Source organism: uncultured Vagococcus sp. (genome assembly GCF_963518325.1).
Lineage (GTDB): Bacteria > Bacillota > Bacilli > Lactobacillales > Vagococcaceae > Vagococcus_D.
The window spans coordinates 1-57,671 of sequence record NZ_CAUQJB010000019.1 but is presented as its reverse complement, the minus strand read 5'-3'; the positions used below and the strand labels follow the sequence as shown (position 1 = coordinate 57,671).

Annotated in this window: 54 protein-coding genes, 1 tRNA gene and 1 other annotated feature (1 of these 56 running past the window's edge); of the genes, 37 read left to right on the top strand and 18 right to left on the bottom strand. The window is 39.2% G+C overall.

Annotation, left to right across the window (positions count from 1 at the left end):
- Positions 1-1,882, top strand: the 3' end of a protein-coding gene (locus tag RWN13_RS14940) for a SpaA isopeptide-forming pilin-related protein (protein ID WP_314065254.1). 7,235 nt of this gene lie to the left of the window's left edge; the window shows 1,882 of its 9,117 coding nt (coding positions 7,236-9,117); its start codon lies beyond the left edge, outside the window; it ends in the stop codon at positions 1,880-1,882.
- A gap of 86 nt (positions 1,883-1,968) precedes the next feature.
- Here RWN13_RS14940 and RWN13_RS14935 read toward each other — a convergent pair whose 3' ends face one another.
- The 3 genes from RWN13_RS14935 to RWN13_RS14925 form a co-directional block, all read right to left on the bottom strand.
- The gene (locus tag RWN13_RS14935; protein WP_314065252.1) at positions 1,969-2,511 is read right to left on the bottom strand and encodes a hypothetical protein; all 543 of its coding nucleotides are present in this window, start codon (positions 2,509-2,511) and stop codon (positions 1,969-1,971) included.
- A 13-nt stretch (positions 2,512-2,524) separates the two neighbouring features.
- Positions 2,525-3,289 (bottom strand): FtsX-like permease family protein, encoded by a 765-nt coding sequence (locus RWN13_RS14930; protein ID WP_314065250.1) that lies wholly within the window; start codon positions 3,287-3,289, stop codon positions 2,525-2,527.
- Between the two features lie 128 nt (positions 3,290-3,417).
- Positions 3,418-5,520: an LTA synthase family protein gene (locus RWN13_RS14925; RefSeq protein ID WP_314065294.1), complete on the bottom strand. Its 2,103-nt coding sequence runs from the start codon at positions 5,518-5,520 to the stop codon at positions 3,418-3,420.
- Between the two features lie 468 nt (positions 5,521-5,988).
- On the opposite strand from RWN13_RS14925, the gene RWN13_RS14920 reads away from it, so the two are divergent.
- Genes RWN13_RS14920 through RWN13_RS14910 form a run of 3 tightly spaced genes read left to right on the top strand, consistent with a single transcriptional unit; the run spans position 5,989 to position 8,225 of the window.
- Positions 5,989-7,161, top strand: coding sequence for a class I SAM-dependent rRNA methyltransferase (locus tag RWN13_RS14920; RefSeq protein WP_314065248.1), 1,173 nt, complete (start codon positions 5,989-5,991; stop codon positions 7,159-7,161).
- Positions 7,162-7,195: 34 nt separating this feature from the next.
- On the top strand, positions 7,196-7,693 hold the full coding sequence (gene ybaK, locus RWN13_RS14915; protein WP_314065246.1) for a Cys-tRNA(Pro) deacylase: 498 nt from the start codon (positions 7,196-7,198) through the stop codon (positions 7,691-7,693).
- A 55-nt stretch (positions 7,694-7,748) separates the two neighbouring features.
- Positions 7,749-8,225 carry a GNAT family N-acetyltransferase gene (locus RWN13_RS14910; RefSeq protein WP_314065244.1) on the top strand — a complete coding sequence of 159 codons (477 nt, stop codon included), beginning with the start codon at positions 7,749-7,751 and terminating at the stop codon, positions 8,223-8,225.
- 129 nt (positions 8,226-8,354) lie between these two features.
- Here the strand turns inward: RWN13_RS14910 and RWN13_RS14905 are convergent, their stop codons facing one another.
- On the bottom strand, positions 8,355-8,891 hold the full coding sequence (locus RWN13_RS14905; RefSeq protein ID WP_314065242.1) for a hypothetical protein: 537 nt from the start codon (positions 8,889-8,891) through the stop codon (positions 8,355-8,357).
- 72 nt (positions 8,892-8,963) lie between these two features.
- Positions 8,964-10,232 (bottom strand): NAD(P)/FAD-dependent oxidoreductase, encoded by a 1,269-nt coding sequence (locus RWN13_RS14900; RefSeq protein WP_314065240.1) that lies wholly within the window; start codon positions 10,230-10,232, stop codon positions 8,964-8,966.
- Between the two features lie 155 nt (positions 10,233-10,387).
- Here RWN13_RS14900 and gdhA point away from each other — a divergent pair, with 155 nt between their 5' ends.
- Both gdhA and RWN13_RS14890 read left to right on the top strand, forming a co-directional pair.
- Entirely contained in the window at positions 10,388-11,737 is a 1,350-nt protein-coding gene (gdhA, locus tag RWN13_RS14895; RefSeq protein WP_314065238.1) for an NADP-specific glutamate dehydrogenase, read from the top strand.
- Between the two features lie 175 nt (positions 11,738-11,912).
- Positions 11,913-13,259, top strand: coding sequence for a glucose-6-phosphate isomerase (locus tag RWN13_RS14890; RefSeq protein ID WP_314065236.1), 1,347 nt, complete (start codon positions 11,913-11,915; stop codon positions 13,257-13,259).
- Positions 13,260-13,307: 48 nt separating this feature from the next.
- Here the strand turns inward: RWN13_RS14890 and RWN13_RS14885 are convergent, their stop codons facing one another.
- Together RWN13_RS14885 and RWN13_RS14880 are read right to left on the bottom strand one after the other, a co-directional pair.
- The gene (locus RWN13_RS14885; protein ID WP_314065233.1) at positions 13,308-13,931 is read right to left on the bottom strand and encodes a DUF4352 domain-containing protein; all 624 of its coding nucleotides are present in this window, start codon (positions 13,929-13,931) and stop codon (positions 13,308-13,310) included.
- Between the two features lie 151 nt (positions 13,932-14,082).
- Positions 14,083-14,391 (bottom strand): hypothetical protein, encoded by a 309-nt coding sequence (locus RWN13_RS14880; RefSeq protein WP_314065232.1) that lies wholly within the window; start codon positions 14,389-14,391, stop codon positions 14,083-14,085.
- A 683-nt stretch (positions 14,392-15,074) separates the two neighbouring features.
- On the opposite strand from RWN13_RS14880, the gene RWN13_RS14875 reads away from it, so the two are divergent.
- From RWN13_RS14875 to RWN13_RS14855, 5 genes are all read left to right on the top strand, one after another.
- On the top strand, positions 15,075-15,764 hold the full coding sequence (locus RWN13_RS14875) for an NAD(P)H-dependent oxidoreductase (RefSeq protein WP_314065230.1): 690 nt from the start codon (positions 15,075-15,077) through the stop codon (positions 15,762-15,764).
- A 15-nt stretch (positions 15,765-15,779) separates the two neighbouring features.
- Positions 15,780-15,956: a hypothetical protein gene (locus tag RWN13_RS14870; RefSeq protein WP_314065228.1), complete on the top strand. Its 177-nt coding sequence runs from the start codon at positions 15,780-15,782 to the stop codon at positions 15,954-15,956.
- Positions 15,957-16,080: 124 nt separating this feature from the next.
- The gene (locus RWN13_RS14865) at positions 16,081-16,335 is read left to right on the top strand and encodes a hypothetical protein (RefSeq protein WP_314065226.1); all 255 of its coding nucleotides are present in this window, start codon (positions 16,081-16,083) and stop codon (positions 16,333-16,335) included.
- Between the two features lie 15 nt (positions 16,336-16,350).
- The gene (locus RWN13_RS14860) at positions 16,351-16,887 is read left to right on the top strand and encodes a gamma carbonic anhydrase family protein (RefSeq protein ID WP_314065224.1); all 537 of its coding nucleotides are present in this window, start codon (positions 16,351-16,353) and stop codon (positions 16,885-16,887) included.
- Positions 16,871-17,281 carry a GNAT family N-acetyltransferase gene (locus RWN13_RS14855; RefSeq protein WP_399553677.1) on the top strand — a complete coding sequence of 137 codons (411 nt, stop codon included), beginning with the start codon at positions 16,871-16,873 and terminating at the stop codon, positions 17,279-17,281. The genes RWN13_RS14860 and RWN13_RS14855 overlap by 17 nt, the downstream gene beginning before the upstream one ends.
- Before the next feature lie 72 nt (positions 17,282-17,353).
- Here the strand turns inward: RWN13_RS14855 and RWN13_RS14850 are convergent, their stop codons facing one another.
- Both RWN13_RS14850 and RWN13_RS14845 read right to left on the bottom strand, forming a co-directional pair.
- On the bottom strand, positions 17,354-17,950 hold the full coding sequence (locus RWN13_RS14850; RefSeq protein ID WP_314065222.1) for a nitroreductase family protein: 597 nt from the start codon (positions 17,948-17,950) through the stop codon (positions 17,354-17,356).
- A 183-nt stretch (positions 17,951-18,133) separates the two neighbouring features.
- Positions 18,134-18,706 (bottom strand): YdcF family protein, encoded by a 573-nt coding sequence (locus RWN13_RS14845; protein WP_314065220.1) that lies wholly within the window; start codon positions 18,704-18,706, stop codon positions 18,134-18,136.
- A 280-nt stretch (positions 18,707-18,986) separates the two neighbouring features.
- Here RWN13_RS14845 and RWN13_RS14840 point away from each other — a divergent pair.
- A tRNA-Thr gene (locus RWN13_RS14840) sits at positions 18,987-19,059 on the top strand.
- A gap of 119 nt (positions 19,060-19,178) precedes the next feature.
- Here RWN13_RS14840 and RWN13_RS14835 read toward each other — a convergent pair.
- Positions 19,179-19,970, bottom strand: coding sequence for an SHOCT domain-containing protein (locus RWN13_RS14835; protein ID WP_314065218.1), 792 nt, complete (start codon positions 19,968-19,970; stop codon positions 19,179-19,181).
- Between the two features lie 213 nt (positions 19,971-20,183).
- Positions 20,184-21,047: a hypothetical protein gene (locus RWN13_RS14830; protein ID WP_314065217.1), complete on the bottom strand. Its 864-nt coding sequence runs from the start codon at positions 21,045-21,047 to the stop codon at positions 20,184-20,186.
- Positions 21,048-21,194: 147 nt separating this feature from the next.
- Here RWN13_RS14830 and RWN13_RS14825 point away from each other — a divergent pair, with 147 nt between their 5' ends.
- The 6 genes from RWN13_RS14825 to RWN13_RS14800 all read left to right on the top strand — a co-directional run bounded on the left by RWN13_RS14825 (position 21,195) and on the right by RWN13_RS14800 (position 28,243).
- Complete coding sequence (locus tag RWN13_RS14825; protein WP_314065215.1) at positions 21,195-22,457, top strand: MFS transporter; 1,263 nt, start codon at positions 21,195-21,197, stop codon at positions 22,455-22,457.
- Positions 22,458-22,514: 57 nt separating this feature from the next.
- Entirely contained in the window at positions 22,515-22,694 is a 180-nt protein-coding gene (locus RWN13_RS14820) for a 2-hydroxymuconate tautomerase (RefSeq protein WP_314065213.1), read from the top strand.
- Between the two features lie 362 nt (positions 22,695-23,056).
- Positions 23,057-24,997, top strand: a complete 1,941-nt coding sequence (gene thrS / locus RWN13_RS14815; protein WP_314065290.1) for a threonine--tRNA ligase — start codon at positions 23,057-23,059, stop codon at positions 24,995-24,997.
- Between the two features lie 204 nt (positions 24,998-25,201).
- Positions 25,202-27,328, top strand: coding sequence for a penicillin-binding transpeptidase domain-containing protein (locus RWN13_RS14810; protein ID WP_314065211.1), 2,127 nt, complete (start codon positions 25,202-25,204; stop codon positions 27,326-27,328).
- A 226-nt stretch (positions 27,329-27,554) separates the two neighbouring features.
- A complete protein-coding gene (rpmG, locus tag RWN13_RS14805) occupies positions 27,555-27,704 on the top strand; it encodes a 50S ribosomal protein L33 (protein WP_023606847.1) in 150 nt (49 codons plus the stop codon).
- A gap of 404 nt (positions 27,705-28,108) precedes the next feature.
- Positions 28,109-28,243, top strand: a complete 135-nt coding sequence (locus RWN13_RS14800) for a hypothetical protein (protein ID WP_314065208.1) — start codon at positions 28,109-28,111, stop codon at positions 28,241-28,243.
- 492 nt (positions 28,244-28,735) lie between these two features.
- Here the strand turns inward: RWN13_RS14800 and RWN13_RS14795 are convergent, their stop codons facing one another.
- The 3 genes from RWN13_RS14795 to RWN13_RS14785 all read right to left on the bottom strand — a co-directional run bounded on the left by RWN13_RS14795 (position 28,736) and on the right by RWN13_RS14785 (position 29,910).
- Positions 28,736-29,155 carry a hypothetical protein gene (locus tag RWN13_RS14795; RefSeq protein ID WP_314065205.1) on the bottom strand — a complete coding sequence of 140 codons (420 nt, stop codon included), beginning with the start codon at positions 29,153-29,155 and terminating at the stop codon, positions 28,736-28,738.
- Between the two features lie 94 nt (positions 29,156-29,249).
- On the bottom strand, positions 29,250-29,444 hold the full coding sequence (locus RWN13_RS14790) for a hypothetical protein (protein ID WP_314065203.1): 195 nt from the start codon (positions 29,442-29,444) through the stop codon (positions 29,250-29,252).
- Positions 29,445-29,751: 307 nt separating this feature from the next.
- Complete coding sequence (locus RWN13_RS14785; protein ID WP_314065200.1) at positions 29,752-29,910, bottom strand: hypothetical protein; 159 nt, start codon at positions 29,908-29,910, stop codon at positions 29,752-29,754.
- Positions 29,911-30,456: 546 nt separating this feature from the next.
- On the opposite strand from RWN13_RS14785, the gene RWN13_RS14780 reads away from it, so the two are divergent.
- The 7 genes from RWN13_RS14780 (at position 30,457) to RWN13_RS14750 (ending at position 36,179) form a co-directional block, all read left to right on the top strand.
- A complete protein-coding gene (locus RWN13_RS14780; RefSeq protein WP_314065197.1) occupies positions 30,457-30,639 on the top strand; it encodes a hypothetical protein in 183 nt (60 codons plus the stop codon).
- A gap of 361 nt (positions 30,640-31,000) precedes the next feature.
- The gene (locus RWN13_RS14775) at positions 31,001-31,540 is read left to right on the top strand and encodes a 5-formyltetrahydrofolate cyclo-ligase (RefSeq protein WP_314065195.1); all 540 of its coding nucleotides are present in this window, start codon (positions 31,001-31,003) and stop codon (positions 31,538-31,540) included.
- Positions 31,541-31,588: 48 nt separating this feature from the next.
- Positions 31,589-32,338, top strand: a complete 750-nt coding sequence (locus tag RWN13_RS14770) for a rhomboid family intramembrane serine protease (protein WP_314065192.1) — start codon at positions 31,589-31,591, stop codon at positions 32,336-32,338.
- 152 nt (positions 32,339-32,490) lie between these two features.
- Positions 32,491-32,539, top strand: a sequence feature (sodium ion sensor (DUF1646 type); this cis-regulatory element may regulate processes involved in with the transportation of sodium ions).
- 49 nt (positions 32,540-32,588) lie between these two features.
- A complete protein-coding gene (locus RWN13_RS14765) occupies positions 32,589-33,764 on the top strand; it encodes a cation:proton antiporter (RefSeq protein ID WP_314065189.1) in 1,176 nt (391 codons plus the stop codon).
- Between the two features lie 234 nt (positions 33,765-33,998).
- On the top strand, positions 33,999-35,183 hold the full coding sequence (locus tag RWN13_RS14760; protein ID WP_314065186.1) for an ROK family glucokinase: 1,185 nt from the start codon (positions 33,999-34,001) through the stop codon (positions 35,181-35,183).
- An 87-nt stretch (positions 35,184-35,270) separates the two neighbouring features.
- Positions 35,271-35,612, top strand: a complete 342-nt coding sequence (locus RWN13_RS14755) for a rhodanese-like domain-containing protein (protein ID WP_314065289.1) — start codon at positions 35,271-35,273, stop codon at positions 35,610-35,612.
- A gap of 108 nt (positions 35,613-35,720) precedes the next feature.
- The gene (locus RWN13_RS14750; protein WP_314065183.1) at positions 35,721-36,179 is read left to right on the top strand and encodes a universal stress protein; all 459 of its coding nucleotides are present in this window, start codon (positions 35,721-35,723) and stop codon (positions 36,177-36,179) included.
- A gap of 44 nt (positions 36,180-36,223) precedes the next feature.
- Here RWN13_RS14750 and RWN13_RS14745 read toward each other — a convergent pair whose 3' ends face one another.
- Positions 36,224-38,872 carry a sigma 54-interacting transcriptional regulator gene (locus RWN13_RS14745; RefSeq protein WP_314065180.1) on the bottom strand — a complete coding sequence of 883 codons (2,649 nt, stop codon included), beginning with the start codon at positions 38,870-38,872 and terminating at the stop codon, positions 36,224-36,226.
- A gap of 208 nt (positions 38,873-39,080) precedes the next feature.
- Here RWN13_RS14745 and RWN13_RS14740 point away from each other — a divergent pair, with 208 nt between their 5' ends.
- The 3 genes from RWN13_RS14740 to RWN13_RS14730 are packed head-to-tail and all read left to right on the top strand — an operon-like array spanning position 39,081 to position 41,064.
- Positions 39,081-39,458 carry a PTS lactose/cellobiose transporter subunit IIA gene (locus RWN13_RS14740; RefSeq protein WP_314065176.1) on the top strand — a complete coding sequence of 126 codons (378 nt, stop codon included), beginning with the start codon at positions 39,081-39,083 and terminating at the stop codon, positions 39,456-39,458.
- Positions 39,459-39,782 carry a PTS sugar transporter subunit IIB gene (locus tag RWN13_RS14735; RefSeq protein ID WP_314065174.1) on the top strand — a complete coding sequence of 108 codons (324 nt, stop codon included), beginning with the start codon at positions 39,459-39,461 and terminating at the stop codon, positions 39,780-39,782. It abuts the gene before it with no gap.
- Positions 39,775-41,064, top strand: a complete 1,290-nt coding sequence (locus tag RWN13_RS14730; RefSeq protein WP_314065172.1) for a PTS sugar transporter subunit IIC — start codon at positions 39,775-39,777, stop codon at positions 41,062-41,064. The genes RWN13_RS14735 and RWN13_RS14730 overlap by 8 nt, the downstream gene beginning before the upstream one ends.
- A 283-nt stretch (positions 41,065-41,347) precedes the next feature.
- On the opposite strand, the gene rnjA is transcribed toward RWN13_RS14730, so the two are convergent.
- Together rnjA and RWN13_RS14720 are read right to left on the bottom strand one after the other, a co-directional pair.
- Positions 41,348-43,021: a ribonuclease J1 gene (gene rnjA / locus RWN13_RS14725; protein ID WP_314065169.1), complete on the bottom strand. Its 1,674-nt coding sequence runs from the start codon at positions 43,019-43,021 to the stop codon at positions 41,348-41,350.
- Positions 43,022-43,237, bottom strand: a complete 216-nt coding sequence (locus tag RWN13_RS14720) for a DNA-directed RNA polymerase subunit epsilon (RefSeq protein WP_314065167.1) — start codon at positions 43,235-43,237, stop codon at positions 43,022-43,024. It lies immediately after the preceding gene.
- Positions 43,238-44,296: 1,059 nt separating this feature from the next.
- On the opposite strand from RWN13_RS14720, the gene RWN13_RS14715 reads away from it, so the two are divergent.
- From RWN13_RS14715 to RWN13_RS14690, 6 genes are all read left to right on the top strand, one after another.
- Complete coding sequence (locus RWN13_RS14715; RefSeq protein WP_314065164.1) at positions 44,297-46,027, top strand: ABC transporter ATP-binding protein; 1,731 nt, start codon at positions 44,297-44,299, stop codon at positions 46,025-46,027.
- Positions 46,024-47,790 carry an ABC transporter ATP-binding protein gene (locus RWN13_RS14710; RefSeq protein WP_314065161.1) on the top strand — a complete coding sequence of 589 codons (1,767 nt, stop codon included), beginning with the start codon at positions 46,024-46,026 and terminating at the stop codon, positions 47,788-47,790. Before RWN13_RS14715 ends, RWN13_RS14710 begins: the two co-directional genes overlap by 4 nt.
- A gap of 134 nt (positions 47,791-47,924) precedes the next feature.
- Positions 47,925-49,379 (top strand): helix-turn-helix domain-containing protein, encoded by a 1,455-nt coding sequence (locus RWN13_RS14705; RefSeq protein ID WP_314065158.1) that lies wholly within the window; start codon positions 47,925-47,927, stop codon positions 49,377-49,379.
- Positions 49,380-49,671: 292 nt separating this feature from the next.
- Entirely contained in the window at positions 49,672-50,637 is a 966-nt protein-coding gene (locus RWN13_RS14700; RefSeq protein ID WP_314065156.1) for a ring-cleaving dioxygenase, read from the top strand.
- 1 nt (position 50,638) lies between these two features.
- The gene (locus tag RWN13_RS14695; protein WP_314065154.1) at positions 50,639-51,241 is read left to right on the top strand and encodes an alpha/beta hydrolase; all 603 of its coding nucleotides are present in this window, start codon (positions 50,639-50,641) and stop codon (positions 51,239-51,241) included.
- Positions 51,242-51,865 carry a flavin reductase family protein gene (locus RWN13_RS14690; RefSeq protein WP_314065152.1) on the top strand — a complete coding sequence of 208 codons (624 nt, stop codon included), beginning with the start codon at positions 51,242-51,244 and terminating at the stop codon, positions 51,863-51,865.
- A gap of 33 nt (positions 51,866-51,898) precedes the next feature.
- Here RWN13_RS14690 and RWN13_RS14685 read toward each other — a convergent pair whose 3' ends face one another.
- Positions 51,899-53,452 carry a hypothetical protein gene (locus RWN13_RS14685; protein ID WP_314065150.1) on the bottom strand — a complete coding sequence of 518 codons (1,554 nt, stop codon included), beginning with the start codon at positions 53,450-53,452 and terminating at the stop codon, positions 51,899-51,901.
- A 170-nt stretch (positions 53,453-53,622) separates the two neighbouring features.
- Here RWN13_RS14685 and RWN13_RS14680 point away from each other — a divergent pair, with 170 nt between their 5' ends.
- From RWN13_RS14680 to RWN13_RS14670, 3 genes are all read left to right on the top strand, one after another.
- Positions 53,623-55,263 (top strand): peptide ABC transporter substrate-binding protein, encoded by a 1,641-nt coding sequence (locus RWN13_RS14680; RefSeq protein ID WP_314065147.1) that lies wholly within the window; start codon positions 53,623-53,625, stop codon positions 55,261-55,263.
- Between the two features lie 245 nt (positions 55,264-55,508).
- A complete protein-coding gene (locus tag RWN13_RS14675; protein WP_314065144.1) occupies positions 55,509-56,519 on the top strand; it encodes an LPXTG cell wall anchor domain-containing protein in 1,011 nt (336 codons plus the stop codon).
- A 223-nt stretch (positions 56,520-56,742) separates the two neighbouring features.
- Positions 56,743-57,576, top strand: a complete 834-nt coding sequence (locus RWN13_RS14670; RefSeq protein ID WP_314065141.1) for a Cof-type HAD-IIB family hydrolase — start codon at positions 56,743-56,745, stop codon at positions 57,574-57,576.
- Positions 57,577-57,671: the final 95 nt, after the last annotated feature.

The window sequence follows — 57,671 nt, the reverse complement described above, 5'->3', positions numbered from 1 at the left end:
TAAAAAGGTGGATAAAGAGGGGAACGAGTTAGCAGGGGCTCACTTCAGACTTCTTGATAGTCAAGGAAATGAAATCCGCCAGAAGTTGGAAACAAACAATCAAGGACTCGTAGTCGCCACAGATTTATCACCAGGGACTTATTTCTTTGAGGAAACACAAGCGCCTAAAGGCTATCTCATCAATAGCAACAAAATAAAAGTTGAAGTGGCGGAAAGTCATGAGGGTCAACCAGAAGTTGTACAAGGGACAAATTTGGTTAATTATCAGGGATCGGCTCAACTAGAAAAAGTAACAGAAGCTGGGCAACCATTAGGAGGAGCAGTCTTTAAGGTGATCAATCGAGATGCCGAAGATGCTCTGGTGGTTGAAGGGTTAGTCTCTGATGAAAAAGGATTAGTAACAGTCGAAGGTCTAGCCCCAGGTAACTACGCTTTTGTGGAAACTGAGGCACCAAGGGGGTATATCTTAAATACCAAAGCAATCCCAGTGACAATTTCTAATCAGGCTCAAGGAGAGCCTGTAGTCTTCAACGCTGGACAGCTGATCAATTATCAAGGGACAATCAGCTTTAAGAAAGTATCAGGTAATGAAAAGACCCGTGTCTTAAAAGACGCTATCTTTAAATTGAGTAAAGTCGATGGTCAAACAAGAGAATTGGTCAATGACCACGTGGTGACGGCTAGAAATTCCGATAGCATCGTGTTAACTGGTTTAGCCCCAGGTCACTACGTACTGGAAGAAACACTGGCTCCAGCTGGCTTTATTAAACGACTAGAACCTATTGAGTTTGAAATTGGTTCAAGGGCTGAAAATCGACCTGAGAATGCTTATAGGCTAAATAAAGAGTTGGTCTTTGAAAACTACCAAGGAACAGCTGAACTAATCAAAAGCAATCAAGAAGGAGAGGGGCTTCAAGGAGCTGTCTTTAATCTTGTAGACGGACAAGGACAAGTCATTCAAAAGGAGTTAACATCTGATTCTGAAGGACGAGTAAAAGCTGAAAACCTAGCACCTGGTACATACTATTTCTTAGAAACAAAGGCTCCGAGTGGTTATTTAATTAACACTGAGAAGGTAACATTTACCATTGAGGGAGAAAGCCAGGATGGGCATGCAGATATTAATAACTTACGTCTCATTAACTATCAGGGATCAGTCTCACTAAAAAAAGTTGATGATCAAGAGAAGGTCTTGGCGGGCGCTGAATTTAGCCTGTATTTGCAAAATAAAGGCAAGGATACCTTAATCGCAAAAGAGTTAGTTTCCGATGCGCAGGGGATGATTACAGTGACTGATTTAGCTCCAGGAATCTATTACTTTAAAGAAACCAAAGCACCTGTGGGTTATGTCTTATCGGCCAATAAATTCACGTTTACGATTGCAACCGAAAATAGTCAGAAACCAGAGAGTGTCACTGTGGATGCTGTTAATCTTCAAGGCTCCGTAATCTTGACGAAGAAAGCGACTGGAACGATGAAATCCCTTGAAGGTGCTGAATTTACCTTAGTGACGGCTGCTGGAGAAGTAGTTAATCAAGAGCTGATAACAGATGCCAATGGGCGTATTATGGTTAAAAACTTGGCACCAGGGGATTACGCTTTTATCGAAACGAAGGCACCAACAGGTTATCGTTTAGATTCTAAACCAGCCGCCTTCAAGATAAAGGCTGAGGCTGAAGAAGTTGTTAAAGAAAATCACTTGTCAGCTGTCCAAGTAACCAAATACAACGAGCCAATTAAACCTGTGACGCCTATCTCAAGTAAAAAGGGGCGGGGGGACTTACCTCAAGCGGGCAATCAATCTGATTTATTTGCTACTGTCATAGGTGCAGGAATAGTTGGAGGGATTGTGATGGTAAGAAGGAAACGTAAGACCGTTTAGCAACAGTATGCAAATCGGCATAAAAGGCCCAGAGCTTTTATAAGCTTTGGGCCTTTTATTGTGCAAAAAAAACGCTGAGACCGAAGTCAAAGCGTTTGATTATCGTCCAAAATTAGTGACCGTTGAGGGTATTTTTCAATTAACTCCATACGATCTGTCACAAAAATAATGGACATCTTCTGGTCATTAGCTAAATTGATTAAAGTAGGGATTAAGGTGTCGACAAACTCATGGGACAAATCTAAAGCCACTTCGTCGATAAAGACTAGTTCTCTTTCCATGGCAAAAGCTCGGACTAAGTGAATCAACATACAGGTTTCTGGAGTAATCCCATCAGGTCGTAAAGCACCAATAGTTGGTTTCAATTTGAAGTAATGTCCCCATTGTTCCAGCTTGTTTTGATAAGATACCAGTTCTTTTTTGGGGATGCCAAGCATCATGTTTTCCTCAATTGTAAGAAAGGGTAAAAGAGAATTGTTGTGCCCGATATAATAGAAGTTATCAAATGTCGCTGAGAGTTTCTTCTTCTTTTTTTCTGCACCGTGTTTGGCACTTGACTCCAGATAAAGCAACGTAAACAGTTGTTCTGGAGGTAGATTATATTCGCAATAATCAACTTGTTGTTCCATTAAAACACCACCTTTAGTAGTACATCCTTTGAGCTAAAAAGTTAACCAGGAAAGCCGTTGTTAAAGTCACTGCTAAAAAACTCAACATTAATAAAAAAATAAAACTAAGAGAAACAACTGAAAATACATTGTGGTATGAAAAGGTTTTGCCACTGGCTTCAACAAAATAAAAAGATTGTTCGTTGAAAGGTAACAGTACATTTTCCTTATCTTCACTAGGTTCGATTGCTGTCGTGTGTTGGGTATTAAAAGTCAAGTCATAAGGCAACTCTGCATTGAACAAGCGATCATTGATGGAGACGGTTGCTGTTTTAAAACTCGATTGAAAAATTAACAACAAGGCTAAGATGGCAAAAAAACTAAAGATAATCGGAAAGAGAGCTTCCACGACCAATTGAAAAATCACTCGCCATTTCTTAATGCCTAAATTTAACAAAGAGTTAATATCACGTCTTCGTTTAATTAGCAGTGTTCCTGTTAGGAGCATCAACAATAAGCTGATCCCCGCCACAACTAATTTGGTAAAGAGGTGATACCGTGATTTAAGTGCTTGACTTGCGGCAGAAAAGGTTTCAAAGCCATTGGCCTTCATTTCTGGTAAAAATTTATAGATAATATCCCAACGTGCTGAAATCTCGTTAACTTTTATTTCTCGCGTGGCATCTAAGACAACGAGGCAAGTGAGACATAATAAAGCCATGGAGAAAAAGATAAATAAAATAATGTTGTATTTTTTGTAATAGGTAATGCTGGAAAATACATTCTTAATTTCGCTCATCTCCATTTCGCCAGTATAAAAGGTAACCTTATATCTATAGTATAGAGAATACATGTGAAAAATATATGAAAAAAAAAGGATAAAGTGCAAAAAAGCAACGAATCTTATGTGATTCGTTGCTTAGATAATTATTTTTTGACTTCAGTAGAAGTGGTGGTTGATTGATCGGTTGCATCTGGATGATACTCTTTATAGGTTTTCGTTTCATATAAATCAACGGTTGATTTACCATTGTGTTTACTGTAAACACTAGTCGAAGCAGCACCTTTTTCTTTTTCAATCGATTCAATTTGTTCCAACTGACCTTTGTAGTTATAGTCCTCTGGCACGACTTCTTTCAAGCCACTATCGTAGTAGCGAAGCAAGTCACCATTGGTCATAGCATCAGAGGTTTTTAACTGAAGTTGTACTTTTTCACGTAAAGCATCGATTTCCTGAGTTAACTCTTCCCCAGGTTCTTCGACTAATTCTTTAGTTGCGTTAAGGTAGATTTTGTCACCAAGAACCGTGTATTTAGGTGTAAGGAAATTACCATTTCTAAAGGCGACAATTTGCTCGTTTTCTTTAGAAAACAAGTCTTGTCCTAATTGTAAATACTTCGAGTTGTCGATGCCGAGTAAACCTAGTAAGGTCGGTAAGACATCCACTTGGCCACCATAAGTTGATTGAATGCCGCCATCTGTTCTACCAGGTATATGGAACATCAATGGTACACGCTGCATTTGAGCATTGTCAAAGTTGCTCCATGTAGTAGGATCCTGTCCAAGTAATTCCGCTAACTCCGTATTACGTGAATCAGAGACGCCGTAGTGATCACCATACAAGACGATCATCGAATTGTCATATAATCCACTTGCTTTTAAATAATTGAAAAATTCTTCAACAGATTTATCAAGGTAATTAGCTGTTGCGAAGTAGCCATTGATGGTTGAATCTTTGGTGTTCGCCATTGGGAAACCAGCTTCATCGTCTTTAAATTCAGAGTAAGGATAATGATTTGAGACAGCAATCATTTTTGTGTAAAAAGGTTGTTGCAGATGTTCCAGATATTGCACTGATTGTTGGAAAAATGGTTTGTCATGCAAACCATACTGGAATGAATTATTTTCATTAACATCATAGTAACTAGCGTCAAAGAAATAATTATAACCAAATCGTTTGTAAGTTTCATTACGATTCCAGAATGTTCCGGCATTACCGTGGAAAACAGCGCTGGTATAGCCTGCTTCCTGACCTAAAATAGCTGGAGCAGCTTGGAAAGTATTTTTATCACCTAACTGTGTGAACAAGGGACCTTGATCCAGTCCGAAAAATGAGTTTTCCAACAAGGTTTCAGCATCACTAGTTTTACCAGCTTTTACCTGATGGAAGGAATTTTCAAAACTAAAGGTATCTTGAGCGTGAAATAAACTATTTAAGAATGGTGTGACTTCATGCTCAACACCATTTTCATCTTTTAACTTATAGTCAATCATAAATTGTTGCAGACTTTCCAAGTGAATGTAGATGACGTTTCGACCTTTAGCAATGCCAAATTTGTCGGCGTTAGGAGCTGCGTGATGCTGGTCAACGTATTCTTTGATGCTTACCACATCATTTTCACTTGCTTGAGCACGGTTTTGATTGGCTTTGTAAGTTTGAACACCATCGTATACCGTAAAGACATTTAAGCCTAAATATTTAACAATATGGTTACGGGAGAAGGTTCGTTTAAGTAATTCGGAACGACTCATTTCTGCTAATGACAAGTTACCAGCAAACAATAAGAAGGACATTGCTGTCATAGCAAAAGCCCAGCGAGCGCGAATAGGTGTCGTACTCATTTTAATTTTTTTAGTGGCCAGTAAAACGATCAGAACGATAATATCGATCACGTAAAGAATGTCATAGGGTCTGAACAAGCGCAAGGCACTTTCTCCTAGACCAGAGGCAACTTTACCAGCACCTAGCATGGTGTTAATGGTAATAAAGTCAGTGAACTCACGATAGTAAATGACATTGGAGAACAACAACAAGGTCAGCAGGGAATAAAGAACCATCATCGTAATGTAGGAGCCCTTGGTTTTCTTAATATATAAAGCTGCAGATAACATAAAGATAGTTGTCGCAAAGGGGTTGATGAATAATATTAAGTATTGGAACGCATCTTCCAGTCCTAAATTAAAATCAATCAGATAAGCAAAGATACTTTTAGCCCAGGTCAGGATGACCAGAAGAGCAAAGAACCCCATACGCGAATTTAACCAATTAGGGTAATGCGATTTTTTCAATGTAAAAACTTCCTTTCAATTTTAAAGGTGAAAATAATTAAGTAAATTTAGTTAGCATTTGATCAGCAGGAAAAGCTGGGACCTTTGACAGTGGTCATATTAAGCTAATAACCTGTGCGGAAATGCGTTTTAAGTACGGGGTACAATAACCCATACTCTCTATTTTACCAAGTATACTAGCCAAAAGTCAATTTGTATCATTTTCATGAAAATGTTAAGAAAAAATTCAGGTTTAGGAAATGAAGATAACCATTAATTTAACTCAATGTATCGGGCTGTAAAAAAATGTCGACAGCAAAAGAATTTAAGCTCAATTCACAGATTCAGCATATTTTACAAGAGCTATCTTGCATAATTATGTTAGAATAGTCATTAAGATAATGATACTAAAAAAGTGTGAAGAAATTTATATAAGAAATGAGAAAAATAATGAAAAAAGTCAAGGTAACAAAACGAGCGGCACAACAACTGAAGAAGGGATACCCTTTAATTGTCAGCCAAGACCTAGTAAATTCCGCAGATGAAACCGTTGAAGGCTTGGTGCAATTTATCGGCTCACAAGGAGAATTTCTGGGATCAGGTTATTTAGGGAAACAAAATAAAGGGTGTGGTTGGTTATTAAGCCAGAATGAACAGGAGAAAATTAATCAGACATTTTTCCGACGATTATTTGCGGAAGCCTTGGTAAAACGTCAGATTGATAGCCAATTAACAACAGCTTACCGATTATTTAATGGGGAGGGAGACGGTCTGGGAGGTGTGACCATCGATGTTTATGAAGACTTTGCTTTGTTCTCTTGGTATAACACGAGTATTTATCAACTGAAAGAGGCGATAATCGATGCTTTTTTAGCGGAAACACCATTTATTATTGGAGCATATGAAAAAAATCGTTTTGATTTGGCAAGTCTGCCTGATAGTCAGCATATATGGGGAAAAGAAGCGCCGACTCCCTTGTTAGTTAAAGAAAATGGGATCACTTTTGCGACTTATCTAGATGATGGCATGATGACGGGGATCTTTTTAGATCAGAAAGATGTTCGAGGTCGATTGGTTGACGGCCTTGCCTTAGGCTTAAATGTCTTGAACACCTTCAGTTATACCGGGGCTTTTTCTGTAGCAGCAGCCATGGGTGGCTCTGCCAGTACTGTTAGTGTGGATTTAGCCAAGCGGAGTTTACCTAAAACTAAGGAGATGTTCGAGGTTAATGGCCTTTCTCTCGACAACAATAAAATTGTTGTCATGGATGTTTTTGAGTACTTCAACTATGCTAAACGTAAAAAATTAAGCTTTGACATGATTATTTTGGACCCGCCAAGTTTTGCCCGCAGTAAAAAGCGGAATTTCTCCGTTGCACAAAACTATGGTGATTTAGTGGAGGAAGTTGCCGGATTATTGGTGAAAAAGGGCATTTTAATCGCTTCTACCAATGCGGCCAACGTTAGCTTTGATAAGTACCGAAAAATGGTGGAAGAGGCTCTAGGAAATCAGGGAAGGCAGTTTAAGCGACTGGCAACTCATCGCTTGCCTGACGATTTTGTGATTAATCCTAACTATAAAGAAGGCAATTATTTGAAAGTGTTAATCTACGAAGTTATTTAACAGAAATCCAAGTGAGGCTGATCAAAAGGAAGGGATGAAGACTGTGCCTAAAAAGAAAATCCAAAAGACCAATGCTATACGCATAGTTGAACAACATATGATAGCTTATACTGAGCGAGAATACGAATGGCATGATGGCCATGTTGATGCCGTTACAGCAGCTAATAACTTGGGGATAGACGTCAGCACTGTCTTCAAAACGCTATTGACTGTTGGCAATAAAACCGGGCCCGTGGTGGCTGTTATTCCAGGAAATCAGGAATTGGATTTAAAAGCTTTAGCAAAAGTCAGCGGCAATAAAAAAATGGAGATGCTGCCCTTAAAGGACCTTGAGCAGACAACTGGCTATATTCGGGGAGGCTGTTCTCCAGTTGGCATGAAGAAATTGTTTCCCACCTACATTGATCAACAAGCGTTGGAAAAGGGGACAATCCATGTATCAGCTGGAAAAAGAGGTCTGCAGATGGGCATTGCTGCCAATGATTTAGCAGGATTGGTTAAGGGGCAGTTTGTGCCTATTGTGGCTGAGTAAAGGAGGAGATTAAGATTCTTATCTGTAATTGATTTAAGTATTAGGGAGGTTAACAATGAACGAGCAAGTATCACTTAGAAGATATAACCCTCAAAAGGACCAACACGTTTTAGAGAACTATCACTTAATCAATGATCGATTCACTGCTCATCCAAAAGAAAAAGTCAAAGAATTAGACGAGGATCAGCAACTGTTTCCTCTGTTTATTTGTAAGGAAGAAACAGTGGTAGGGTTCTTTTGTTTAAATGGCTACCCAGCAGCAGAAGCCTTTAGCAACAATTCAAAGGCACTGTTACTGCGAACGTTATCAACAGATGAACGATATCGGGGAAGAGGGCTGGGCAAAGCAGGCATGCAGGCTTTAGAAACGTTTCTTCCATTAGAATTTCCTGAATGTGATGAAATCGTACTGGCTGTCAATCATCAAAATGTGCTTGCCCAGACCTTGTATCGAGAAATTGGTTTTGAGGACACTGGCAAACGATTAAATGGACCACTTGGTCAGCAGTATGTTTATCGGAAACAATACTAACAAGTGATATGAGAAATACTCTTAAATAAATGAAATACTGCCAAATCAAGGAAACGAAAACCTTGATTTGGCAGTATTTTTAATTTTAAGTAAAAGAAGAGCTTTGTGATACTTGTCTGCGCTACTTGATTAGCGACGCTCAAATACTTTTTTCTCTGGTAGGGGATAATCCGATGCTTTTTCATTATCTGTGGCTAAAGCCTCTTCAAAGTCTTCAATCGATAAATCAAGGCGACGAGAGATGTTAAAGACACTGTGTAACACATCGTGAAAATACATGGAATTACCTTGCTCAAAATAATCTTTGTACTGGGCAGAGGAGTTACTGTGACCAGTCTCTTCTTGATATTTTTTAGACTCAGCTAAATAATAGTCAAAGTGTTCTTTGGTATAATCAGCGAAAGCATTGTAAATATTAATGGCTAAACTGAGATCAGCTTGCCAAGCACGATAGGCTTTCTTAGCTAAACCATGTTGTGTATCAACTAATTGGAACTGTTCATCGCGAATATTTTGGGTCATTAACATGTCTAAATTTAAATTAAGGCCTGTGTAAGAGACATTATCAAACTTAAATTCTTTCATGTCAGCAAGTTCTTTTAGCAAGCTTTCAGAAGTAAATTGACGATTTTCTAACGTTTTGTAAATTTTCTTTTGTTGGAACATTTAAACCCCTCCACAATCATAATCTAATGCTTCTTTATTATATAACAAGATGAGAGGAACTACAAAATTTAGCTAATACTGATAATAACTGGCGATTTCAGCCGCGTGTTTACCCGCCACATAACCTGTAACAAAAGCAGCTGTGATATTGTAACCGCCTGTGTAGCCATTAATATCAAGGACTTCTCCCGTAAAGAAAAGACCGTCGATTAATTTACTTTCCAGTGATTTTGGTTGAATTTCTTTTAAGGAAATTCCACCTCCCGTCACAAAAGATTTATCGATAGGATAAGTGCCGTTAATTTCTAAACGGAAATCTTTGATTAGTTTAGCAAAACGTTCAATATCCTTTTGATCAAATTGTTTAAGTGGTAGGCTGGAATCGATCTTAGCTTCTATGAGTAAGAACTCTAAATAACGTTCAGGTAGTAGATTTTTCAAGCCATTTTTTATGGATTTTTGTTCCTGTTCAATCTGTCTTTTTTCAATGGCCTTCACAACATCCTGCCAGCTTTTTTGTGGCATAGCATCTAAGGTGACGGTGACACTATTGCGCGAACGGAGTTCCTGATTGACAAACATACTACAGCGAAGAGCAGCCGGGCCAGAAATCCCAAAGTGAGTGAAAAGCAAATCCATTTCATGACTGACAATAGCTTTTCCTTTTTCGTTCAAGACACTGAGAGTCACATCCTGCAAGGCCAGACCTTGAAGAACTTTTTTCTGAATAAAGGGCTCACTGGATTTTAAAGGCGATTCAGTCGGATAAAGAGGAGTCACCGTATGATTGGCCTTTTTAGCAAAACGATAGCCATCGCCAGTCGACCCTGTATAGGAATAAGTTTGCCCACCTGTGGAAACCACAACGCAAGGGGCAACGTGACGATCTCCGGAAGTTAACTGCACACCGACGATTCGTCCATCTTCAATCAATAAGCGTTTAACGGTCTCTTCTGTTAAGATTTCCACGCCAAGCTCCGTCAATTTAGCTGTCAGGCAATCAACGATGGTTTTAGAACGATTGCTGACAGGGAACATCCGACCGTGGTCCTCCTCTTTAAGAGAAACACCATTTTCTTCAAAAAAAGCCATGATTTGTAAGTTATCAAACTGGGAAAAAGCACTATAAAGAAACTTGCCATTTCCAGGAATGTGTTGAATGATATCTTCAGCTGGGCGATTGTTGGTCACGTTACAACGACCACCACCAGTTAATAGGAGTTTTTTTCCAACTCGTTTGTTTTTTTCAATTAATAAAGTACGGGCGCCATTTTCAGCAGCCGAGATAGCAGCCATCATACCACTGGTGCCAGCACCGATTACAATAACGTCTTTTGTCATAAAGATATTCCTCCGTTTCAGCCTTAGTTTACCACAGTTTTCCAATAAATTGAAAACTGTAAGGTTTTCAGAAAATTTAGAAAATTAATCATTTTTCCTTTTTTTTTGAAAAAAATTGAGCTATACTTGGTGACATATTAAATGGAGGTGTTTGAATGACGAATATCGGGAAATATTTGGACAGTTTAACAGCAAAGATGGAAGAAAAGAATGCAGGTCAAAAGGAATACTTACAAGCAATCCATGAATTTCTACCGACCATTGCACCTTACTTGGAGAAAAATCCAGCAATTGTAGAATCTAACGTACTTGAGATACTCTTGGAACCTGAACGAATTGTTCAATTTAGAGTGCCATGGCAAGATGATAAAGGAAATTGGAAAGTCAATCGTGCTTTTCGTATCCAATATAACTCAGCCCTTGGCCCTTACAAAGGCGGACTAAGGCTTCATCCAACTGTAACAGAAAGTGTCTTGAAATTTTTAGCATTTGAACAAATTTTCAAAAACAGCCTAACCGGCCTGCCAATTGGTGGTGGTAAAGGTGGTAGTGATTTTGATCCTAAAGGCAAATCTGATCCAGAAATTATGCGATTCTGTCAAAGCTTCATGACTGAATTACAAAAATATATTGGTCCGGATGTTGATGTACCAGCGGGTGATATCGGGGTCGGCGGACGTGAAATTGGATATTTATTTGGCCAATACAAACGGTTAAATGGTCATCACTCAGGTGTTTTGACTGGGAAACCTTTATCTTACTGGGGTAGCTTGGCTCGTACTGAAGCGACTGGTTATGGTTTGGTATACTACGTGAAACACTTACTTAAAGACCAGAATGATTCATTTGAGGGCAAAAAAGTAGTCGTATCTGGTAGCGGAAACGTGGCCATTTATGCTATTCAAAAAGCTCAGGAACTTGGGGCGACAGCCATTACTTGTTCTGACTCAAGTGGTTATGTTTACGATGCTGATGGCATTGACGTGGCGTTATTAAAAGAAGTCAAAGAAGTGAAACGTGAACGTCTATCTGCTTATGCAGCTGAAAGACCAAATGCGACTTACTTTGAAGGCAAATCTGTTTGGAGTTATTCTGATGCCTATGATATTGCGCTACCATGTGCGACACAAAATGAAATTAGTGCTGAATTTGCCGAAGTTCTTGTTAAGAGCGGCGCTAAAATTGTTGCCGAAGGTGCCAACATGCCGAGTACTTTAGACGCAGTAGCGGTATTTGAGAAAAATGGTGTAGTCTATTGTCCAGGTAAAGCGGCTAATGCAGGTGGTGTAGCTGTGTCAGCTCTTGAAATGGCTCAAAACTCACAACGTTTACCTTGGACATTTGAAAAAGTTGATTCAGAGTTAGACGATATTATGAAACGCATTTATGAAGCATGTCGCGATACAGCTAAGGAATATGCGACAGAAGGCGATTTATTATCTGGAGCCAATATTGCTGGCTTTGCAAAAGTTGCGGAAGCGATGATCAGCCAAGGATTGGTATAGAATAAAAATGGTGAACGACTCTTATTTTTCTATAAGAGTCGTTTTTTTTTGAATTTTTAGTTAATTTCAAAGTTTTTGCAGAGAACTTTGCTTGTTTACTTGAAAAATGGTTGAAAAAAACGTAAAGTATAGAGGTAATGAACAATCAGTTAAAAACCTTGAAGGAGGATGTAAAATGTCACACATTCATTTTGACTATTCTAAAATCGGTTCTTATATTGGGGAGCACGAGTTAGGGTATATGCAGAACGCAGTTTCAGCTGCCCACAAAGAGTTAAGAGAAGGAACTGGAGCCGGCAATGAGTATTTAGGTTGGATTGATTTACCTGTCAACTATGACAAAGCTGAGTTTGCTCGCATTAAACAAGCCGCAGCTAAAATCCAAAGCGATTCGGAAGTATTAGTTGTTATTGGTATAGGTGGTTCATATTTAGGGGCTAAGGCAGCCTTGGATTTTCTGAATCATTCATTCTACAACTTACTTGATAGTTCAGAGCGTAAAGCACCACAAATTTTCTTTGCAGGAAACAGCATTAGCTCTTCTTACTTAGCAGATTTGATTCACATCATTGGTGACCGTGATTTTTCAGTAAATGTTATTTCTAAATCAGGTACAACTACTGAGCCCGCGATTGCTTTCCGTATCTTTAAAGAAATGTTAGTCAAAAAATATGGCCAAGAAGAAGCTAACAAACGCATTTATGCTACAACTGATAAAGCAAAAGGTGCTGTTAAAGTTGAAGCAGACGCTGAAAAATGGGAAACATTTGTTATTCCTGATGATGTTGGCGGACGATTCTCTGTCTTAACAGCTGTAGGACTATTGCCGATTGCTGCTAGTGGGGCAGATATCGATGGCTTAATGGAAGGTGCAGCTGCAGCACGTGAGGCTTATAGCAGTGATCAATTAGCAGAAAACGAAGCCTATCAATATGCCGCTTTAAGAAACGTGTTATACCGTAAAGGTAAAGTGACTGAGTTGTTAATTAACTACGAACCAGGCTTGCAATACTTTTCTGAGTGGTGGAAACAATTATTCGGCGAATCTGAAGGGAAAGATCAAAAAGGTATTTACCCATCAAGTGCTAACTTCTCGACTGACCTGCATTCATTAGGTCAATACATTCAAGAAGGTCGCCGCAATATTTTTGAAACAGTCATTAAGGTGGACAAACCGCGCCACAATCTAACCATTCCTGAATTGGAACAAGATTTAGACGGTTTGGGCTACTTACAAGGAAAAGACATCGATTTCGTTAATACTAAAGCTTTCCAAGGAACACTTTTAGCTCATACGGATGGCGATGTACCAAACTTTGTAGTGACAATTCCTGAAACAGATGCCTTTACTTTAGGTTACTTAATGTATTTCTTTGAAATTGCTGTCGGAATTTCAGGCTATTTAAATGGTGTTAATCCATTTGATCAACCAGGTGTTGAAGCTTACAAAAAGAACATGTTTGCTCTTTTAGGTAAACCTGGCTTTGAAGATCTTCAAAAAGAACTAGAAGAACGTCTGTAAATAACTAAACACAAAAAAGCTTTCCGAGGAAAGCTTTTTTGTGTTTAGTTATTTCAATGTAATGGTTATATCGTTATCTTTAAACATATCGTCTAGGTCGTCTGATTGAGTATCAGAGGATTGCCATTTAACTCTTATTTCAGAAATAGCTGTTGGGTCGGTTAATGTCGGGACGTCAAAGATAACAGCTCCTTCTTTTTTGACACCAGTCAAAATTTCACCGCCAACACTGTCGCTAACTGCCATGTTGGATTCAACTTGTTGGCCGTCAATCACTAAAGTCGCTTGATCAGGGTAACTACTAAGATCGGCCTCCCCAAAGTTTTCTAACACAAACTTAAGAGCAACCATGCCTTCTCCTTTGAGACCTGATTGAGCCATGGTCTCAGCTTCCATTTTAACAATCGAGACGTTAGTAATGGTCGTCGTTAAACCGTGCCACTCTTCAGACCAGTTGGTATCAAAATCGGCCCGAGAGATAACGCCTTTGGTCTCCACTTCTTTTTCAGTTTTTTTCTCAGACTGAGTGGTAGAACTTTTGGTACTCGATTTTTTTGTGTTTTCAACTTTAGCTGGCTTGACTTCCACCTTTTCTTTCCCTTTATTATTGGAACAGGCGCTTAAAGCTAATACCCCTAAAATCAAGACGGATAATACTGTTACTTTTTTCATAAAAAAACCTCGTTTCCCTAATAAATTATCGTTGTTAGAAAGGTTTAAAACTTTCTATTTGCCTTAATCATAGCACAAGAGCCCCATTAAGAGAATTGAAAAAAGGAACAGGGGGTTAAAAAAGCATTCCGAATCAGTTTCGGAATGCTTTTTATTCGAATTCAATTTCGTAAATGGATTCATTGATTGAATCAACGAACTCATCTTGAGCAATATACTCAATCCAGCCCTCTTCAGCTTCAGAAGTTTTTTTTACTTTTGGACGAATCTGATTATAAATATTTGTCAGTAATTCTTTCCATTGTTTATCTATAACACGTGTCATTTTAACTTCATTCCAACGTTTTGCTGGAGCTCGTCGCGAATTTCTTGCCAGTTGGTCATCCATGGCTTTGACATAAAAAGACTCTTTGCTTGTCAAAAGATTTTCAATATAATCGATAAATTGATTGATTGTCATTTTACAACACCTACTTACTATCTTTATTGCCAGAGGCAAGATATTAATTGTAACATGTTTGAGTCTAAATTGCTGTTGATTTACTAAAAAAACCAAGTGTAAACGCTTGCGTTTTTTTACGAAAGATGGTATAAATTAACTATAAGGAGTCATAGAAATTCCCTAAAGGGCAGTTAGAAGAAACCAAGTCGTTCAGATGCGGTGGCTGTCAGAGCAAACAATCCAAGGCAAAAGCCGGTGTTTGTTTATAGGAATCTAGATGATTTCAAAATAAAAAAGGATGTGGGAATTTGAGCAACTCCTTATTAACAGAATATGGTCTGGCAGGTTTAACATAAAGGCGATCGTGAAGACGTTAGAGACTCGATCAAGAAGCGTATGACGTTAAAAAATCCTGCTGGGCCTATTTCTATGTAAAAAATAAACGTGGCAACCTCCAAGTGAGGTTATTTGTCGTTGACAGAAAAAGAGGGAATGGTAAATGATTTACCCTTTTTCTGTCCTAGACAACACTTAATTATAGTATAAAAGGTTCCTTTAATCTATAGTGTTATGTAAATATGCAAATAATCATAGTTATCTTAATTTATCGCGCTTTTCATAAGCGGAAGAGTATCATCGGGCAACTAAAGTGAGTTATAATAGTTCTATTCGAAATGTGAAAAACAATCAGGAGGTTTACCGTGAATACATTAGTAATTTTATCACATCCCAATTTAAGTGAATCGGGTAGCCAGCAATTTTTGATCAATGCTGTTGAAGCTTATGAACAGGTAACGGTTCATCATTTGGAGAGTCAATACCCAGATGGTAAAATTGACCCTCAAGCCGAACATGAGCTCTTAAAAAGACATCAGCGCATTATTTTTCAGTTCCCTTTTTATTGGTATAGCTCACCATCCTTGTTGAAAGAATGGCAAGATGTGGTTTTTGGTGGAGAAGATTTTTACCGACAGCAGGGCACTATTTTAAAAGGAAAAGAATTTGGTCTCGTTTTGTCAGTTGGTGTTAGTGAGAAGGAGTACCAAGCTGGCGGACGTGAGGCCTATACAATGGATGAGTTGACTCGCCCGTATCAAGCAATTGCACGTCATATGGAGATGATCTATTTGCCATGCTTTGGGATTCATCAGTTCGCTTATCAATCAGAAGCAAAAAGGAAACAGTTACTAATTGATTATCAGTACTACCTGACTGGACGTCAGCCAGCATCACTTGAGCATCGCACAAACTGGCTGGTTAATGAATTGAGAACTACTAATCTGGAAAGTTTACCAATGGAATTAAGTGATAAAATTGAAGCTATTGCAGTTGATTTAAAGGACCGACAGGAAGTCTTAGCTGATTTGAAAGACACCTTAGCAGAGTTTTAGAAAAGAGGATGGAAAATGGAAACAACGAATTGGCTGATTAGGGAACTGACAGACTTGGCAATAGCTAGTCGGGACTATAAACAAAAAGCCTTGTTTTTATCAGCCATTGAGCTGGTGAAAGAGCAAGAGCACCGCCAAGAGCAATTAGAAGGCGAGTTAGACGGTACCTTATGGAGTCCCAATAAATGGTAAAGAATTAAAGCTATTGTCGTTACCATTTCAATTAAGTGACTTCTTTTTGTTAGGAGACAAGAATTATTCTTGGTTGTCGGACTTATGTGATAAGATAGAGTGACAATCAGAAAAGAGGAATTTAATGATCTATATCGAAATGTTGACGAATGATAACGAAAAGTATTATGTTGAAGGTGAGTCTCAGGAAAGCGTTAGCGTACTGTTTTCGGCTTTAGTCGATGAACTTAACACTAAGAAATTTTTGAGTGTCTCACTAAAAGGCTCTAATAGTTTGTTCGCCATTCGGACAAATGATATTAAACAAGCCTTAGTCATTGGCCAAGAAGAGTTACCATTGACGCAACAACCAAATTTTGTCACCTTAATTACCCGTTAAAAGGAGAGAAACAAGATGAATGAACACTCAATTTTTGTTGCTAAAAGCGCCGACATCGTTGGAAAAGTTAAACTAGCGGCTACAAGTAGCGTTTGGTTCCAAGCTGTTTTAAGAGGCGACTATAATGAAATAGAAATCGGTGAAGGATCTAATATTCAAGATGGGGCTGTTGTACATGTGGATATTAAGAGTCCGACTATTGTGGGAAAACATGTCACAATCGGTCATAATTGTATCATCCACGGATGCCGCATTAATGACAACGTCTTGGTGGGAATGGGGGCAACAGTGATGAACAATGCCGTAATTGGTGAAAATACGATTATTGGCGCTAACTCTTTAGTCACAGAAAATAAGGAGATACCGGCTAATTCCTTGGTGATGGGAAGCCCCGCGAGATTTGTCCGCCATTTAACAGCTGAAGAAATTGCGGGGATTACGCAAAATGCTGAGGCATACGTAGAAAATGCCAAGAAATTCCAAGGAAAAAAAATTGAAATGGATGAGGCAGGTTATATTGTAGTAGGTGAGTCACATGATGTATCAATTTAGAGAAGAAAAGAAGATTGAGAACCTGCAATTATTGACCCTTTACAAGAGCGTGGGCTGGAGTGCTTACACGAACAATCCTGAAACCTTAATAAAAGGAATTGCCCAGTCTTTGAAAGTCATGACAGCCTGGCACAACCAACGGCTGATTGGCTTGATTCGAGTAGTAGGCGATGGCCAAACCATTATCTATATACAAGACATTCTAGTACATCCTGATTATCACGATCAAGGAATTGGTTCTAAGTTGATGGAAAAGATGTTGGCTGCGTATCAAGGGGTTCGTCAATTCGTCCTTATGACCGAAGACGGGCCTAAGGTTCGGGCCTTTTATGAGAAACATGGCTTTAAGTCCTGTGATCAGGGCAGTGTCGTCTCATTTGCTATCTTTAAATAAAAAGAAGGATTACCAGCTAAATCAGTTGGTAATCCTTCTTTTCGCTGGTTCTATGTAAAGAGAGTCAGCTGATTATTTAATTGTGCGGAAACGAGCGCTGTCGTCCATGTATTCTTTTTCACCAGCAGTCGCTTCAACAGAACCAAAAGGCATTTGAGCTGTTAATTTCCAGTTAGCTGGAATATCCCAAGTTGAGGCAACTTCAGCATCGATGATTGGGTTGTAATGTTGTAAGCTCGCGCCGATATTTTTTTCTGCTAAAGCCACCCATACAGAATGTTGCGCAATCCCAGTACTTTGGTCAGACCAGATTGGGAAATTATCTGCATATAACGCGAATTGATCTTGCAATGATTTCACAACATCAGTGTCTTCAAAGAATAAAATGGTACCTTTACCAGCAGCAAAACTTGCTAGTTTTGCTTGGGTACTTGGAAATGCTTCTGCTGGTGTTAATGGTTTTAATGTGTTTTCAACAATCGACCATAGTTTAGCATGAGCGTCATCTAAAAGAATAACCACACGTGACGTTTGTGAGTTAAAAGAAGATGGGCTTTCTTTTACAGCAGTTTGGATTAAGTTTTCTAATTCAGCCTCAGATAGGTTGATGTCTTTGCCAATCCCGTAGATTGAACGTCTGTTTTTTAGTGCATCGATAAATGTTGTCATAATTAAACTCTCCTCGTCATATTAAAGGTCCTGCATTCTCAAAAGAGAAATGTTAGTTCCTTGTTTTTTTTCTGAAATTTTTGATTACTTTTACAGTATATATGCTTACTATTCATAAGTAAAATTAAATGCTCACTAAAAGTAAGAATCTTTTTTTGACTGTAAGTTACCGAAGAAAGTTGTTTACCAGTCGAAGACCAAACCATAACCCAAAGCGATCACTTCGCGAGCATAAGTTACATACTTAGCAGAAGTTTCTGATTTAGCGGCAAGCCCACTAACCTCTTTAATGCCAATTCGTTTCGCCAGCATTTTCGCCCGATAAATATGGAAATCATTTGAGACAATAACAGTGTTGCCTAAGGTGGTTTCGTGTTCTGCATTCATTAAGTTTTCCATTGTCCGTGTGGAGTCATCTTCTCTAATAATACGCTCATCAGGAACACCGTGAGCGATTAAATAGTCGGCCATGACATTGGCTTCCGAATCGGATTCGTCATTCCCTTGGCCACCACAGACCACTATTTGGGTATTAGGGTTTGCCTCAATGTAAGTTAAGGCGGTGTCTAACCGTTCTTTTAGCACCGGACTTGGTTTTGCAGGGGTTCCCCGTACTTGGGCGCCTAAAATAATCAGCGAATCAGCATCTTGTTGCGGTTCTTCTTTTGCGGCACTGACGATTAAACCAAAAACGACGCCTCCGTAAATAATACCAACAGCAATTAACGCAATTAACCATTTTTTGACAGTTTTCATGAATTCATCTCCTTTGGAAACTAGATAACGCAGTTGAGTCTAACAGTAGTTTACCTTAAAGTTATGAAGTATTTATTATCTAAAAGGTAATTTTTATTTAAGTTATGATGATAGCTGAGTATTTTTGTCGCTTAAGAGTAGTTATTAATGAGATTATTAACGAAATCGACGGTTACAATAGTCTGTAAACCTAGGAGCTAAATAAAATTTTAGACATCAAAAAATGACTCTTTACAAATAAATTGATTAGTCTTATACTTCTTATAGACCTAATTAATCAGCCGGCTTAGCTCAGTTGGTAGAGCAACGCACTCGTAACGCGTAGGTCGTAGGTTCGACTCCTATAGCCGGCATAGATGAAAAACTCCCTATTATCAACGATTAGGGAGTTTTTTTGTTATTTATAGTTGAGTCAATAGTTTAGTAAAAACAAACTAAGTTTAAGGTGATAAGCTAAAGGAAGAGAAGTTTGCTAGAGTAGCTCCTTCTTTTTTTGGTCAAATTCTTCTTGAGTGATTATTCCATCATCCAAAAGACTTTTGTAATCTCTTAATAATTGAATGTTTGAAGGTGCGCTCACTACTTTTTCTTCTGATGACTCGGAAACAGTAGAGGGCTGAACGGGACTCGAATCGGATTTTGGTTCATGTCTTAAAACTGAATCAAGTAATGCCTTACCTTGCCTAATGTTTTTCATCTGCTTGTCATAGAGATAACTTTCAGTAGTGTGCTTTGGAGTGAACGAACTATAAAATACAACAAAAAAATAAGGTGTACTTGGTATATTCGTGTTGATCTTTAATGAAATATTTTTAATCAATTTTTCAATTTTTTGATTAGTCTTGGGATTTATGTTAGTTTTGGAATCAGCTTCAACAATGTGAGTGGTTGTCTCTTCAATATGTTCATAGGACAAAAAATTATCAAATGTTAAATACCTGTATGTGACTGTTGAACCAAAACCAAATCGAATCAATTGATTATTAAAATCAACTTCTATTTTTGGTGATGTGGCAGAAGGTGAAAAGATTTCCTCAAAAGCATCAACTTGTTTTAATAAATCAGTAGCCATTTTCAACGTGAGGGTTTTTGGATGTATTAAAGTTTCAGATTTACCCACACTAATCCGATTCGCGCAATTACCGCAAATCTCGAATTTATCGCTAAGTATTGGCCCCGATTTCATAAAGGTGATTTTATCTCCGCAGTATTCGCAATATCTACTTTTGTCAGGTTTATTTTCTTTCTTTGTGAAGAGTCCCATATTATATCCTCCTAGAGTAAGTTCTAATTAGCATCTATCATAAACTATACTATAGATGGCTAACCTAACCAAGAACTTTCAATCTAGTATTGGCTATCGGAAAATTTAGAACAATAAAAATTGAATCAACTATGAGAGAGGGGCCGTTGCCTATCATAGTCAATTCAGGGTTAGTTGGTGATTCTTCACGGAGAGTAGTTGGTACGCTATAAACTACTTAGCCAGGATCAATGCCAATAACTGGTCTAAGTTTGTGGCGAAATACTGATGACCTTGAATTTCTAAATGACGGATAATATAACGACAGCGTTCCTCGCCTAAAGAAGAGTCGCCCCAAAGAAGATCCTTCAATCCTGTATAAAAAAGATAAAAATCCCGTTGAAAAGCTAAGGTAACATCTTGGGTTAATTCGTCCAAAATATCCAGATAAAGAGAAATCTGTTGTCTGTCACCTAGAATAAAAGCATCACCTAAAAAATTAACAATCATTGTCGAAAAAAGCTTATCATAAAATGAAAACCCGTGATATTTTTTGATTCGCTTGGTCACGATTTGCATCAAGTGGCAACGCACCTCATAATCGAAGAAACCACTGCAATTAATGAAAAAAGTGATTTCGTGGAAGGTCCAGCTGTTGCTTGCCATTAAATAGTCCTGTAAAAGCTTAACGTCTTCAGGTGGGTAGTCAGCTGGTTGGTAGTCGGCCGGATGATCAAGGGTGTAGAGGGTTAAACGAGCCAAAGCCGCAATCAGACTATCAGTTTCAGACGTTGACTGACCCAGTTCTTTTTCAATTGCTTGTAGGTCTTTGCGATTACCTCGGTTGGCCGCATCTGCAAAACGTGCCATGGTCTTCGAAAAAACAGGTTCCTGATAGTCGTTATGAATAAAGGCAAATTCTTGAAACTTAAGAGATAGTCGATCCAAGACAGCTGTAAAGTGACTGATACTCATGTCATGCTTTCCTTTTTCAAATTCAATGGCATAGGATTTTGAGACAATTCCAGTGTAAATTTCTTTTTGTGAATACCCTTTATTTAAACGTATCTGACGAATTGTCGCCCCATAGGTTGTCATGGATGGTCGCCTCCAGTTGTTTTTCTTAAATTATACCATTTTTATTTGAAACGTGGTCCACAATACTAGACTTATTGTTCTTATAAGTCTGCCTTCATTTATACTTAAGTTATCAATTAATTGTTCAGAAAATGAGGAGGCGTTACGATGAATATTATCAAAAACTACCCGCTGTACAGAAAATTTATTGCTAGCAACTTTATTTCAACTTTAGGAGACTCCATGTACTATATTGCTTTGCTGACCTTTGCAAGCCAAATGACCAATTCAGGTTTAGCTATTTCCATGGTAACCTTATCAGAATCCATTCCAGGTATCTTTTTTATCCTGACAGGAAGTTTGGCTGATATGAGTCAAAATAAAGCGAGAAAAACCATCATCAATGGGATTATTCGTGGCATTTTATACTTATTAGTAGGGGTGTTAATTGGATTTCAGTCATCACTCTTGTTACTTGCAGGTATTTGTTTACTTAATTTTATTTCAGATATTATCGGTAAGTATTCCAGTGGTTTAATGACACCCTTTGTGCTATTTATGGTGAAAACGGAAGATATTGAAGAAGCTCAAGGATTGAACGGGGCAATTACTAACCTTGTAAGCTTATTGGCTCAATTCGTTGGGGCATATTTAATGGGACTTTTTTCCTATCAAGTCTTGGCTTGGATTAACAGTGGAGCCTTTTTTATTACGGTGGTTATTCTCTTTTTTATGAAAGCCTCCCTTGATCAAATCGAAAAGGAAAAGCTCGTTAAAGACAGTGGGAATAAAATATCTTTAAAAAGAATGGTTCAGCAAATACTGTCTTCCTTAAAGGAAATTAAAGAGTGTCAACCGGTTTTCCGAGCGATTATGATGTTTGCTATTGCCAATGGTGGCTTAGTCGTGCTCGTGCCACTTATTAGTATGTTATTTTCTCAACAGCCTCAACTGGTCATTCAAAATTTTCCTTTTACTTTAGCGTTATCTCAAGGGATGATTAGCGCAGGCGTGATTCTCGGAAGTCTTTTTGGTCCCAAAGCGTTGCAGTCAACGTCACTTTTTACGATTTGTCAGGGGATGTTTTTAGTCATCGGAGTCATAGGCATAGCGATGTATGGCCAGCTTATTTGGTTATTGTTAGGCTCTTTGTTAGTGGTTGGCTTGTTGATTGGCTCGGCCTCTCCTAAACTAAATGTTCTAATAATCAGTAGTTTTGATGTGACCAAGCTGGGGACTATCAACGGTGGCATTAATACCTTGTTATTGATAGTGCCGCCAGTTGCTACAGTCATCTTCACAACGACGGCGACGTCACTGAACTTAAAAGCGGCCATTCTTTTATTATTGGTCTTCGCAGTTCTCTCTTTTACGATAGGGCAGTTAACTACACCAAAAGTAAAGCCGCAGAGGATAAAAAGCACCTCCTAAAAATAAAACCAGTATGGTAAACTGATTATAACCATAAGAGAAAGAGGCGAAAAAAGTATGCCAATCATAAATATTCAAATGCTCGAAGGACGGACGCCACAGCAAAAAGAAATGTTAATCAAAGAAGTGACGGAAGCAGTAGTACGAACGACTGGGGCTAAAAAGGAAGCCGTGTCAATCGTGATCAGTGACATGAAAAAAGAAAACTACGGCCACGCTGGCGAAGTCAAAAAATAAAAAATTGTTAGGTTAACCTTGCAATTATAAACAATTCGTGTTTAAATAGATTCAACATAATAACTATCAATGAGAAAGCCACCGATTAATAAGAACTGTCAATAAGAGAAGGAAAACATGGCTGAAAGTTTCCTAGGCAAGCTTAATAATTGACCACTTTCGAGAATTTAGTTTGAAACTAAGTCGGTCGTACCGTTATCACGTAGTGAGAGAATACTCCTGAAAAGGACTTATTCTGAAGTTAGGTGGAACCACGAATTCATCGTCCTAACGCTTTGCCATGCAGAGCGTTAGGGCGTTTTTTGTTTTCCGTCACCCGCTAATAGTTAATTATCTAAAAAAGAGGAGGAAGTTTTATGTCAATGATTCATGTTACATTTCCAGATGGCGCAAAAAAAGAGTTTCCTAAAGGCGCAACAACTTTCGACATCGCCGGAAGTATTAGTAAAAGTTTAGCTAAAAAAGCCTTGGCAGGTAAATACAACGGAGAACTAGTTGATTTAGTTCGCCCCCTAGAGTTTGATGGGGAGATTGAGATCGTGACACCAGACCACGAAGATGCCTTGCAAATTTTACGCCACTCGTCGGCACATTTAATGGCAAATGCTGTCCGTCGTCTTTATCCGAACATACACTTTGGGGTTGGACCAGCGATTGATACTGGTTTTTATTACGACACAGATAATGGTGAACACCCAATTTCAGAAGAAGACTTGCCGAAAATTGAAGCTGAGATGATGAAAATCGTTAAAGAAAATAACCCAATTGTTCGCAAGGTGGTCTCAAAAGAGGAAGCCTTGGAGTTATTTAAAGAAGACCCGTATAAAGTTGAGTTAATCACAGATTTGCCTGCTGACGAAGAGATTACAGTGTATGATCAAGGTGATTTTGTCGATTTATGTCGTGGAGTTCACGTACCGTCAACTGGCCGGATTCAAGTCTTTAAGCTGTTATCAGTCGCTGGTGCCTATTGGCGGGGGAATTCAGATAATCAAATGATGCAACGTGTATACGGAACGGCCTTCTTTGATAAAAAAGCCTTGCAAGAATTTTTAAAATTCCGTGAAGAAATGAAAGAGCGAGATCACCGTAAACTAGGAAAAGAATTAGGCATCTTTATGACAAATTCAGATGTCGGTTCAGGCTTGCCATTCTGGTTGCCAAATGGTGCCACTATTCGCCGAACAATCGAGCGTTACATTGTCGATAAAGAACTTAGTTTAGGTTATCAACACGTTTACACACCTATTATGGCTAATGTTGATTTTTATAAAACATCTGGTCATTGGGACCATTACCATGAAGACATGTTTCCACCAATGGATATGGGAGACGGTGAAATGCTCGTTCTGCGTCCGATGAACTGTCCTCATCATATGATGGTTTACAAAAATGACATCCATAGTTACCGCGAATTGCCGATTCGAATTGCTGAACTGGGCATGATGCATCGCTACGAAAAGAGTGGGGCGTTATCTGGGTTACAACGAGTGCGTGAAATGACACTCAACGATGGGCATACTTTTGTTCGTCCAGATCAAATCAAGGATGAATTCCAACGGACACTTGAGCTGATGATCGCGGTTTACAAAGACTTTAATATCACTGATTATAAGTTCCGACTAAGCTACCGTGATCCTGAAAATACTGAAAAGTATTTTGATGATGATGCAATGTGGGAAAAAGCGCAACTAATGCTTAAAGAAGCTGTTGATGAAATGGGCTTGGAGTATTTTGAAGCGGAAGGTGAAGCAGCCTTTTACGGACCAAAACTTGATGTTCAAGTCAAGACTGCTATGGGGATCGAAGAGACTTTATCGACGATTCAATTAGACTTCCTCTTGCCAGAACGTTTTGATTTAACTTATGTAGGGGATGACGGTGAAAATACTCACCGACCAGTTGTGATTCACAGAGGAATTGTTTCTACTATGGAACGTTTCGTGGCTCACTTAACAGAAGTTCACAAAGGGGCTTTCCCAACTTGGTTAGCACCAGTTCAAGGAACCATCATTCCAGTCAGCAATGATCACCACATGGACTATGCTTATGAAATCAAGGAACAATTAACCAAGCAAGGGTTGCGTTTTGAAGTGGACGAGCGCAATGAGAAGATGGGCTATAAAATTCGTGGATCTCAAACGCAAAAAATCCCGTACCAAGTCGTTGTAGGGGACAAAGAAGTTGAGGGTGGCGAAGTGAATATTCGTCGCTATGGCAGTAAAGAAACGAACTCTATGTCAGCGTCCATGTTTGTTGATAGTGTTGTAGCTGAAGTCAATAATTTCAGTCGCCAAGGATAGTCGTTTTTATGGAAAGAAGCAAGCATATTTGATTGTTTGCTTCTTTTTCGATTGCCATTCCTCTAAATAAATGAGATACTTCTAAGAAGTGTCTAACTTTTCTTTAAATTGTCCTAAGTTTTTGTGATTGGGCTTTTTATTGGCGTCCTTTTTAGGTAAAATAGGAGATGCTAAATAAGGTGAGTCACCTGATTGGAAGGAAAAATGAAACCCATGAAAGATACCCAAAAGAAATCATTTCAAATAAATAATAAATTGTTAAAAAAGACGACTAATAAAGAGGGGAGCCGCAAGTCTCATATTCCCTTTCGCTTGAATTTTCTTTTCTTTATTGTGTTTGCATTATTTGTGGCGCTACTCGTGCAGTTGGCTTATTTACAAATCGCCAACGGTGCTTTTTTTGAGGCAAAGATAGAATGGTCGCAAAAATCAGTGGTACAGGGAAATGCCCCCCGAGGAATGATTTACGATGCTAAAGGGGAAGTCCTAGTCGGCAATCAAGCGAACCAAGCGATTATCTACACAAAAAAACAAACCATGAAATCTCAGGAAATGTTGGCTGTGTCAAAACAAATTGTGGAATTGATCGCCATTGAACCAGAAGAATTAACGCCTCGGGATAAAAAGGATTATTGGCTGGCAGATGAAGGGAACTTAAAAGAAGCCCAGTCTCGTTTATCCGATAAAGAGAAAGATACGAAGTTATCGACGTCGCAAGTCTACAGCAATACTGTGGATAAAGTGACAGATGAAGAAATCGCCTTTGATGAAGCAACCTTAAAAGCTGCCACGGTTTTTAAAAAAATCAACGGGGCTTACGCCATGACACCTGTCTATATCAAAAATAAAAATGTTACTACTGAAGAAATTGCCATTATAGGCGAACACACAACGGATATTCCAGGGATTTCAACGGGAATGGACTGGGAACGTGAATACCCGAAAGGCGACTTTATGAGCAGTATTTTAGGCATAGTGTCTTCTGAAAAAACCGGATTACCAGAAGAAGAAAGTGAAAAATACCTTGCCAAAGGATACGCCCGTAATGATCGGGTTGGCTTAAGTTATCTGGAAAAAGAATATGAGCAAGTACTTCGGGGCACCAAGTCTCAATCAGAGGTTGTCGTGAATAAAGAAACCAATGAAATTGAATCTGAGAAAAAAACGTATGAAGGTGAAAAAGGCAAAAATATCAAGTTAACCATTGACATGGAATTCCAGAAAAAAGTGGAAGAAATTTTGCGAAGACACTATAGCGTTCTGCAAGGCAATGGCAAAGCTCAGTATTCAGAAGGCGTATACGCTGTCGTCAATAACCCTAAAACTGGTGAAGTGAATGCCATGGTTGGTCTTAAACGTGATCAGGAGACCGGTGAGCTGTCGGATGACACCTTAGGCACAATAAATAACGTCTTTACGCCAGGGTCTTCGATTAAAGGAGCAACAATCATGGCCGGTTATGATAATGGTGTGATCTCGGGGAATGATTCCTTAACGGATGAAATTATTCAACTTCAAGGAGACCCGATTAAAAAATCGGTCTTTACGTACGGACCACGATCCATGACAGCCATTGATGCTTTACGTGAGTCATCCAACGTGTATATGATGAAAATTGCGTTTGCTTTAATGGGTGAAACCTACGTACCAAACATGACCTTAGGTTGGCATCCAGAAGTTTTTGATACTTTACGGACTACGTATGAAAATTTTGGGTTAGGAACCTATACTGGCATCGATTTACCAGGTGAAAGCTCTGGTTTTGTCTCTAAACAGAATTATAAGCCTGACGGCACTGAAGTAGCAGGCAGAATGGGTAACTTACTTGATTTATCTTACGGAAACTTCGATGCGTACACACCTATGCAAGTAGCACAGTATATTTCGACGATTGCGAACGATGGTGTGAAAGTTGCTCCCCATGTGGTTGATGGTATTTATGGCAATGACGAGAATGGTGGTTTAGGTGATTTGGAACAAAAAATAACCCCTAAAGCTTTATCATCCGTTGGGACACCAGATCAGCTTGACATTATTCAAACAGGGATGTATCAGGTTATTAATGGGGGAGGAACAGCTGCTAGCATGCCAGCAACCAAGTATGTGGCAGCTGGTAAAACAGGAACAGCCGAGGTGAGTGAAACAAATCCAGCAGATCCTAATAATCCAATTCCATTAGTTAACAGTACCATGGTGGCTTATGCCCCTTACGATGATCCGAAAGTCGCTGTTACCATCATTTTACCTCGTATTAAGGATGATAAAGATCATACTAATACAAGTATTACGGCGGAAATACTAGACGCTTACTACGACTTTTACGAAAAATAGTAAAAAAAGCAGAAGAAGCTTATGTCATATGTTCATAAGCTTCTTTTGTTATAGAAGGAATAGGACCAAAATAAGCTAGTTACAGTTAATTTTAAAACGGCTCTGGCTGTAAAGTAGTTCTACTTAACAAATTTGCTTAAAAGGCTAGTAATTGGCTAAAAAAAATGATATGATATTTTAGGTGAGTGAGAGCACTCATAGTCTTGAAATGTTTGGAGGGAATATCATGCGAGTTCATATTACTTTAGAATGTACAGAGTGTAAAGAGCGTAACTATTTATCTAACAAAAACAAACGTAACAATCCAGATCGTTTGGAAGTTAAAAAATATTGTCCACGTGAGCGTAAAGTAACGCTTCACCGTGAAACAAAATAATCATTAGTAACATCAAGCTAGAAGCCTTTTATGAAAAGGAATCTAGCTCTTTTTTTTGCGTTTTTACCAGTGAACACGGCTTTGAGTACGGAAAATTGAAAATTAACATATTTAGCGAATTTTTAGGCCGTTTCTTCCTTCACATTGTCAGTGACATGACATATTCATGGTCATGTCTATATCCATGACAGCCAATTCTATGTAAGCCGCAGGTGTCTGCAATGTGTGACGTTCATTGATACACATCGTTTTTATTCATGAGCTGATTTCATTAAGAAGGGATTCATTTTGTTCAGGCAGCCCCAAGAATTCTGACGTTGACGAAACAATAGTTAAGCAGTATGAGGAAGTATTGAAATCGCTAAGTGATTAATCGGTTTAAGAATAAGAAGAGGTGAACAAGGATGGGAAAAGCAATAATAATCAACGGATCCAGTGAAGGTGAAGTATTAGAAGTAGTTAAAGATTTATCTATTATCCGTCACGGAAAAGTTTACGAAGACGTAAATCATACTCAAATTGTGGTAGACGGGCTATAAATGATTGAACAAACAGAAGAGCCCGTACTATCGCCAAAAGAAGATTTAAGCAATTGGATTGTTGAAAACTTTGAAGAAATTGAAAGTCAGATTGTTGGGGAGTGTGCTAGACGGTGTAATCAACATAAAATTCCACGATGCAAGCCCTATGGAAGTAGTTGATGTTGGGAACCTTGCTGAAAATCTTAAGACTGGCTTATTAAATGTTATTGGAACGTATGAAAGTTAATTGGTTTTAGCTATTGAAATAAAAAAGTCTAAGAATTATTTCTTAAACTTACCGTTACTGATTGATGTTCCAACAATTGCAACTGTAGCATAACCTATAACGATCCAAATTCATGGGTGCATGATAAGAACTCCCTCCATGTTGTATGAATTAATTATAAAGGGAGTATTAGAAAAAAAATTAGACTAAAGCCTTACTTTAGTAGGTATTACTTAAAATAATGACAATTATTTTTATCAAAAAAAAAAACCGATTAAACGGTTTTAATCTAAATATGATTTAATTGTTTTTTCAAAATCTTTATTAATAACTGAATTAAAAGCAATATTTATAAGTTGTTCTGACTGATTATTTAATAACAGAACGGCGTAAAAAGATGGAACAGGAGAACCTTTAGCTTTGACCTTTTTATATGATATCGATTTGATCTCTTTTTTATCAATTACTTGGTTCTTTTTAGAAAGAACAATTCCATTTTCATAAATAATGACGTTGTCAGCCCTCTTGAAAATAAGTAAATATAAGCCAATTAATAAAAAAATTAATCCAAAGATTACGAGCATAATTTTTGCGTAAATAAAATTAGAACCAACTATCATTAAAATACCAAGCAATAGAAAAACAATCCCATTTTTTAAACTATCAGTTTTTGATTTAAATAATACATTACCTTTATTGTCCATAAAAACACCTCCTGCAAAATAATAACATACGTTTAATGACAAGTAAACGACTTATGAATCAGGTAATAGTTTTATTACCTGAAATAATAATAACTTAGCTAAAATCATACGTTGATAAGGCTGTTAATATCATTAGGATATAAGCTGCTATGCCGAGAGGAATTAAAAATACAATTCCAATGATTAAACCTTTCACTCGTTTTTTTTTTATGGATGAAATAATCATCAAAATAGATGGCGAAAGTGTAAAGAGTCCAACTGCGATAATTAAGATTAAAGATGTACTCATGTATGTAGCTCCATTTCTATATTATAAATTAATGACAACACAGTTTGTATAACCAAGAAAATTAACAAAGAGTTAAAATGATGGCCAAAGGATATGCGGTGTACAAAGGTGATAATTAGTTGTTTGCAGGGAAAGCTAAAGAAATAGCTGAAACAATGAATATTAAAAATTGGAAGTGTGTGCTTTTATAGTTTCAATGCGTATCTAAAAAAGATAGCAAATAAACAGAATCGTATAGTAACGGTTCTGCTAGATGGGTTAACCTTTATGATAAAAAAGTCGCCTAATGCTAAGGGACCTAACAAAACTATTTTCGTTTATTTTTCTTAGTTTTGACCATATCCATCCCGCCGCCCATAGCGAGCCCTAATCCGATTCCAAGTGCTAAGTTTTTGAAAATGATACCAAAAGTTACACCAAAAATAAGTCCGAGTGCAATGCCATCTGTTTTATTATCATTATTCATTGTAATTCCTCACTTTCAATTCTTAGTTACATAATCGTATCACAAAATAAGGTAGGAATATATGGTACCTAGGAAGTAGCCATTAATCTCACGGATAGTATAGAGTGAAAGTTATGACTAATCTTCAAAATCAGATTTTACAAGCTATGAAACCAGTGCAGCTATAGTCGAATATTCAGCCAAACAACAAAATGAAGTGATAGGTTTAAGTAAGGGTCAGTTTTACCAAGTGTTACAAATTTTTCTCGAACAGAAAAAATAAGCAAGTATTTAATCTCTCATGTAAGAAAAACTTCTCACTCAAAAGAGCAAGTGATGGGAGGAGATACCTGTTTATATGTTTGGTTCATTAACGCTTCAAAGATTGGATGTTTTGTTTTATTGTAAAGACTTATCATTACTTCTTATTCGAAATATCGATTGTTCTTTCTTGAGTGACTGGTAAACTTAATCTCGTCTTGCTCTAAGTTAATAATATTGCAAGGTAATTGAACTTGATGTTAATAGATGTTGATTAGATGGACGGGTAATCGAAAGGAGTGATCAATGGAGGTTTCGGATTTTTCGAGTAGATGGATTGTCGGGGACTTGCTGGGAGAAATAAATGGGTTTAGTTTTAAGCTAAAGAAATATTGGAAGTTGGCGATTTTAGGTTATCCTAGCCCTGATTTGCCAAGAGTTCTAATGACTACCTACATTTTTTTGGTCATTGGTATTTACGATTCCTGACATTGTTAAGTCGGCTTCATGTGCCAGGACGAACTACTTATTGGAAAAGAACCAAATTTATCTGTCAGCAGCGCAATCAATCTGACTCGTCAACTAATGGATGGCTATAAGCTGGAATTTCTTATTCTCCGTCATTCATTTTATCTGTGGTGGATGGCCAGTAGTGTTAGTTTTGGGTTAGCTAATTTTTACGTCTTGCCCGCTGAACTTGTCCTTCGCCAAACAGAATCAGATAAGCCGCAGGAGGTTCCTGTTGTTTTTTTCATTTTTATAGTGGATAATCAGAGTATTAATCGCGACAGGTGTCTCCTCTAATCGGCAGGAGGATAACCTAGCAGAGCAAGCTGAAAGTAGGTGTTTCATGAATAAAGCAACCGTTCGTCAAGAAACCTTGGCCAAGCTAAGAAAACTAGGGCTTGATATCCCACGGAAAAAGCAACAGGAGAGGGCCGTTTTAAGCCAGTTATTTGAATCGACTCTTTGGCAAAATGCCACAAGTGTCGGCCTTACCCTAAGTATGGGCTTGGAATTTTCGACCCAGAAGATTATCGAGAGAGCGTGGCAAGAAGGGAAAATAACTGCAGTTCCCAAAACGGCTCCCCAACGCAAAATGGATTTTATTAAGATTACTTCTGGAACAATTTATGAAGAAAGTAACTTTGGGGTCAGAGAACCTCTGACTAATGATATAATGAAAGGGAATCAACTTGATTTACTGATTGTTCCTGGGGTGGCCTTTCGTTTAGACGGGTATCGAGTTGGTTTCGGTGGTGGCTATTACGACCGTTACCTAGCCGATTATACTGGTCAGACTTGCAGTCTTGTTTTTCAAGAACAGCTCAATCAGGAATGGAAACCAGAAACTTTGGATCAACCTGTTGGGACCCTGTTTATGGCATAATAAATTGTAAGATAACTAAATCAAGTTAAGAAATGTTAGGAGAATTGAATGGATTACCAAACAGAAATGAAATTAAAACGAATTAAAAATATGCCGCTGATGGTCTGGGGATTACTGGGAATTCAAATAATCGTCTTTCTTTCCATGACCTTGACGGGAATGAGTCGCGGATTGGGGATTGACGGCTCCCTAAATGGTGAAATTTTAGTCTCTCACGGGGCCATGTTGAAAGGGTACGTCACATACGCTCATGAATACTGGCGCTTTATCACGCCCATATTTGTACATATCGGCTTTATGCATCTCATTGTCAATTCACTGACTCTCTATTTTATAGGGACGCAATTAGAAGCCATGTTGGGACACTGGCGATTTTTGGCGGTGTATCTACTAACAGGTGTGGCGGGAAATGTCTTAAGTTTTGCTTTTGGCAATGCCAATGCCATCTCTGCCGGCGCTAGCACCTCGCTTTTTGGTTTATTTGGGATTTTTGTGGCTCTCGGTCGGGTTTATCCTCATCACCCAATGATTCAGTTTATGTCTCAACGCATGTTAACCTTGATCGTCCTTAACCTGATCATGAATTTGTTCAGTAGTGGCATTGATATCTTAGGACATGTTGGTGGAGCAGTTGGTGGTTTTCTCCTTGGGTTTGTGATTGCAATACCAGCTCTAAAAGGAACCCAATACGAGTCGAGCTCTCATGATGTACACCGACGCATTCGCTTTGGGTTGATGTTTGCTTTCTTTATCGTCTTTTGCTTACTGTATGGCTTTAGAGAAGTACTAGGATTTTAATCTATACCTTTAATGCTTACCTGAGACAGGAAGTATTAAAGGTCTTTTTTGTGTGAAATGTAAAATATATTAGAAAAAATGTGCAAAATTTTTGATATTTTTCCAAATTCATGGCATACTAGATAAGTGTTTGAAAAATAAATACGTGTTTCGGTTGGGCAGCGATGCTTTCAAGGTTTTTTCTTCAAAGGGCGGGAAGAAAACTGAAAGTCGGACTGTCTATTTTTGTGTATTGAAAGGGGAGTTTACCATGTTTGAAGAAATAGTTATCGCGATTATCGTGATTCTTTTAGGAACCAAAGTTGCCAGTCATCTGTGCAACAGAATTGGTATTCCTGCCGTTATCGGCGAACTGTTAGTCGGGATTTTAGTAGGACCAGCCTTACTTAATTTGGTCCATCCTTCTGATGTACTACACGTATTTTCACAAATCGGCGTCGTCTTATTAATGTTTCTGGCTGGTTTGGAAAGTGATTTTAATCTATTAAAAAAATATTTAAAACCATCTGTTTCCGTGGCTATTTTGGGAATTTTATTTCCTCTGATTCTCTGCGGTCTTGTGGGAGCCATGTTTGATTTATCAACCATGAGTGCGGTTTTCTTAGGCATTGTCTTTAGTGCCACTTCCGTCAGTATTTCCGTTCAAGTGCTGAAAGAATATCGCCGATTGGATACGGAAGAAGGCTCGATTATCCTAGGAGCAGCCGTAGTTGATGATATTGTGGTGGTTTTGATAGTCAGTATCTTTTCAACCATCGTTAATTTGGAAGGGGCCTTCACCTTTAGTGGTCAGTTGTTCTGGGATTTATTAGGAACCAAGATTCTCTTCTTCTTCATTCTTTATCTGTTTGCTAAGTTTTTATTAAATCCCTTTATGACTTTTGCCAAAAAACTTGTAGCGACTGAAGGAGAAGTAGCCATCGCTCTGGTCCTCTGTTTTGCATTTGCCTTATTATCTGAAACATTAGGCATGAGCGATGTTATCGGGGCCTTCTTTATGGGCTTACTACTGTCTTCACACCAATCAAAACACACGGTAGAAAGTCGTGTCTCTACCATTGGGTATTCCTTATTTATTCCGATTTTCTTCGTGTCAATCGGCTTGGATATTCAGTTTTCGGCTTTCAAAGAGCATGCATTCTTTATCATCCTTTTATCGATTGCAGCCGTCGTGTCAAAATTAGTTGGTGGTTACATCAGTGGTCGACTTTCCAAAATCGATGCCAATCGCTCATGGATTGTGGGCGCCGGGATGGTTTCGCGAGGGGAAATGGCTTTAATCATTGTCCAGCTTGGCCGAGGAATGAATTTGATTACAGGTAGTATTTATTCAGCGATTGTGGTGGCTATCATTATTTCCACCTTGATCTCACCTTTATTAATTAAGTTCTTCATTGAGCGTAGTCCAGAAGCAAAAAAAGCCTAAATGACAGAAGCAGCCGTGACGAGACAGTCATGGCTGTTTTTTTAGGTCAATTTGCTGAAATAAGGACCAATTCTAGCAATTCTTCTGGTTAACCATTGCCAAAGCTCCTAGGTATTAGGTATAATAAACACTAGCTTACTTTTTCCTGTAGGCTCTTTTTTTGTGAGCAACTTTCACAGGTGGTCTACACTAAAGGCAGGCAGTGAGGTAATTGAGATAAGGAAGTGTCTATAAATGGAAACACTTTACGATGTCCAGCAGCTGTTAAAATCCTACGGAACGATTGTCTACTTGGGCAAGCGTTTATGGGATATTGAAATGATTGGCATTGAAATTGACAGCTTGTATCAGGCTGGTATCTTGGAGTTAAAAACGTATCAACAAATTAAAATGATTTTAACACGCGAACACGAAATTGAAGTAAGGCGTGAGAAGAATAAGGAGGATGTTGTTGTGGACGGCAAATTAATCGGCATTGATCTAGGTGGTACGACTGTTAAGTTTGCGATTTTAACAGTTGAAGGGGAAGTACAACAAAAGTGGAGTATTGAAACGAATATTGGTCAAGAAGGAACCTTGATTGTTCCTGATATTATTAAATCCATTCGTCATCGCTTAGACTTGTATAACATGAAAGCGGAAGACTTTATCGGAATTGGTATGGGGACACCGGGAACGGTGGACCGTGAGGCTGGGACTGTGATTGGCGCGTATAATTTAAATTGGAAGACACTCCAAGAAATTAAAAAGCCAATTGAATCAGAACTAGGCATTCCCTTTGCAATCGACAACGATGCCAATGTGGCTGCTTTAGGTGAAAAATGGAAAGGGGCAGGTGAAAATAGCCCAGAAGTAACCTTTATTACACTAGGAACTGGTGTTGGTGGCGGGATTATTGCTGAAGGCAATTTACTCCATGGAGCTGTGGGTGCCGCTGGTGAAATCGGTCATATTACGGTGGAACCAATTGATGGTTTTGATTGTACTTGTGGGAAAAAAGGCTGTCTGGAAACAGTTGCTAGTGCCACAGGGGTTGTCCGCTTAGCGCGAACCATGTCAGAAGAATATTCAGGGGATTCTAAATTAAAATACATGATTGACGACGGTCAGGACGTGACCAGTAAATCAGTTTTTGAGTTGGCGGAAGCTGGCGATGATTTTGCGTTATTAGTCGTTGATAAAGTTGCCTTTTATTTAGGGCTGGCATGTGGTAATATCGGTAATATGCTTAACCCAACTGACATTGTCATTGGTGGAGGTGTGTCTGCGGCAGGAGAATTCTTAAGAAGCCGTATTCAAACTTACTTTGACCAATTTACCTTCCCTCAAGTGAGAGAAAGTACTAAGCTCAAATTAGCTCAGTTAGGAAATGAAGCCGGCGTAATCGGTGCTAGCTCATTAGCATTACAGTTTAAGTAATACAGTTTTTATTAGAGAGGAAGCAAAGCAGTGACTATTAGCCCATTTTTAATTATTAACATTATTTTAGGTGCCATCTTATTATGGATGGCGGGAAATGAAATATACCTACGTCTAATGGCGAAAAAATCCGCCAAAACAATTACCGAAGAAGAATTTAGAGAAATCATGCGCAAAGGTCAAATCATTGACGTGCGAGAAAAAGATGTCTTTAATGCCGGTCATATTTTAGGGGCTCGCAGCATTCCTTATTCAACCTTTAAACAGGCACACAGCTCCTTAAGAAAAGATTTGCCGATCTTTTTGTATGACCAAAAGAAGACCCTAAGTATCCGTTCTGCTAATATTTTGCGCAAAAACGGCTACACAGATGTGTACATCTTAAAAGGCGGCTACAACAACTGGACAGGTAAAATCAAGAAAAAATAATTAGAAAAGACACCTACTTCGATCAAAGTAGGTGTCTTTTTGCTTAATAATGTAACCGTTACCCAATTAATGTTATACTAAAGACATCAAAGAGAGGAGTGGATTTCCATGTTAAGTAATTATCAACGAATTTTAGTGGCGGTTGATGGATCTGATAATTCGGATTTAGCCTTTAAACACGCAGTAGAAGTTGCCAAACGCAATCATGCCTCTTTACATGTTTTGCAAGTTATTAACGACCAGGCGGGCTCCTACAGCCCTTTTGCCTATGGTGAAATCATCAGGGAAGAAGAAGAGGCTGCTGAGAAGGAAATGGATAAATACCTTGAATACGCAGCCACTCATCAATTAGTAGACGTGGTGCCAATTATTCGCTTAGGTAATCCTAAAACCAGCATTGCCAAATTTGTAGCGGAGCAGTATGACATTGAGTTGCTGATTATCGGCGCCACAGGAAAAGGCGTCGTCAATCGGATGATCATTGGTTCGACTACTAGCTACGTAGTGCAGCACGCGGCGTGTAACGTATTAGTCGTGAAGAATCCTGAAAGTAAAGGCTTGGAATAATCCATAGGACTCAAAGGTGAGCAATCCTTTTGAGTCCTTTTTTGTCAATCTTCTTGAAGTTCGCCAAAGAAAATAGAAATCAAATAGAGGACTTCATTGTCTGGGATAACAATCTCATAATCCCGTTCGAAAGTGGTTAAGAGACCACAGATGATATTGAACTCCTTTAGATATTTTTGTTTATAGGCTTGACTATCGGGGAAATCAATGAAATTGTAATCGCCCTTTAGGCGATCAACAAGGCATGATATATGAAAAATAGCACCGAAAATAATTTTGATATTAAAATTAATACCAAAGACATTTTCAATTCGTTTGATAAACTTTTTTGTATCGGCCACTATAGCAAAACTGTCAATATGTTTAAGTTCATCTTTCAAAGTCAGCTCAATCTCCCGATAAGTGGTGTCCAATTCGATAAAGTACTGAATCTGTTGAATGACATGACTGTTAAATAGATCATACAATTGAAATTGAGGCAGGGCCGTTTCAATCGGAACTGTTGTGACCACACATAAAATGTGATACTGATTTTGCATATGCTTGATGTAACTACCAATCGATTCATCCCGCAGCAAAGTAATGGTAATGATTTTGATACTATCTGGCAAATTACTTAATTTTTGTTTTAACAGATTTTTCATAATGACCGCAGTCCCTTCACCAGTTAAACAAAAAGATAAAATAACTGAAACTTTATCCTCTTCAGGAATCACAGGAAACTGATTTTGAGCATTTGTTGGATTGTTGCTAGAACGAATGCTTAATAAATCTTGGAAAATTTCATCGATAGGTGTTCCAATTATGGCTTTACGCGTCGCTTCAAGGACGTGAATTGTGCTGGACATATCAAACGTTCGACACTTAATCTGGCAGGTTTTTTCGATTTCCGTTCCTAGATTAATTAAAGAGCCCATATCAACTAGAAAAAGACTGTCGCTGGTTGAGTGACTGCTGAGAATCAGCTGCCTGATCTGTTCAATAATAATCGAAGGGCTTTCACTTAAATCCATGTTAATCCCAACAGCATGTTCTGTTCCTAGTAATTCATTGACAAAAGCGGCCATGGAAGTCGCCGATGAGGCCCCGTGAGAGACGACAAAAACGCGCACTAAGTTTTCTTTTTGATGATCATTTTGGTCATTATAAATAAAAAACATCGTTAGAAAAGCGACTTCTTCCTGAGGGATATCAATGTCTAAGGCCGCATTTAAGAACAATAAGCACTCCGTAGCAATACTAAAATAGTGGGGATACAAATTGGCCAGTTCGTCTGCATCATGATGCTTTTTTGGTAAATCACCTCGTTTAATTCGATGGTAAATCGTGGAAATATGAATCGCCATCGATTGCTTTAGCTTGTTATTAATGGGGCGCTTTAAGAGATTCTCTGCCAAAGCAATCGTCTCAGTACAAATTTTATAAAGAGGCTCTGACATCATTATTTTAAGATTATCCATACTCTGTGGATGACTTTGTGGTGGGAAAAATGTGTCAAAATTAGTCCGTAAAATTTCTTGAATCTCATCATAACCCAAGGTCTCATCTTGATGAATCAACTCATTGGAATGGATTAATTCATAGATATTAAGGGCGTTTTGGTGGCAATTATCCTCACATTCTGGTTCAAAGGCGATGTATTTACCAGCTAACTGGCTAGTAAGACTATCGTCTTTTTTTTCGCTGGCCGAGTATAAGCCCATCAAGATGTAAGGTGGTAGCTCTGGGCTATGAATCACAATTTCTTTGTGCGACATGACTAAAAAGTCAGCGTAAGCTTTGGCACAAGTCAGTTGGATATCATTTTTTAATTGCCCAATATTGTGCAAACAGTCGTAATTTAAGAAAGCACGTAGTGAGTTTTTGGTGATTTTGATGGTCTCATTTAAACGATTGGCTTCCTGTTGAAAAAATAAGGAGATTAAAGCGGCCCGTTCTTCGGAAGTTCTTTCTGCGAGATTAGGCAACATTAAAATCATGGGAATCCGTCGTTGAAAAGTATTGAGCAAGGCCGAATTACTTGCCTCCGTTGTGGCAGCTATGATCAACACACTGGCTTGACGCTCCACATCAGATTCGCCTAAGCGGTGATAGACCCCTCGATCAAGAAAAGTAAAGAAGATTTCTTGTCCCTCAGGAGGCAACCGGTGAATCTCATCCAAAAATAAAATACCGCCATTGGCTTTTTCAATCAAGCCCTTTTTTTCTTCTTCCGCGCCGGTATAGGCATTTTTTGAAATGCCAAAAAGCTGTCCAACTAGTAGTTGCGGATTATTGGCATAATCTGCACAATTAAACTGGACAAAGGGCAGGTCCTCTAATTGATTAGTATACTGTGCATAGTCGTAAATCAAGGAAGCCAGCATGGATTTCCCCACACCGGTTTCCCCGTAAATTAGCATATTCAACCCTTTTGGTGGGTATAATACGGCTGCTTTCGCCTGTTTGATGACCATCTGCAATGAGGGATTGTCCCGCTCAAACTGCTCTAATTTGGATTGTTTAATAACAGGATGATAGAGGACAGGCTTGCCCGCTTCTTTGCGAGCCAACCCCATTTTAACGAGTTCATTTAAATCATTGCTGACATTGGCTCTCGACAAGTTTATTTGTTCGGCAATTCGCATGGTTGACAGGCCTTCGCCGGAATACAGTTTAGTCATTTCTGACAAAATTAAATCAATTCGTTTCATAAATGCATCGACTCCTTTATGTAAGCGTGTGATAGAGATGGGAATAGATACATTATGGAACAGGAATCATTAAAAGTAAATACCAGAGTGAACTTGTTTCAATGTGTTTCATTTGCTCAAAGTGATTGCTCCACAAATGAAACACATGATATCCCTACTAATAAAAGTCGTGTTCTGTCAGGCTTTTTCAGGGTGTTAAAAAGCTGGCATGGAACTTGCTTTAGTAAAAGTGAGAACCGGAGGTGAAGTGCCAGTGAGAGATCAGGATGAACAATACGAAGAGCGAGCAGTTATGTTAATCGTTCACGGAGGCTATGCTAGAAGTTTAGCGTTACAAGCCATCGAAGCCGCAAAGGAAGGGCGATTTGAGTCTGCAGCGCAGCTGCAAATCGAAGCGACAGAGGAATTAAATAAAGCCAATCGCTTTCAAAAGGAGATTATCAGTGACAACTTGGAGACAACCCAAGATGGGCAAGGCATTTCGTTGATGGACATCCATGCCCTAGATCACTACATGAACGCGTTGACGATTATTGATTTAGCGGGGAATTTTATTGACTTATTTAAACTGAAAGGAGGCAAGTAAATGCTGAGAGTTACCCTGGCCTGTGCTGCTGGAATGTCAACGAGTTTACTCGTCAGTAAGATGAAAAAGGCAATTGAAGAAAAGGAGGTGGCAATTGAGTTAATGTCCGTCTCAGAAAAAGAATTTGACAAGTATTTAGCTGAGACTGATATCTTGTTACTGGGACCCCAGGTTTCATTTTTAGAAAAAAAGTACCAAGCCTTATTTAAAGGAACCACTAAAAAAGTCATGTCCATTCCCATACTGGAATATGGTCGAATGGACGGCACAAAAGTGGTTGACCGAGTATTATCACTAGCTAAGATGGAGGAAAATTATGAATAAATTGATGGATAAATTGCAAGAAAAATTAGGCCCGATTGCCTATAAATTAGATTCAAATCGCTATTTAAGTGCTATAAAAACTGGTTTTTTTGTGGCAATGCCATTGTTAATTATTGGGTCAATCTTTCTGTTAATCACTCAGCTGCCCTTCGATCCTTATCTGAATATGATGGAATCGATTTTAGGCAAAGACTGGATGAGTCTCTTTCTAAAAGTAAATGACATGACTATGAACGTGATGACCATATTTGTCATACTGGGAATCGCCAAAGAGTTAGGTAAATACTATCATGTAGATGAAGCTTCCTCTCAGGCGGCGGCGATTTTAGCCTTCTTCATCTTAACGCCAATCATTACCAGTGAAGCAGGAGAGACTGGATTGCCAATTGGTAATTTCGGCGCTTCAGGTTTATTCGTCGGAATGATTACAGCGATCTTAGCTGTTGAAATCTTCCGCTGGGTTGTGCAAAAAGGTTGGGTCATTAAAATGCCTGACTCCGTTCCATCCAATGTGGCTACCTCGTTCTCAGCTTTGGTTCCAGGTGTGTTTGTAGCAGTTATTTTTAACTTTATCAGAATTGGCTTTACCTTTACCAGTTTTGAAACCGCTCATAATTTTATATTTGAAGTCTTGCAAACACCTCTTCTGGCTTTAGGAAGTTCCTTGCCAGCGACAATCATCGTCTTGCTGTTTGAAGCCTTACTATGGGCCTTTGGGATCCATGGATCGAATATTATTGGGGCAGTTATGACACCAATTTGGACCGCCTTAGCCGTAGAAAATGCTCAAGCCTTTGCCAGTGGCGATGTGTTACCAAATATTGTTAATGCTCAATTTTATGGGAATTTTATTAAATTAGGTGGCTCAAGTGCCACGATTGGTTTAGCCATTGCCTGTGTCTTAATGGCCAAATCAACTCAATTTAAAACGCTAGGTAAACTGTCAATCGCTCCAGCGATCTTTAATATCAACGAGCCATTGATTTTTGGGATTCCGATTGTGTTAAACCCAATCATGTTGATTCCTTTTATTGCGGCACCAGTTATTATGTGCATTATCGCCTATACCGCAATGGCAACAGGACTGGTTCCGATTACTAATGGTATCTTATTGCCATGGACCATGCCAGCAGTTGTCTCTGGTTTTATCTTATCTGGATGGCGGGGAGCGCTACTGCAAATTGTGCAAATTTTCCTCAGCTTTGCGATTTACTATCCCTTCTTCAAAATGGAAGACCGACGTGCCTATGATGTTGAAATAGGTGGGGTACAAGCTAAATAACCAAAAAAGAGAGACAGCCAAGCAGCTGTTTCTCTTTTTTTGGTTAATTCAATGTCAGTTTTGTCCCATTGCTTGCTGATTCTAGCCATAAGGGGATACGAATATAGTTTAAAGCAAGCAAACAAAAACCTGATGTTTTAACAATTATGATGAACAGTTAAGAGTTTCACGTTATATTCAAATTTTTCTGAGATAGAGGAATAATTAAGTGCCATCAGGCATAAAAGTAAAAGTAAGGCCAGAGCCCAAAAAAGCAAATGACCAAAGTCATTTGCTAAGAGTTCTAATCAGCTGTTAATACCATTGGTAAAATCATCGGATGACGTTCTGTTTTTTCCACTAAGAAAGGATCTAAGGTACTAATAATCACTTCTTTAAGCTTAGCTTCATTACACTCAGGCTCTCTAAGGGCTTTGTTAACAGCTTTCGCTAAAATTCGTTGGCACTGGTTGATTAAATCACCAGATTCACGCATGTAGATAAAGCCACGAGACAGAATATCAGGTCCCGCCATGATTTGTTGTTTCTCATAATTAACGGTAATAACCGCTAATACCAGACCTTCTTCAGATAAAATACGACGATCTCGTAAGACGATGTTGCCGATATCTCCGACACCATTTCCGTCGACATAAACGTCACCAGCATTGAAATGACCTGCAACTCGGGCGCTTTCCTGAGTAAGAGCTAAAACATCGCCGTTTTCTAAAATAAAGCAGTTTTCTTTTGGAACCCCAGTATCTTCAGCCAACTGTGTATGAACCCGTAACATCCGGTATTCACCATGGACTGGCATAAAGTATTTAGGTTTCATCAAGCTTAACATTAATTTTTGTTCTTGTTGACCACCATGCCCAGAGGTATGAATATTATTAACTTTACCATGAATAACTTCAGCGCCTGCTTCAGATAGTAAGTTAATCACCCGATTAACACTAACAGTGTTACCTGGAATAGGCGAGCTTGAAAAAATAACGGTGTCGCCAGGCTGAATTTGAATCTGACGGTGAGTGCCGTTAGCGATCCGACTTAACGCCGCCATCGGTTCGCCTTGAGACCCTGTACATAAAATCAGCATTTCATTGGCTGGATAGCTGTTGATTTGGCGAGAGTCAATAAAGGTATCTTCTGGCACATTGATATAACCAAGTTTTTGACCGTTGACCATAGCATTCTCCATGCTACGTCCGAAGACGGCCACTTTACGACCAGTTTTTACAGCCGCCATGGCAGTTTGTTGTAATCTGAAAATATTGGAAGCGAAGGTAGCGAATATAATCCGACCTTCGATTTTTTCAAAAATATGTTCAATCGATTTACCAATCGTTTTTTCTGATTTAGTAAACTCTGGCACTTCAGCATTGGTACTGTCTGAAAGCATACAAAGGACGCCTTCTTCACCAATTCGGGCCATTTTTTGTAAGTTAGGTGGTTCACCAACAGGAGTGAAGTCGAATTTGAAATCCCCTGTACAAACAATATTGCCAGAGGGCGTTTTAACAACTACGCCTAAAGCATCTGGAATACTATGTGTGGTACGGAAAAAACTCACTGCAGTTTTGCGGAATTTAATAATGGTGTCTTCATTAATTTCGTGAAGTTCCGCATCACGTAAAAGACCATGTTCTTCTAATTTATTTTTGATCAAGGCCAAAGCCAAAGGACCAGCATAAATCGGAACATTAACCTGTTTTAATAAGTAAGGCACACCACCGATATGATCTTCATGACCATGGGTAATGACCAATGCTTTAACCTTTTTGATATTTTGGACAATGTAGCTATAATCAGGAATAACATAGTCAATTCCAAGTAAATCATCTTCCGGAAATTTAATCCCAGCATCAACGATAATGATTTCATCTTGAAATTGTACCCCGTATGTATTTTTTCCGATTTCGCCAAGTCCACCAATCCCAAAAACACCTGTTTCATTGTTTTTTATAGTGGGTTTCATCTAGTTAAACTCCGTAAGCGTGAAGTCAGCATTTTCTTTTTCATAGTCTAAGTGATTGCCTTCTAAAGATTGCACCAATTCGATGTTATATGGGGTATTGTCTTCTACTAATTGACGTGCAATAACGTCATTGTCAGCTTCAATATAAAGAGATTGCGTTTGCTCTCTCTTTGGATTTCTAACCTTTGTTTCCTGATAGTATACTTTAAAAATCATGTATCATTTCTCCTTTTCATTAGGCCCTACAAGACAGACTCATCTAGCCAACCTTGCAGAATACCTTATATGTTATACACGTTAAGACGTGCTTTACTATTAATTTGAACACACGAAAGATAGGTGAAATTCACCTGCTTTTTTTATTAAACACACCATAACCTTGGGTTAAAAAGTGCCATGGAACCTCGTCTTTGTTCCAATTTGTCAGTATGTAATAACTACATAGATAACCGTTTGATAAAAATACGTGTTTGTTACAATTAAAATAATTCTATCATAAATTACCAAATAAGTATAGGAACATGGAAAAGCTTTTGGATTCGTATAGGTTCGATAGAAATTAAGAAAGATACAGAAGAGGTGCTTTATACCACTCCAAGTAACTTATCTAATTTCCGAGAAGCTGAATCAAAAAGCTAGACAAAAGGAAAAGCTTTTAATTGCGATTAGCGCTGAAAGAAATTAAGGAAACCCCAAAAGTGACGCTTTTTGTCACTTCAGGGGTTTATCTAACTTCCGAAGGGCTGCAATTCAAAGCTAGACAAAAGGAAAAGCTTTCGATGATGGTCAGAGCTGACAGGAATTAAGGAACCTCAAGAAGAGTCTTTTCCGACACAACTGAGGCCTTCCTCTGAACCAAGAAATAACGTTAAGGAATCGGCTCGAGACAACTCCTTAACCCCAGAGAAATAGACTGGAAAGAAATCCCATGAAAAGCTTGGTTTATCCTTGAGAAATGTGCTATATTTAACTAGTTAATACTGTTGGCTGTACTAATTTGTTAAACTAGCTAAAAATCAGTGAGAGGATCTAACTTAACTGATAAATAGCCACGTGGCGTATAATGCCACGTCCCATAGCAACCTGTACCTTTTCTATCTATGACTACCAAAACTAATTCCTAAGAAACCAGGAGTTAGTTTTTATCTATAGAGAGTTTATCAAATAATCCCAACAGATGGTTTTGCCAAGGCATAACCGTCTATCAGCAAAAGGACGCACCGGTTGACAAAAGTGATGCCAAGTGATAACACAACGAATAAAGGAGATGATTAGTTGAAATTAATGTGGAAGTACACCATGCGCCACAAGAAATTACTGTTTTTTAATTTCTTATGTGTGTTTGGTTTTATTATTATTGAGTTAGGCTTGCCAACCTTACTTGGTCGAATGATTGACATCGGAGTAAAACAAAAAGATTTTGACTATGTTAAGTTAATGGGGATGTTTATGATTGGCATTGTTGTAGTCGGGATTATTTTAAACATGTTACTGACTTATTTTGGCGCGAAGTTAAATACCTCCATCATCATCGATATTAGAGATGACATGTTTGAAAACATGCAGACGTATTCCCATCAGGAATACGAAAAGCTAGGGGTCTCCTCACTGATTACCCGAACGACTAACGATGCGTATCAAGTCATGATGTTTTTAGGGCAGTTCTTACGTTTAGGCTTTATGACACCAATGATGTTTGCCGCAAGTCTTTACATGATCATGAGAGAAAGTGCCTCATTATCAAAATTTGTTTTTTTTGCGATTCCGTTTTTATTGTTGGGTGTAATCATCATTGCTCGCATATCAGAGCCATTGTCTGAGAAACAACAAAAAAATCTCGATAAAATTAACATGATATTGCGTGAGAATTTATCTGGTTTGCGAGTGATTAGAGCCTTTGTCAACGAAAAGTTTGAAGAGAAACGCTTTGATGAAGTCAACGAGAATTACGCAGCCAGCTCAACCAAGCTCTTTAAATTAGTGGCTGTGGCTCAGCCAGGGTTTTATTTTTTATTTAATATCATCATGGTTCTTGTTATTTGGTTTGGTGCCAAGCAAATTGATTTGGGGCAACTGGAAGTCGGAAAATTAATTTCCTTCATTGAATATGTTTTCCATGCCTTGTTCTCATTTATGCTTTTTGCTTCTGTCTTTATGATGTATCCGCGAGCTGCCGTTTCCGCTAATAGAATTCAGGAAGTTCTAGACACAGTTACCTCTATTTCAGAAAATCCTGATGGGGTTAAAGAAACTGCCACTCAAGGCGTCATTGAATTTAAGAACGTGACCTTTGCTTATCCAGGAGCGACGGAAAGTCCGGTGATTCGAGATGTTAGTTTTACCGCAAATCCAGGTGAAACGGTGGCTTTTATCGGCAGTACCGGAAGTGGCAAGTCAACCTTAATCCAATTGATTCCTCGCTTTTATGACACCACCAAGGGGGATATTTTAATTGATGGGGTTAATGTTAAAGACTATAATTTGGCTGCTTTAAGAGCGAAAATAGGGTTTATCCCTCAGAAAGCTCTGCTCTTTACAGGAACAATTCGTGAGAATATGTTATTTGGTAAAGCTGATGCTACCGAGGAAGACCTATTGTATGCCGCAGAAGTCTCTCAGGCAACGGAATTTATCTCGCAAAAAACAGAGGGCTATGACGAACTATTATCAGAAGGCGGCGCCAATTTTTCTGGTGGTCAAAAACAACGATTGGCCATTGCTCGGGCGATTATTCGTCGACCGGCTATCTATGTCTTTGATGACAGTTTCTCCGCATTGGATTATAAGACGGATTCCAATTTGCGCGCTCGTCTCAAAAAGGAAACCACTAACTCTACGGTCTTAATCGTGGCTCAACGTGTGAGTACCATCATGCAAGCTGACAAGATTGTGGTCTTAAATGAAGGCGATGTGGTGGCAATTGGCACCCATCGGGAACTATTAACCTCTTGTGAGATTTATTATGACATTGCCTCATCTCAATTATCAGAGGAGGAACTCGCATGAAAAAATCAATCCGTTCACTAAAACGTTTATGGAATTACCTGCGTCCTTATAAAGTGAAATTTTGGCTGGCAGTTCTCTTTACCGTTGGCTCTGTTGGACTCAACGTTCTGTTGCCCTATGTGACAGGTTTACCGACAACGGAAATCTTGAAAAATGTCTTAAAAGGAGAAGGGGTCAACTTCCCTTATATTATGAAGACCATTCTGGCGATTCTGGCGATAACCGTCTTTTACAGCGCAACTCAGTATTTCTCAGTCGTGTTGATGACCAAAGTCGTCCAAGGCGCCATGAAGGACCTGCGGACAGATATTGCCGAAAAAATCAATCGATTGCCAGTTTCCTATTTTGACACTCACCAACAAGGAGAAGTACTGTCACGGGTGACCAATGATGTTGACGCCCTAAGCAATGCCTTGCAACAGAGCTTTATCGCAATTGTGACAGCTATCTTAGGAATCGTCATGGCTGTCACCATGATGTTTGTCTTAAACTTGCAAATGGCTTTAATGAGTATCTTAATGATTCCGGCTTCCATTTTTATTTCACGTTTTATTGTCTCTAAATCACAAAAATATTTCCAAGGGCAACAAAATGCCTTAGGTGATTTAAATGGGTTTGTCACCGAACATATGACTGGCTTTAACGTCTTAAAGCTTTACGGACGTGAAAAAGAGACCTTAGAAGGTTTTAAAGAAGTCAGCCATCGCTTGTCCCGTTACGGCTTTAAATCAGCCTTTATCTCGGGCTTGATGATGCCATTAGTTCAGCTTACCTCATACTTAGCTTATATCGCTATTGCGATTACCGGCTGTTTCTTTATTATTGCAGGGAGCTTAACAGTAGGAAATTTACAAGCCTTTATTCAATATATCTGGCAAGTAAACCAACCCATGGGTCAAATCACCCAACTAGCAGCCGTACTGCAAAGTGCGTCTGCTTCAACCACACGGATTTTTGAAATCCTCGACGAAAAAGAAGAACGGCTGAACGATGTGGATCAACCGTTACCTGAGATGATTGAAGGCCATGTGGTCTTCGATCACGTTGCCTTCAGTTACGACCCAGCTAAGCCACTGATAAGGGACTTGAGCTTTGAAGTTAAACCGGGACAAACCGTGGCGATAGTCGGGCCGACAGGAGCAGGGAAGACCACGTTGATCAACTTGCTGATGCGTTTTTATGACGTCAATGCAGGTGCTATTAAGATTGATGGCATCGACACTCAACGGATGAACCGTAGCGATGTTCGAGAAATTTTTGGCATGGTCTTACAAGATGCCTGGTTGTACCACGACACCATCGGTGAAAACATTCGTTTTGGCAAACTGGATGCCACTGATTATGAAGTCGTCGATGCAGCCAAAACGGCTAATGTTCATCATTTTATCAAAACCATGCCAAAAGGCTATGAGATGGAAATTGATGAAGAAGCTTCCAATGTTTCCTTAGGCCAAAAGCAACTGTTAACCATTGCCAGAGCGGTGATTTCTGATCCTAAAATTTTGATTTTAGACGAAGCTACCAGTTCCGTGGATACTCGCTTAGAGGCGCTGATTCAAAAGGCCATGACCCGTGTCATGAAAGGTCGGACTAGTTTTGTGATTGCCCACCGTTTATCGACGATTCGTGATGCCGATTTGATTTTAGTGATGAATCAAGGGGAGATCATTGAACAAGGCACCCATAACAGTCTTTTAGCAGAGGGCGGATTCTACGAACAGTTGTACAACAGTCAGTTTAACGAAGATGCCGATTACGAATAACTTGCAAGCTGGTAAAAGCCAAACCAAAGGCTTTTACCAGCTTTTTTTGACTCACGGACTATTTAATTGTTTTAGTATTATTTTTTGATCAAGAATGATATATTAAATTCATTAGAAAAAGAAGGAGATTAGGGATGAAACGTCTATTAGGCAAACAAGGCCTGCGTATGTTGAAGATGGTCAGCTATCTTTATCAGAATGAATGGGTCACCTTGGAAAACGTCAGTGAGGTGATTGGCTACAGTGAACGAACTTTAAGAGAGGACATTAAATATTTAAATAGTATCATGGTGCCAATTGAGATAACCGCCTCTACTAAGTTAGGCGTGAAGCTAATGATTCCTCAAGGGTATTCACTCAAGTACATCCATTCGCTACTACTGTCGGACAGCCTACATTTTAATATCTTAGAGGCGATTTTTTTACATGATTATGAGGATGTCGCTGAGTTGGCAGACGCCTTATATTCTAGTCCAACAGTCATTAGTAAAGCAATTAATCAAATCAACCAAATCATCAAGAGCCATCATTTTGAAATAACCACGAGTCCGCTGGCTATAAGCGGCAGCGAACAGTGGGTGACCGCCTACTTCCGTAGTTATTTTTTAGCAAAATACGACAGTCAGTTACCCCTAGAACCAGAACTAGTAGAACCGGTTCAAGTGGCAATCAATCAGTTGTATAAAGCCGAAAGTGCGACCATCCTACCCATGAATCGCAATCTACTAGTACTGTATGGTGTGATTCGAGTCTTTAGAATGAGTCGTAATCCTCAAAATCAATACGACCAATTTGACACTCAGGAAGTTTATTCGCAGGCGATTTGTGAGTATAACCGTACCTTATCGGATTTGGCTGCATTAGAAGAGACCCATGACTTCTTTCGAGAGATTTGGCGCCCAAGTCAAAATGAATTTATGTGTTTTAGAATGGATGAGTTTCAACAGTTAGCAAAAGGCCATCCCGCAGTCAAACAAACGTATAAGTTGTATGCAGACTTGGCCAACCAAATTGAAACGGAATTAGGTTTTCATTTTAACTTTAAAGAATGGTTCATCTTTAATCTATATAATACGACGATTAGTGAAAAGTATCATATTCCTGTTTTAACGGACAGAGCGGCCTATTTACTGCCCAACATTAAAAAGCGAGTGCCTTTTTTATTTTTAACCGTTTCGCGCATCGTTGATGCACTTGCTCCCAAGTTAGGACTAGAGCCAGAAAAAATGTTATACAATGTGTTTAGCTCTGCCGATGATTTTTTAACCACGGGTTATCAGAAACAGCCTAAACTAAAAGTCGCTATTTACAGTAACTACAATAATATCATCGTCGCCAACAACTGGAGTGTCATAAAAAATACCTTCGTCAATCAGTTTGATGTTAGCATCATTCAAAGTACCTTTGCCGATGCCCGTCAGGAGATTAACGACAGCTTTGATTTATTGATTACAGATATTAATAATATTGAGATTGACATTGATTATTTTTGCATACCTTTTGATATTTCCCCTAAAGAGATCGCCATGTTGGAGGACTACTACTTTAATGCGATGATTGCTCAAGTAGCTACCATCCACGGAAAATAAAACAGACATGTTGGGAAATAAAATCCTTTTGTTTTTTTTCTAGAAGGACTCGTCACAGATACACCCCTCAAGACCGACATGAGTTTCAACGTCCATTAGGTTCTCCGACACCTATAGAGAGTGAAATCTTTAGGTCTGCTTTATCTCACCATCTCCGTGAATCAATGAATGGCTGGCTCAATTGCCCAGCTATTCATTATAAGGGAAACATATAACTTGCATAATGACTCAATACACGATATTATACTTACATAAAGTAAGTTACTTTTTAAATCAATCGGAGGTTATGACAATGACAAACAACCATGATGTATTAGGCATTCACCACGTAACAGCAATGACAAGCAGCGCCGAAAAGAACTATCACTTTTTTACTGAGGTACTTGGCATGCGTTTAGTTAAAAAAACAGTCAATCAGGATGATATTCAAACTTACCATACTTTTTTTGCTGATGATCGTGGCAACCCAGGAACAGATATGACATTTTTTGATTTCCCCAATAACCCAAAGGGGATTCAGGGAAATAATTCCATCTCTCGGACGGGCTTGCGAGTCCCAAGCGACAAAGCCCTTGAGTACTGGATCGATCGTTTTGATGAATTCGCGGTAACCCATGAAGGCATCAGTGAAACCTTTGGTAAAAAAGGCATCCGCTTTAGTGATTTTGATGATCAGCGCTATCAGCTCTTTTCAGATGAAGGGGACACAGGCGTAGCACCAGGTGTGCCTTGGCAAGAAGGACCGGTCCCTCATGAATATGCCATTGTAGGGCTGGGGCCAGTTGAGTTAACCGTTAGCTACTATACTAAGTTAAGACATTGGCTAGTCGATAAATTAGCCTTTAGAGAAGTGGCAAAAGAGGGGGACCACACCTTATTCGAAGTTGGTGAAGGTGGCAATGGTGCGACGATCATCGTGAAAGAAGACCATCAGACAGGAAATGCCCAACAAGGTTATGGCGAAGTCCACCATGTGGCAATCAGAGTTCCAAATCGGCAAGCTTTGGCTTATTGGGAAGGCATCTTAGAAGAAGATGGTCTCCATCATTCAGGTTATGTGGATCGCTTCTATTTTGAGTCGCTTTACGTTCGCGTCGGTTATATCCTGTTTGAATTTGCTACAGACGGACCAGGATTTATGGGGGATGAACCTTATGAAACCTTAGGTGAGAGCCTGTCATTACCGCCATTTTTGGAAGGTAAACGAGCCGTCATTGAAAGTGCTGTTCGTCCATTTGACACAAGTCGAGGTAAATAAGATGACTCATCTCTTTATTGAAAAAGACCGACAAGCCCCGCCTATTTTATTACTCCATGGTACTGGTGGCGATGAGCACTCCTTAGTCGAGCTAGCTACTGCGATTGCACCCAATTCTTCCTTATTAGGCATTCGAGGTAAAGTCAGTGAAGGCGGCGCAAATCGTTATTTTCGCCGATTTGCTGAAGGACAGTTTGATTTAGTCGACTTGGAAAAACAAACAGATAACCTTCTTGAAGAAGTGAAGGAGCTAATAGGGACCTATCAGTTGGATCTCTCACAGATGATTATTTTAGGGTACTCCAATGGCGCCAATATCGGTGCTCATTTGATGTTGGCACGAGAAGGGGGCTTCACACGAGGTCTATTGTTTCACCCCATGTCTCTTGGAAAGCACGACCATCATTTTCCCCTTTCAGAAAGCAAGGTTTGGTTATCTTATGGGGAATTGGATCCGATTGTGCCAGTTGAGACCTTTGAAGAATTGGTTCAGGCATTTGCTGAGAGAAAGGCCTCTGTCACGGCTTATCGCGCTGTCATGAGTCATGGACTGACTCGAGAAGAACTAGCGTCTGCTAAACAATGGCTAGAGGAGTTGAGTTAAATGATTCACTATCAAGGAGAAGAGTTATCAGCCAGTCAACAATACAAATTTTTAAGCGGCAGTGTGGTGCCCCGCCCAATCGCATGGGTAAGCACCTTATCGCCAGATGGGCAGGTAGTGAACTTGGCACCCTTTAGTTTATTTTCGATTGTCTCAAAAGACCTACCCTTAGTATCCTTAAGCATTATGCGAGAAAATGGGGAACAAAAAGACACGGCCTATAACCTTAGCCAAACCGGTGAAGGGGTGATTCACATTGTCGATGATAATCTGTTGCAGGAAATGAACGCCAGTTCAGCTAGTTTACCCCGAGAAGAAAGTGAATTAACGGCTCTTGAGTTGGAGACAATTGCCAGCTACCGTCTTAAGGTGCCTGCGATTGCCAAAGCTAAGATTCGCTTTGAAAGTCGGGTCTATCAACATGTGCCAGTCTATAATAAAGATCAAAGCCAGATCATGACCGATTTGTTTATTCTGGAAATAGTGGACTTTTATTTTGACGAGGACGTCTTTGATAGACAGACTGGCCATGTGGATGTCTTAAGCCTCAAACCAATTGCCCGCTTAGCAGGACCCAATTACGGTATCCTTGGCAGTACTTACGAACTACCACGGCCTCAATAAAAAAAGTTGACAAGCACATGCTTGTCAACTTTTTTACGTACCGCTAGAGGTGTCTTTTGCTTTCGCTTCGGCATCAGCCATGACTTGCTGGTAATCCAGTTGCAAGTATTCACAGATTAATTTGATTAAGCCAGCTTCATCTAGATTATCCTTGGCCGCTTGATCAATAAGGGCTTGCATATCCACATCCGTGATGGAATTAGCCGTCACATCTAGATCTAATAGCTTTTCCCGGATCTTTTGAATGGCGACCACATCTAAGCTTGGCACCGTTTCTTCAGGCTTTTCAGACGAACTAGTCGTGGTTGGTTTCTGGTTAAACAAGACGTTAGCGATGATAATGGTCGTTGGCGTACTGACTTCTTCTTTGTCTAAAAGATAGGCCAGTTGACTGCCGCGACTGCCACTGACTAAGGCTTCCGTCGGGAATTTAAACTGCAGGGCATCAATGGTGAAACTTTCCCCTTTTTTTACGATAAAACGGTCGCTGTCACTTCGTAAAGTGTATTGCGAAGGATGAAAGGTATTAGTCGATTTTAATATCGCTAAGCGACCGTATGAAAAGGAAATATTTTTTGAGGTGTCATTTTTGACGGTGACGCTAAAGGAAATCGGGCCAGTCCACCAGTCCGCATTGGTCTGCTTAGCCTCAAAAGTGACGCCGTCTTTGTCGCTTAAGTTTTCAAAAATAAAGTCACGATTCAATAATTCTGCGCCAATGGCTTCAGCTACTTTTTCCATCAGTTCCATCAGCTCTTCTTGTCTTTTGGGGCTGTAAATCTTTTCAACTTGACCTAAGACTTCTTGAAATTCGTCCTTAGTAATATCGAAGCGAACATCTGCCCCATCAAATAGCTCCATTACCTTGGTTTTTGCCGTCTCATAAGTCATTAACTGCTCTTCAGCATTTTTTAGAATAGTCGCCATGGTTTGATGCCAAAGGCCTGTTTCAGAATCGGCTTCAAATAATTGGTTGAAAGCATCCAGGTCGTTTTGAACCAAGGTGTCTGAAATGATTAAAAAAGCGTTGTGTTCCGTGCCATTAATCGCAACTAATTGGTTTTTAGTGACTTTTTCAGAAATATCTTTCAGTTTTCGGGCGCCGCTAGATTCTTCAGTCGATTCAGAAGAGGCTTCGTGACTTGATTCTGTGCCCTCATCAAAGACTTTTTCCACATCGACAGAGGCTGCCTTGTTCTCAGCTTGACGGTAGTCCACACTGAGGAACATGTTGTTTAAATGGAGTTGGATGGCTAGTTTTTGAGTGGCCAAGTCGATTTTCTCTTGTGACTCAACCAACTCTTTTTGTTTGGCTTCAGTTAAGTCGCTTTTACTGATATTCTGGGCCACTAGAACACGACTTAATTCATCTGATACCGCTATCACCTCTTTTTCTTCCAAGTTTTTTGCCAGGAAATCCCCATCCTCTGAACTAAATAAGGCCTGGGCCTTCTCTAGAAGAGCGGCTTTGATGTCACTTCTATTTGATTTGAGAGGGGTGTGGTAATAATTTTTCCAAAAAAATAAGCCACCCATTATAAGAATCATCAGGACAATTAAGCCTGTAAAGATCCACGATTTTTTCATAAACAGACTCCTTAAATATAATCTAATGTATAACATACTAAATTCATTATACCGCAAAAGACAAATAAATTGTTTAGAAAGTTTAACTAGATTACAATATAATTAATATGGGTTTTAGAAACAGCTCACAGCAAGTCAACAAGTGGATAAAGAAGAACGGAGATGAAGGAATGAAAAAGATTAACTTTCTAGTAGGAGCCCTAATGACCATCAGCTTATTAGCAGCCTGTGGGACGAACAAACAAGCCGACAAACCGAAAGAGAAGGAAACTAAGGCCGAGTCAGTTATAAAAGTGACCTCTGGTGGCGAACTGTCGACTCTGGATAGTGCCTTGTACAGTGACGTCTATAGCTCGGATACTATTGGTCAGATTATTGAAGGTCTGTATCGTGTAGGGCCGAATAATGAAGCAGAGTTGGCCATGGCTGCCAAAGAGCCGGAAATATCTGAAGATCAAACCGTTTACACCTATGACATTCGTGAAGCTCAATGGAGCAATGGTGAACCCGTAACGGCCAATGATTTTGTTTATGCTTTTCAAAATGTAGTCGATCCTGACTATGGCTCCCCTAGTGCCAACCAGATGGATGTCATCAAAAATGCCAAAACTATTCGAGAAGACAAGGGAAATCTAGAGGATTTAGGCGTTAAAGCTATTGACGATACTCACTTGGAAATCACTCTTGAAAACCCAACGCCATACTTGGCTAAATTATTGACAGGAACCCCCTTCCTGCCAAAAAATCAGGATTTCGCTGAAAAACTGGGAACCGATTACGGAACCGATGGGGAGAAAGTGCTAAGTAATGGCCCCTTCACCATCAGTGGCTGGGACGGCACCAATAATGAATGGGTCTTTACTAAGAATGAGGCATATTGGGATGCCAAAAATGTTTATTTGGACAAGGTAAAGGTCAGTGTTATCAAAGAGATTGGCACAGGGGTTAGTTTATTTGAGGCAGGTGACGTTGATTTTACCGTTATTGGGGACGAATACGCTACCCAAAAGAAAAACGAACCAGAGTTTCAAGCTGTGCCAAAAGCTTTAATTGGTTATATTGGGTTTAATACCCAACGAGAGATTACCGGCAATCGAAATGCCCGGCTAGCGATTGCTCAGGCATACGACAAAGAAAAGTTTGCTGAAAATATTTTGGCAGATGGTTCTATCGCTCTTAACGGCTTGGTGCCAAATAACTACGCTAAAAATCCTCAAACAGGTCAGGAGTTTCGCGAAGAAAATGGCGATTTGTTGACTTATGACGTGGAAAAAGCCCAATCGGCTTGGGAAGAGGCTAAAAAAGAATTAGGCAAAGACTCCTTGGAGTTAGAGTTATTGTCAGCTGATTCACCTACGGCTAAGAAAACAGTGGAGTTTCTACAAGCCGAATTACAAAGTAACTTGCCAGGTTTAAAGGTTAACATTAAACACGTGCCCGTTGCTCAGCGTCTCGATTTAAATCGAGCTGGTGAGTTTGATTTCTTCTTTGGCACTTGGACACCAGACTATGCTGATCCGATAAACTTCTTGGAAGTTTACGAATCTACTGGTGGGTTAAATTTTGGGAAATTTAGCAACCCTGAATACGATAAAGGGATTGAAGCAGCTAAAGCCAGCTTGGCAACGAAACCAGAGGAACGTTGGCAGCAAATGCTAGATACTGAAAAATTAGGAATTGGCGAAGAGGTTGCGATTGCCCCAGTTTATCAAGGTTCGATTGCTTTTCTAACCAAAGAGGGACTAACAGATGTCCAAGTCTTTCCCTTCGGTCGCTCGGTTTCTTATCGTTTAGCCCGGTTGTCTAACTAAACTAAAAGCCACGACTTTTCGTGGCTTTTTTGTATGATGAAAATGAGATGAGATTCAAGTTGAGCGACTCGTCATTTCCTCTACACGAACATGACATTGCTAATTTGCTAATACTGATATTGAAGAACAATAGGCAGATTAAACATTAAAATTTTATTAATAAAGAACTTTTTATGAAAAGTCGCTATCTAAATTGTAACCTTTATGTTACGATTGTGACAAATACATTACAAGGAGTGGAGACGATGAAACAGAAATTATTAATGTTAAGCCAGATTGTTATACTAGGAGGATGTATTAGCTTGGGGCAACCCGTTTTTGCAGATGAAACGATACCAGAAGTGAAGACGGAAGCGACAACGGAAACAAGTAGTGACCTTAAAGAACCAGTTGAGGAATCTAAAGAAGTACCCAAAGAAACGACAGAAGAATCAGCTGTTATTCCGGAATCATCGGTGTCAAATGATGAGGCTCAAAAAGTTGTTGAGGATGTAGAAGCCTTAATCAAAGAACAAGTGGGGGAAGCTAAAGAAATAGACCCCTCACTTTTTAATACGACGACTGGAGAAGGCATACGAGCAATATTATCGCAAATGGAATATAAGATGACAGAGTCTGAATTGAGTAGCTACTCTGATGAGCAGTTATTAACAACAATGACCCTTTACGAAAGATATAATTATGATATTATTGGGATGGATATGAGTTCTTACGTTCGTGTTCTCAGGGGGCTGTATGGAGACAAAAGTCTTTCTTGGGAGAGTATTTCGCAGCAATTATCATTTGTACCAAATGATTTTAATAGTTTTGCGGAAATGATTCCTCGAGTTGATGAGTTACAGGCCTATCTAAAGGCTTTATATCCAAGTGGTAGTAGCTTTATGCCGATTAAATCTGTATCGAATGAGGAGTTGATTGCCGTTCTAACAGACCTGAAGGCATTTGAAAACAAATTTAAAGAAGATGGCGAAAGTTTGCCAGCTGGTAGGATTGCGCTGATAAAAAATAGAATTGACAACGGTATGGAGACTAGCGCCAGTAGCACCCATACGTCTGATTCTAAAAAAACTGATGAAGGGGGAAAGCCATTATCATCTGCAAAAAAAGAAGACAGCGATAAAGGAAATTTATTAAAATTACCCCAAACAGGTGAAGAAAAAGCAAAATGGGCTATATCTGTTGTAGGGATTTTGATAGTTCTAGGGGCGATTATCTTTGTAATTAAACGAAATAAAACGGGAAAAACAAACTTATAGATTGAGCAGTGCTGACCTTAGAACTTTTCCAAAGGTCAGTACTTTTTTTCGTTAAAACAATGGTGTACATTACTCACCACATGACGACACCTTTCCTGTTTTTTATAAAAAAACAAGAAACCCTAGTTTTTTCTAAAAGAATTCTGTAAAGTTAAGCAGTAGTCAGAAAAAATGACTGACGATCTCATTAGAGTGATTAATGAGATAAGGGAAAGAGGCAATCATGGAAAAGAAACTAGTATTTATTGACATAGACGGGACATTAGTCGATCGACATGAACAAATCCCCCCATCGGCTCAAGAGGCGATTCACAGAGCGAAAGCCAATGGGCACCTGTTGTACTTGTGTACAGGGCGCTCAAAACCAGAAATCTACGATCATTTATTAGCCGTGGGCTTTGATGGTGTGATTGGCGCTGGCGGCGGGTTCATTGAATCTCAAGGTGAGATCATTTTTCATCGTCAAGTAACAGAAGAAAGTGTCCGTCATATGGTCGATTATTTTGTGGAAAAAGGCTTTAGCTTTTATTTGGAATCAAATGGTGGACTTTATGGTAATGTTCAGTTGGAACAACACTTAACTGATTTAGTGACTCAAGGGATGACAGAAGAGGAGAAAGCCAAACAAGGCAAACATCCTTTTTTAGAAAAAATCACCTTTAGTGATGACAATCTTTACCGCAATGATGTGAATAAAGCTTGTTTTTTGGAAAACCCTCATGTGCCTTTTAAGGAGATCCAAACGGAATTTAATGGCGAATTCGACGTGATTCATTGCACGGTGCCAGTTTTTGGTGATGACAGCGGCGAATTGATGGTGCCAGGCATTCATAAAGGCGTGGCCATTGAGTTTTTATTAAATCACCTGGATATCTCTCAAGATGCCACAGTAGGAATCGGAGATGGCATGAACGACAAAGAGATGCTGGAGTTATGCCAAATAGGGATCGCTATGGGAAATGCCAAAGAAGGACTTAAAGCAGTGGCGGACTACATTACAACAGACTTGGAAGAGGATGGCCTTTACAATGCGTTTAATCACTATGGGTTGATTTAGGTCATTCATCCGTCTCCGTAGGCAAAAAAAACGAGGGTGGGACAAAACTCCCTTAAAACAGAAAAATATCTTGGTGACTATCAGAATAACTGATA

Coding starts and splice junctions, on each gene's coding strand:
- RWN13_RS14935 (WP_314065252.1), bottom strand. CDS start 2,511: ATGGAACAACAAGTTGATTATTGCGAATATAATCTACCTCCAGAACAA.
- RWN13_RS14930 (WP_314065250.1), bottom strand. CDS start 3,289: ATGAGCGAAATTAAGAATGTATTTTCCAGCATTACCTATTACAAAAAA.
- RWN13_RS14925 (WP_314065294.1), bottom strand. CDS start 5,520: ATGGGGTTCTTTGCTCTTCTGGTCATCCTGACCTGGGCTAAAAGTATC.
- RWN13_RS14920 (WP_314065248.1), top strand. CDS start 5,989: ATGAAAAAAGTCAAGGTAACAAAACGAGCGGCACAACAACTGAAGAAG.
- ybaK (WP_314065246.1), top strand. CDS start 7,196: ATGAAGACTGTGCCTAAAAAGAAAATCCAAAAGACCAATGCTATACGC.
- RWN13_RS14910 (WP_314065244.1), top strand. CDS start 7,749: ATGAACGAGCAAGTATCACTTAGAAGATATAACCCTCAAAAGGACCAA.
- RWN13_RS14905 (WP_314065242.1), bottom strand. CDS start 8,891: ATGTTCCAACAAAAGAAAATTTACAAAACGTTAGAAAATCGTCAATTT.
- RWN13_RS14900 (WP_314065240.1), bottom strand. CDS start 10,232: ATGACAAAAGACGTTATTGTAATCGGTGCTGGCACCAGTGGTATGATG.
- gdhA (WP_314065238.1), top strand. CDS start 10,388: ATGACGAATATCGGGAAATATTTGGACAGTTTAACAGCAAAGATGGAA.
- RWN13_RS14890 (WP_314065236.1), top strand. CDS start 11,913: ATGTCACACATTCATTTTGACTATTCTAAAATCGGTTCTTATATTGGG.
- RWN13_RS14885 (WP_314065233.1), bottom strand. CDS start 13,931: ATGAAAAAAGTAACAGTATTATCCGTCTTGATTTTAGGGGTATTAGCT.
- RWN13_RS14880 (WP_314065232.1), bottom strand. CDS start 14,391: ATGACAATCAATCAATTTATCGATTATATTGAAAATCTTTTGACAAGC.
- RWN13_RS14870 (WP_314065228.1), top strand. CDS start 15,780: ATGGAAACAACGAATTGGCTGATTAGGGAACTGACAGACTTGGCAATA.
- RWN13_RS14865 (WP_314065226.1), top strand. CDS start 16,081: ATGATCTATATCGAAATGTTGACGAATGATAACGAAAAGTATTATGTT.
- RWN13_RS14860 (WP_314065224.1), top strand. CDS start 16,351: ATGAATGAACACTCAATTTTTGTTGCTAAAAGCGCCGACATCGTTGGA.
- RWN13_RS14855 (WP_399553677.1), top strand. CDS start 16,871: ATGATGTATCAATTTAGAGAAGAAAAGAAGATTGAGAACCTGCAATTA.
- RWN13_RS14850 (WP_314065222.1), bottom strand. CDS start 17,950: ATGACAACATTTATCGATGCACTAAAAAACAGACGTTCAATCTACGGG.
- RWN13_RS14845 (WP_314065220.1), bottom strand. CDS start 18,706: ATGAAAACTGTCAAAAAATGGTTAATTGCGTTAATTGCTGTTGGTATT.
- RWN13_RS14835 (WP_314065218.1), bottom strand. CDS start 19,970: ATGGGACTCTTCACAAAGAAAGAAAATAAACCTGACAAAAGTAGATAT.
- RWN13_RS14830 (WP_314065217.1), bottom strand. CDS start 21,047: ATGACAACCTATGGGGCGACAATTCGTCAGATACGTTTAAATAAAGGG.
- RWN13_RS14825 (WP_314065215.1), top strand. CDS start 21,195: ATGAATATTATCAAAAACTACCCGCTGTACAGAAAATTTATTGCTAGC.
- RWN13_RS14820 (WP_314065213.1), top strand. CDS start 22,515: ATGCCAATCATAAATATTCAAATGCTCGAAGGACGGACGCCACAGCAA.
- thrS (WP_314065290.1), top strand. CDS start 23,057: ATGATTCATGTTACATTTCCAGATGGCGCAAAAAAAGAGTTTCCTAAA.
- RWN13_RS14810 (WP_314065211.1), top strand. CDS start 25,202: ATGAAACCCATGAAAGATACCCAAAAGAAATCATTTCAAATAAATAAT.
- rpmG (WP_023606847.1), top strand. CDS start 27,555: ATGCGAGTTCATATTACTTTAGAATGTACAGAGTGTAAAGAGCGTAAC.
- RWN13_RS14800 (WP_314065208.1), top strand. CDS start 28,109: ATGGGAAAAGCAATAATAATCAACGGATCCAGTGAAGGTGAAGTATTA.
- RWN13_RS14795 (WP_314065205.1), bottom strand. CDS start 29,155: ATGGACAATAAAGGTAATGTATTATTTAAATCAAAAACTGATAGTTTA.
- RWN13_RS14790 (WP_314065203.1), bottom strand. CDS start 29,444: ATGAGTACATCTTTAATCTTAATTATCGCAGTTGGACTCTTTACACTT.
- RWN13_RS14785 (WP_314065200.1), bottom strand. CDS start 29,910: ATGAATAATGATAATAAAACAGATGGCATTGCACTCGGACTTATTTTT.
- RWN13_RS14780 (WP_314065197.1), top strand. CDS start 30,457: ATGGAGGTTTCGGATTTTTCGAGTAGATGGATTGTCGGGGACTTGCTG.
- RWN13_RS14775 (WP_314065195.1), top strand. CDS start 31,001: ATGAATAAAGCAACCGTTCGTCAAGAAACCTTGGCCAAGCTAAGAAAA.
- RWN13_RS14770 (WP_314065192.1), top strand. CDS start 31,589: ATGGATTACCAAACAGAAATGAAATTAAAACGAATTAAAAATATGCCG.
- RWN13_RS14765 (WP_314065189.1), top strand. CDS start 32,589: ATGTTTGAAGAAATAGTTATCGCGATTATCGTGATTCTTTTAGGAACC.
- RWN13_RS14760 (WP_314065186.1), top strand. CDS start 33,999: ATGGAAACACTTTACGATGTCCAGCAGCTGTTAAAATCCTACGGAACG.
- RWN13_RS14755 (WP_314065289.1), top strand. CDS start 35,271: ATGGCGGGAAATGAAATATACCTACGTCTAATGGCGAAAAAATCCGCC.
- RWN13_RS14750 (WP_314065183.1), top strand. CDS start 35,721: ATGTTAAGTAATTATCAACGAATTTTAGTGGCGGTTGATGGATCTGAT.
- RWN13_RS14745 (WP_314065180.1), bottom strand. CDS start 38,872: ATGAAACGAATTGATTTAATTTTGTCAGAAATGACTAAACTGTATTCC.
- RWN13_RS14740 (WP_314065176.1), top strand. CDS start 39,081: ATGGAACTTGCTTTAGTAAAAGTGAGAACCGGAGGTGAAGTGCCAGTG.
- RWN13_RS14735 (WP_314065174.1), top strand. CDS start 39,459: ATGCTGAGAGTTACCCTGGCCTGTGCTGCTGGAATGTCAACGAGTTTA.
- RWN13_RS14730 (WP_314065172.1), top strand. CDS start 39,775: ATGAATAAATTGATGGATAAATTGCAAGAAAAATTAGGCCCGATTGCC.
- rnjA (WP_314065169.1), bottom strand. CDS start 43,021: ATGAAACCCACTATAAAAAACAATGAAACAGGTGTTTTTGGGATTGGT.
- RWN13_RS14720 (WP_314065167.1), bottom strand. CDS start 43,237: ATGATTTTTAAAGTATACTATCAGGAAACAAAGGTTAGAAATCCAAAG.
- RWN13_RS14710 (WP_314065161.1), top strand. CDS start 46,024: ATGAAAAAATCAATCCGTTCACTAAAACGTTTATGGAATTACCTGCGT.
- RWN13_RS14705 (WP_314065158.1), top strand. CDS start 47,925: ATGAAACGTCTATTAGGCAAACAAGGCCTGCGTATGTTGAAGATGGTC.
- RWN13_RS14700 (WP_314065156.1), top strand. CDS start 49,672: ATGACAAACAACCATGATGTATTAGGCATTCACCACGTAACAGCAATG.
- RWN13_RS14695 (WP_314065154.1), top strand. CDS start 50,639: ATGACTCATCTCTTTATTGAAAAAGACCGACAAGCCCCGCCTATTTTA.
- RWN13_RS14690 (WP_314065152.1), top strand. CDS start 51,242: ATGATTCACTATCAAGGAGAAGAGTTATCAGCCAGTCAACAATACAAA.
- RWN13_RS14685 (WP_314065150.1), bottom strand. CDS start 53,452: ATGAAAAAATCGTGGATCTTTACAGGCTTAATTGTCCTGATGATTCTT.
- RWN13_RS14680 (WP_314065147.1), top strand. CDS start 53,623: ATGAAAAAGATTAACTTTCTAGTAGGAGCCCTAATGACCATCAGCTTA.
- RWN13_RS14675 (WP_314065144.1), top strand. CDS start 55,509: ATGAAACAGAAATTATTAATGTTAAGCCAGATTGTTATACTAGGAGGA.
- RWN13_RS14670 (WP_314065141.1), top strand. CDS start 56,743: ATGGAAAAGAAACTAGTATTTATTGACATAGACGGGACATTAGTCGAT.